The sequence below is a fragment of the Allobosea robiniae genome, assembly GCF_900102525.1.
GTDB classification, from domain to species: domain Bacteria; phylum Pseudomonadota; class Alphaproteobacteria; order Rhizobiales; family Beijerinckiaceae; genus Allobosea; species Allobosea robiniae.
Window position 1 is genome coordinate 55,437 of sequence record NZ_FNBZ01000005.1, and the last position, 57,671, is coordinate 113,107.

Annotated in this window: 47 protein-coding genes (2 of these 47 cut by a window edge); 33 read left to right on the top strand and 14 right to left on the bottom strand. The window is 65.8% G+C overall.

Translation table 11 applies throughout. From position 1 onward, the window contains the following. Both BLQ70_RS14855 and BLQ70_RS14860 read left to right on the top strand, forming a co-directional pair. Nucleotides 1-404, top strand: partial view of an NAD(P)/FAD-dependent oxidoreductase gene (locus BLQ70_RS14855; RefSeq protein ID WP_091857932.1) — the final stretch only. 922 nt of this gene lie to the left of the window's left edge; the window shows 404 of its 1,326 coding nt (coding positions 923-1,326); its start codon lies beyond the left edge, outside the window; it ends in the stop codon at nt 402-404. A 149-nt stretch (nt 405-553) separates the two neighbouring features. Continuing rightward, nucleotides 554-3,115 carry a bifunctional acetate--CoA ligase family protein/GNAT family N-acetyltransferase gene (locus BLQ70_RS14860; protein ID WP_091857935.1) on the top strand — a complete coding sequence of 854 codons (2,562 nt, stop codon included), beginning with the start codon at nt 554-556 and terminating at the stop codon, nt 3,113-3,115. 33 nt (nt 3,116-3,148) lie between these two features. Here BLQ70_RS14860 and BLQ70_RS14865 read toward each other — a convergent pair whose 3' ends face one another. After that, complete coding sequence (locus tag BLQ70_RS14865) at nt 3,149-3,901, bottom strand: IclR family transcriptional regulator (protein ID WP_061968452.1); 753 nt, start codon at nt 3,899-3,901, stop codon at nt 3,149-3,151. Nucleotides 3,902-4,093: 192 nt separating this feature from the next. Between BLQ70_RS14865 and BLQ70_RS14870 the strand changes: the two genes are divergently transcribed. The 7 genes from BLQ70_RS14870 to BLQ70_RS14900 are packed head-to-tail and all read left to right on the top strand — an operon-like array spanning nt 4,094 to nt 13,406. Next, nucleotides 4,094-5,035: an ABC transporter permease gene (locus BLQ70_RS14870; RefSeq protein WP_061968454.1), complete on the top strand. Its 942-nt coding sequence runs from the start codon at nt 4,094-4,096 to the stop codon at nt 5,033-5,035. After that, nucleotides 5,032-5,913 (top strand): ABC transporter permease, encoded by an 882-nt coding sequence (locus BLQ70_RS14875; protein WP_091857938.1) that lies wholly within the window; start codon nt 5,032-5,034, stop codon nt 5,911-5,913. The genes BLQ70_RS14870 and BLQ70_RS14875 overlap by 4 nt, the downstream gene beginning before the upstream one ends. Then, nucleotides 5,913-7,700 (top strand): ABC transporter ATP-binding protein, encoded by a 1,788-nt coding sequence (locus BLQ70_RS14880; RefSeq protein ID WP_091857940.1) that lies wholly within the window; start codon nt 5,913-5,915, stop codon nt 7,698-7,700. Before BLQ70_RS14875 ends, BLQ70_RS14880 begins: the two co-directional genes overlap by 1 nt. A 25-nt stretch (nt 7,701-7,725) precedes the next feature. Continuing rightward, complete coding sequence (locus BLQ70_RS14885) at nt 7,726-9,078, top strand: MmgE/PrpD family protein (RefSeq protein ID WP_091857942.1); 1,353 nt, start codon at nt 7,726-7,728, stop codon at nt 9,076-9,078. A 2-nt stretch (nt 9,079-9,080) separates the two neighbouring features. After that, nucleotides 9,081-10,646 carry an ABC transporter substrate-binding protein gene (locus tag BLQ70_RS14890; protein WP_091857945.1) on the top strand — a complete coding sequence of 522 codons (1,566 nt, stop codon included), beginning with the start codon at nt 9,081-9,083 and terminating at the stop codon, nt 10,644-10,646. Nucleotides 10,647-10,698: 52 nt separating this feature from the next. Next, entirely contained in the window at nt 10,699-11,994 is a 1,296-nt protein-coding gene (locus BLQ70_RS14895; RefSeq protein WP_091857948.1) for an NAD(P)/FAD-dependent oxidoreductase, read from the top strand. Nucleotides 11,995-12,020: 26 nt separating this feature from the next. Next, entirely contained in the window at nt 12,021-13,406 is a 1,386-nt protein-coding gene (locus BLQ70_RS14900; RefSeq protein ID WP_091857951.1) for an RNB domain-containing ribonuclease, read from the top strand. Nucleotides 13,407-13,428: 22 nt separating this feature from the next. On the opposite strand, the gene BLQ70_RS14905 is transcribed toward BLQ70_RS14900, so the two are convergent. Next, nucleotides 13,429-14,052 (bottom strand): alpha/beta hydrolase family protein, encoded by a 624-nt coding sequence (locus BLQ70_RS14905; protein ID WP_091857955.1) that lies wholly within the window; start codon nt 14,050-14,052, stop codon nt 13,429-13,431. Between the two features lie 201 nt (nt 14,053-14,253). On the opposite strand from BLQ70_RS14905, the gene BLQ70_RS14910 reads away from it, so the two are divergent. The 4 genes from BLQ70_RS14910 (at nt 14,254) to BLQ70_RS14925 (ending at nt 17,869) form a co-directional block, all read left to right on the top strand. Continuing rightward, nucleotides 14,254-14,724: a MarR family winged helix-turn-helix transcriptional regulator gene (locus tag BLQ70_RS14910; RefSeq protein WP_091858783.1), complete on the top strand. Its 471-nt coding sequence runs from the start codon at nt 14,254-14,256 to the stop codon at nt 14,722-14,724. Continuing rightward, the gene (locus BLQ70_RS14915; RefSeq protein ID WP_091857957.1) at nt 14,717-15,958 is read left to right on the top strand and encodes an HlyD family secretion protein; all 1,242 of its coding nucleotides are present in this window, start codon (nt 14,717-14,719) and stop codon (nt 15,956-15,958) included. The genes BLQ70_RS14910 and BLQ70_RS14915 overlap by 8 nt, the downstream gene beginning before the upstream one ends. 15 nt (nt 15,959-15,973) lie before the next feature. Then, nucleotides 15,974-17,524, top strand: coding sequence for a DHA2 family efflux MFS transporter permease subunit (locus tag BLQ70_RS14920; RefSeq protein WP_091857960.1), 1,551 nt, complete (start codon nt 15,974-15,976; stop codon nt 17,522-17,524). Nucleotides 17,525-17,674: 150 nt separating this feature from the next. Next, nucleotides 17,675-17,869 carry a hypothetical protein gene (locus BLQ70_RS14925; protein ID WP_091857962.1) on the top strand — a complete coding sequence of 65 codons (195 nt, stop codon included), beginning with the start codon at nt 17,675-17,677 and terminating at the stop codon, nt 17,867-17,869. Here BLQ70_RS14925 and BLQ70_RS14930 read toward each other — a convergent pair. Continuing rightward, entirely contained in the window at nt 17,839-19,575 is a 1,737-nt protein-coding gene (locus BLQ70_RS14930) for a glucan biosynthesis protein G (protein ID WP_210184302.1), read from the bottom strand. The two genes, BLQ70_RS14925 and BLQ70_RS14930, sit on opposite strands and share 31 nt — an antisense overlap. Nucleotides 19,576-19,774: 199 nt before the next feature. Here BLQ70_RS14930 and bglX point away from each other — a divergent pair, with 199 nt between their 5' ends. Both bglX and BLQ70_RS14940 read left to right on the top strand, forming a co-directional pair. Continuing rightward, nucleotides 19,775-22,174 carry a beta-glucosidase BglX gene (gene bglX / locus BLQ70_RS14935; RefSeq protein WP_210184303.1) on the top strand — a complete coding sequence of 800 codons (2,400 nt, stop codon included), beginning with the start codon at nt 19,775-19,777 and terminating at the stop codon, nt 22,172-22,174. Nucleotides 22,175-22,388: 214 nt separating this feature from the next. Then, on the top strand, nt 22,389-23,801 hold the full coding sequence (locus BLQ70_RS14940; protein ID WP_091857970.1) for a mannose-1-phosphate guanylyltransferase/mannose-6-phosphate isomerase: 1,413 nt from the start codon (nt 22,389-22,391) through the stop codon (nt 23,799-23,801). 52 nt (nt 23,802-23,853) lie between these two features. Here BLQ70_RS14940 and BLQ70_RS14945 read toward each other — a convergent pair whose 3' ends face one another. Further along, nucleotides 23,854-24,300: a VOC family protein gene (locus tag BLQ70_RS14945; RefSeq protein ID WP_091857972.1), complete on the bottom strand. Its 447-nt coding sequence runs from the start codon at nt 24,298-24,300 to the stop codon at nt 23,854-23,856. Nucleotides 24,301-24,582: 282 nt separating this feature from the next. Between BLQ70_RS14945 and BLQ70_RS14950 the strand changes: the two genes are divergently transcribed. From BLQ70_RS14950 to BLQ70_RS14985, 8 genes are all read left to right on the top strand, one after another. Beyond that, entirely contained in the window at nt 24,583-26,178 is a 1,596-nt protein-coding gene (locus BLQ70_RS14950) for an acyl-CoA carboxylase subunit beta (RefSeq protein ID WP_091857975.1), read from the top strand. A 5-nt stretch (nt 26,179-26,183) separates the two neighbouring features. Beyond that, nucleotides 26,184-28,178, top strand: a complete 1,995-nt coding sequence (locus BLQ70_RS14955) for an ATP-binding protein (protein ID WP_091857977.1) — start codon at nt 26,184-26,186, stop codon at nt 28,176-28,178. 94 nt (nt 28,179-28,272) lie between these two features. Next, nucleotides 28,273-29,193: a GntR family transcriptional regulator gene (locus tag BLQ70_RS14960; protein ID WP_091857980.1), complete on the top strand. Its 921-nt coding sequence runs from the start codon at nt 28,273-28,275 to the stop codon at nt 29,191-29,193. 104 nt (nt 29,194-29,297) lie between these two features. Next, nucleotides 29,298-30,623, top strand: coding sequence for an aspartate aminotransferase family protein (gene aptA, locus BLQ70_RS14965; protein WP_483062321.1), 1,326 nt, complete (start codon nt 29,298-29,300; stop codon nt 30,621-30,623). Nucleotides 30,624-30,664: 41 nt separating this feature from the next. Beyond that, a complete protein-coding gene (locus BLQ70_RS14970) occupies nt 30,665-31,504 on the top strand; it encodes a hydrolase (RefSeq protein WP_091857983.1) in 840 nt (279 codons plus the stop codon). Between the two features lie 70 nt (nt 31,505-31,574). Then, nucleotides 31,575-33,128, top strand: a complete 1,554-nt coding sequence (locus BLQ70_RS14975; protein WP_091857985.1) for an ABC transporter substrate-binding protein — start codon at nt 31,575-31,577, stop codon at nt 33,126-33,128. A gap of 176 nt (nt 33,129-33,304) precedes the next feature. Next, complete coding sequence (locus tag BLQ70_RS14980) at nt 33,305-34,516, top strand: MFS transporter (RefSeq protein WP_170843421.1); 1,212 nt, start codon at nt 33,305-33,307, stop codon at nt 34,514-34,516. Between the two features lie 146 nt (nt 34,517-34,662). Then, entirely contained in the window at nt 34,663-35,610 is a 948-nt protein-coding gene (locus BLQ70_RS14985) for an N-carbamoyl-D-amino-acid hydrolase (protein ID WP_091857991.1), read from the top strand. 18 nt (nt 35,611-35,628) lie between these two features. On the opposite strand, the gene hydA is transcribed toward BLQ70_RS14985, so the two are convergent. After that, nucleotides 35,629-37,071, bottom strand: coding sequence for a dihydropyrimidinase (gene hydA, locus BLQ70_RS14990; protein WP_091857994.1), 1,443 nt, complete (start codon nt 37,069-37,071; stop codon nt 35,629-35,631). Between the two features lie 71 nt (nt 37,072-37,142). Here hydA and BLQ70_RS14995 point away from each other — a divergent pair, with 71 nt between their 5' ends. Beyond that, entirely contained in the window at nt 37,143-37,994 is an 852-nt protein-coding gene (locus BLQ70_RS14995) for an NHL repeat-containing protein (protein WP_091857997.1), read from the top strand. A gap of 20 nt (nt 37,995-38,014) precedes the next feature. On the opposite strand, the gene BLQ70_RS15000 is transcribed toward BLQ70_RS14995, so the two are convergent. The 5 genes from BLQ70_RS15000 to BLQ70_RS15020 all read right to left on the bottom strand — a co-directional run bounded on the left by BLQ70_RS15000 (nt 38,015) and on the right by BLQ70_RS15020 (nt 42,080). Next, nucleotides 38,015-38,689, bottom strand: a complete 675-nt coding sequence (locus BLQ70_RS15000; protein WP_091858000.1) for an amino acid ABC transporter permease — start codon at nt 38,687-38,689, stop codon at nt 38,015-38,017. Then, nucleotides 38,689-39,363 carry an amino acid ABC transporter permease gene (locus tag BLQ70_RS15005; protein ID WP_061968490.1) on the bottom strand — a complete coding sequence of 225 codons (675 nt, stop codon included), beginning with the start codon at nt 39,361-39,363 and terminating at the stop codon, nt 38,689-38,691. Before BLQ70_RS15005 ends, BLQ70_RS15000 begins: the two co-directional genes overlap by 1 nt. Nucleotides 39,364-39,369: 6 nt before the next feature. Continuing rightward, nucleotides 39,370-40,119 (bottom strand): amino acid ABC transporter ATP-binding protein, encoded by a 750-nt coding sequence (locus BLQ70_RS15010; RefSeq protein ID WP_091858003.1) that lies wholly within the window; start codon nt 40,117-40,119, stop codon nt 39,370-39,372. A 14-nt stretch (nt 40,120-40,133) separates the two neighbouring features. Next, nucleotides 40,134-41,009 (bottom strand): substrate-binding periplasmic protein, encoded by an 876-nt coding sequence (locus tag BLQ70_RS15015; RefSeq protein WP_244492871.1) that lies wholly within the window; start codon nt 41,007-41,009, stop codon nt 40,134-40,136. A gap of 144 nt (nt 41,010-41,153) precedes the next feature. Further along, nucleotides 41,154-42,080 (bottom strand): LysR family transcriptional regulator, encoded by a 927-nt coding sequence (locus BLQ70_RS15020; protein WP_091858007.1) that lies wholly within the window; start codon nt 42,078-42,080, stop codon nt 41,154-41,156. A 175-nt stretch (nt 42,081-42,255) separates the two neighbouring features. On the opposite strand from BLQ70_RS15020, the gene BLQ70_RS15025 reads away from it, so the two are divergent. From BLQ70_RS15025 to BLQ70_RS15060, 8 genes are all read left to right on the top strand, one after another. Next, nucleotides 42,256-43,353 carry a DUF917 domain-containing protein gene (locus BLQ70_RS15025; RefSeq protein WP_091858010.1) on the top strand — a complete coding sequence of 366 codons (1,098 nt, stop codon included), beginning with the start codon at nt 42,256-42,258 and terminating at the stop codon, nt 43,351-43,353. Nucleotides 43,354-43,401: 48 nt separating this feature from the next. Then, entirely contained in the window at nt 43,402-44,751 is a 1,350-nt protein-coding gene (locus tag BLQ70_RS15030; protein ID WP_091858013.1) for a dihydroorotase, read from the top strand. Nucleotides 44,752-44,756: 5 nt separating this feature from the next. After that, on the top strand, nt 44,757-46,001 hold the full coding sequence (locus BLQ70_RS15035; protein ID WP_091858015.1) for a Zn-dependent hydrolase: 1,245 nt from the start codon (nt 44,757-44,759) through the stop codon (nt 45,999-46,001). Between the two features lie 4 nt (nt 46,002-46,005). Continuing rightward, nucleotides 46,006-46,668 carry a flavin reductase family protein gene (locus tag BLQ70_RS15040; protein WP_091858018.1) on the top strand — a complete coding sequence of 221 codons (663 nt, stop codon included), beginning with the start codon at nt 46,006-46,008 and terminating at the stop codon, nt 46,666-46,668. Next, nucleotides 46,665-47,348 carry an aspartate/glutamate racemase family protein gene (locus BLQ70_RS15045; protein WP_091858021.1) on the top strand — a complete coding sequence of 228 codons (684 nt, stop codon included), beginning with the start codon at nt 46,665-46,667 and terminating at the stop codon, nt 47,346-47,348. Before BLQ70_RS15040 ends, BLQ70_RS15045 begins: the two co-directional genes overlap by 4 nt. 228 nt (nt 47,349-47,576) lie before the next feature. Continuing rightward, on the top strand, nt 47,577-48,506 hold the full coding sequence (locus BLQ70_RS15050; protein WP_091858023.1) for a dihydrodipicolinate synthase family protein: 930 nt from the start codon (nt 47,577-47,579) through the stop codon (nt 48,504-48,506). Next, nucleotides 48,506-49,291 (top strand): SDR family oxidoreductase, encoded by a 786-nt coding sequence (locus BLQ70_RS15055; protein ID WP_091858026.1) that lies wholly within the window; start codon nt 48,506-48,508, stop codon nt 49,289-49,291. The genes BLQ70_RS15050 and BLQ70_RS15055 overlap by 1 nt, the downstream gene beginning before the upstream one ends. Before the next feature lie 339 nt (nt 49,292-49,630). Next, on the top strand, nt 49,631-50,650 hold the full coding sequence (locus BLQ70_RS15060) for a hypothetical protein (RefSeq protein ID WP_091858029.1): 1,020 nt from the start codon (nt 49,631-49,633) through the stop codon (nt 50,648-50,650). A 161-nt stretch (nt 50,651-50,811) separates the two neighbouring features. Here the strand turns inward: BLQ70_RS15060 and BLQ70_RS15065 are convergent, their stop codons facing one another. The 3 genes from BLQ70_RS15065 to BLQ70_RS15075 are packed head-to-tail and all read right to left on the bottom strand — an operon-like array spanning nt 50,812 to nt 54,126. Further along, nucleotides 50,812-52,014 (bottom strand): KpsE/RkpR family capsule polysaccharide export protein, encoded by a 1,203-nt coding sequence (locus BLQ70_RS15065; RefSeq protein ID WP_170843422.1) that lies wholly within the window; start codon nt 52,012-52,014, stop codon nt 50,812-50,814. Nucleotides 52,015-52,042: 28 nt separating this feature from the next. Continuing rightward, entirely contained in the window at nt 52,043-52,822 is a 780-nt protein-coding gene (locus BLQ70_RS15070) for an ABC transporter ATP-binding protein (RefSeq protein ID WP_244512031.1), read from the bottom strand. Next, complete coding sequence (locus BLQ70_RS15075; RefSeq protein ID WP_091858034.1) at nt 52,819-54,126, bottom strand: KpsE/RkpR family capsule polysaccharide export protein; 1,308 nt, start codon at nt 54,124-54,126, stop codon at nt 52,819-52,821. Before BLQ70_RS15075 ends, BLQ70_RS15070 begins: the two co-directional genes overlap by 4 nt. Nucleotides 54,127-54,528: 402 nt before the next feature. Here BLQ70_RS15075 and BLQ70_RS15080 point away from each other — a divergent pair, with 402 nt between their 5' ends. After that, nucleotides 54,529-55,362 (top strand): ABC transporter permease, encoded by an 834-nt coding sequence (locus BLQ70_RS15080; RefSeq protein ID WP_091858038.1) that lies wholly within the window; start codon nt 54,529-54,531, stop codon nt 55,360-55,362. A 201-nt stretch (nt 55,363-55,563) separates the two neighbouring features. Here BLQ70_RS15080 and BLQ70_RS15085 read toward each other — a convergent pair whose 3' ends face one another. Beyond that, a protein-coding gene (locus tag BLQ70_RS15085) for a glycosyltransferase family 4 protein (RefSeq protein ID WP_170843423.1) crosses the window boundary here: on the bottom strand, nt 55,564-57,671 show its 3' portion. 394 nt of this gene lie beyond the right edge of the window; 2,108 of the gene's 2,502 nt are visible here — the last part of the coding sequence; its start codon lies off the right edge, out of view; it ends in the stop codon at nt 55,564-55,566.

Here is a 57,671-nt window from a genome sequence, read left to right on the forward strand (position 1 = left end):
TCGGCAGCCGGCCGGGCCTGTTCACTCTGCCGGAACGCGAGGCCGCGCCGCGCCTCCACGCCATGATGCTGAAGGTCTGGCCGCAACTTGCGGGCTACAAGGTCACCCATTGCTGGAGCGGCAAGGTCGGCATGAGCGCCGACAAGATCGCGCATATGGGCAAGCTCGGAGGCATCGATTTCGCCGTCGGCTGCAATGGCAACGGTGTCGCGCTGATGACCTATCTCGGCCACCAGTCAGCCCTCAAGCTGCTCGGGAAGCAGAACCGCAAGAGCGCCTTCGACGATCCTGCCTTCCCGGAGATTCCGGTGCCGCTCTATGATGGCCGCCCATGGTTCCTGCCGATCGTCAGCGGGTGGTATCATCTCCAGGATGCGATCGATCGCCGTCTGGCACGGCTCTGAGGGGGTGATGGCGAACAAGGATGGCGGCCCCGGCGGCAGGCCGTTCGCCATCGCCTGAAAGGCTCGTGGAACGCGTTCGCAGAAGACGTCTGGCTTGACGGCCGGGAATCGCGTCTGCTGGTCTTCCCGAGAACGGAAACCGCCGACCGATGACGCTCGCCCTGCTCAGACGCGCGCTTGAACCCCGGACGGTCACAGCGATCGCCGGCTCTCCCGAAACGGATGTGCTGGTAGCGCAGATTCGCGCGGAGCCCTATTGCGGCTCGCTCACGGTGCTTCCCGGTCCAAGTGCTCTGCCGGGGCTGCCACCCTGCGATCTCCTCATCGCCCCTGTCGCGATTGCGGAGCAGGTGCTGGCTGCCGCAGCGGGGCGCGGTTGTGCCGGGCTTCTCGTGCCCGATGGCGCAGCCGCCGATTGCGATCGCCTCCGAAGCGCGGCACAGGCCGCGGGCTTGCGCCTGCTCGGGCCGTCGTCGCTCGGTCTCGCCGCGCCGCGTCTCGGCTTCAACGCGACCGCTGTCCCGGTGCATCTGGCTGCGGGTTCGCTTGCCCTCGTCGCGCAGTCCAATTCCGTGGCGGCCGGCATCATGGCCTGGGCTGCCAGGCGCGGTGTCGGGCTTTCCGGTGCCGTCGTCCTGGGCGAAGGCGCCGATGTCGATATCGCCGATTGCCTCGATCACTTCGGCGCCGACCCGTCGACGCGCACCATCCTGCTGGCGATCGACGACGTCACCGACGCCGCGCGCTTTCTATCGTCCGCCCGCGCTGCGGCGCGGCTCAAGCCGGTGCTGGTGCTGAAGCCGCCGCGCCGGGAGCCGGCATGGCCGGCCCTGACGCATTCGGCCCTGATCGTGACCAGCGACGCCGCGCATGAGGCCGCCTTCCACCGGGCCGGCCTGCTGCGGGTCAGCGATCTCGATGAGCTCTTCGCGGCGGCCGAGACGCTGGGACGCGCCCGCGCCGCCGATGCTGGCCGACTGGCCATCGTCAGCAATGGCGACGGGCTGGCGGCGCTCGCCGCAGCGCGATTGCGGCAGGCCGGCGGCGTCGATCACCTGGACCGGGAACCGGAGATCGTCCGGACGGCACAGGATTACCGTGAAGCGGTGACACGCCTGCTGGCCGAGAGCGATATCGACGCCGTGCTGGCACTCAACGCCCCGCTCGCACCGGACGAACCAGCCGATTGCGCCCGCGCCGTGGCCGAGGCCCGCTCGACGTCGCCGGTGCAGAAACCGGTTCTCGCCGTATGGGTCGGGGGCGGCGAGGAGATGGCGGGGATATTCGCAGCCGCCGGCATTCCCTCCTTCGCGACGGAGCAGGACGCGATCCTCGGTTTCCAGCATCTGACCCGCCATGCCCGCCTGCTCAAGGAACTGATGGCGACCCCGCTCGCGCTCGATGAAGGCGATCAGCCGGACATTGCCGCTGCCGCCGCGCTCGTCGATCAGGCGATCCGGCAAGGCCGCAGCTGGCTCGAGCCGGATGAGGTCGCGCAGTTGCTTGCCCTGTTCCGGATTCCCATGCTCGGTCTCGTCATCGCGGCGGATGCCGCAGGAGCCGCCGAGGCTGCCAAGGTGCAGTTCGCAGCCGGACGCACGGTCGCCCTCAAGATCGTCTCGCCGGATATCGCGCATAAATCGGATGTCGGCGGTGTCGAGCTCGACCTTGCCAATGAACAGGCTGTGCGGGAGGCCGCCAACCGAATGGCCGGGCGATTGCGGCAGCAGCGCCCCGAGGCTCGATTGACGGGTTTCATGGTGCAGCCGATGGCCCATCGCGCCAAGGCACGCGAGTTGATCGCCGGCTTTGCCGTCGACCCCTGCTTCGGCCCGGTCATCGTCTTCGGGCGCGGCGGCACGGCAGCCGAACTCATCGCCGATACGCATGTCGCATTGCCGCCGCTGGATCTCGCCTCCGCCGAGAACCTGATCGCCCGGACGCGGGTTTCCCGCATCCTGGCCGCCTATCGCGATGTTCCCGCCGCCGACCGGCGCGCCATCGCGGCTGTCCTGATGGCGCTCGGAAACATCGCCTCCACCCTTCCGCAAATCCGCGCGATGGACCTCAACCCGATCCTCGCCGATGCCAAAGGCGTCATCACGGTCGACGCGCGCGTCGTGCTGGAGCCGGACCCGGCGCGCCGCCGCCACCCGGCGATCCGGCCCTATCCGGCAAGCTGGACCTTGCAGCTTGCGCTCGGCGAGCGGCGCTTCTTCATCCGCCCGATGAAGCCGGAGGACGAGCTTCCAATCGGCGCGATGCTGGCCCGGGTCACGCCGGAGGACCTGCGATTGCGCTTCTTCGCGCCGCTGAAATCATTCAGCCACGCCTTCCTCGCCCGCCTGACCCAGCTCGACTATGCGCGCGAGATGGCCTTCATCGCCATCGAGGAAGGCAGCGGGGACGCCGCCGGCGCCGTTCGCCTTCACGCCGATCCCGGCCATGTCGAGGCCGAATATGCGATCCTGCTGCGCTCCGACCTGAAGGGGATCGGGCTCGGCCGCGCGTTGATGGAGCTGATCATCGACTGGGCCAGGGCCGAGCAGCTGGAGCGCGTCCATAGCCAGGTGCTGGCCGAGAACGGACCGATGCTGGCGCTCTGCCGCGATCTGGGTTTCGAGGTCAGGCTCGATCCCGAGGATATTTCGATCAGGCGCGTGACGCTCGACCTCGGCAGCATCGACGGCGAGGCACGGGCCAAACGCTGATCTGCCACCTGTTCCGGCGGCCAACACCACCACTCAAGGCAGGCATTCGCTGAGCGCGCCGATCTGGCTCTCGACCCAGTCGTCCGTCATCATTTCGAGCGGCGCGTTGAAGGAGACGGCCATGTTGACGTCATGGGGGGCCTGGCTGGCCCGCGGCAAGCCGATGCCGCCCTGCCCCGGAAAATAGTAGCCCATGTTGAGCGCGTAGCCGCGGCGCTGCGCATCGGCGACCTGCCCCAGGATGACATCGCCATCGACATGGCGCCCCGATGGGTGCTTGAGGTAGCGCTCGGCATTCGCCTCGATGATCTGCTGGATCGCGGCGTCCGGCAGCAGCGACATCAGGGCGAGGCTGCCTGCGCCGACGCCCATCGGCACACGGTAGCCCACACCCATCGAGAACTGGCGCCGCGTCGAGCGGCTGATCATCTCGGCGCAGACCGCATCGACCCCGGACTGCACGATCAAGTAGACGGTGAAGCCCGTCCGGCGCGCGAATTCGGTCATGCCGGGACGGATCTTCTGCACCTGCGGCTCGAGCCGCTCCTGTCGCCGCGCCAGCATCGGCACGGCCGAGCCGAGGCGGTAATGGCCGTATCGGCCCGTCGGCTCGGCGAAGCCCTTCTGCAAGAGGGCGACGAGGCTGCGATGCGCCGCCGACTTGGCGCAGCCCATGCGCTCGGCGATCTCCGCCAGGCTCAGACCTTCAGGCCCGACCTCGCCGAGCGCCAGGACGATGTCCAGCGCCCGCTCGGCATTCGACGAGGAACTCAGAGGCTTCGTCACGGCAACAATTCCGATTATCAGAACAAATATAGCCTTATTATACCGAATACAGGAATTTGTTGACAAGGGCCGGTTTGTCCGTTCCGCTAGGGACGCTGCCGGAGCGTCGAGACGTCTAGGAGCGCTCGCGAACCGGCCGCCAAAGGCAGCCGCCAGCTCCATCGCTGGTCGGACAATGCGGGGGCGAACCGGATGGTGTCATTCCTGGCGAGGCGTCTGGGCTTCGCCGTCGTCACGTTGTTCAGCGTCCTGACGCTGGTCTTCCTGATCGTGCGGATCCTGCCGGGTGATCCCGTCCTGGTGATCCTCGGCGACCAGGCGAGCCCCGCCAGCGTCATCGCGCTGCGCCAGCGGCTCGGCCTCGACCAGCCGCTCCTCGTCCAGTACGGGCGCTTCCTCCTGCAGGCGATCCAGGGCGACCTCGGCACCTCGATGATCTCCGGCCGGCCGGTGACGGAGGAGATTCTCGCCGTCCTGCCCTATACGCTGGAATTGACCATCGCGGCCCTGATCCTGGGCGCCGCGCTCGGCATCCCTGCCGGCGTCTGGGCCGCGGTTCGGCGCAACCGGCTTCCCGACTATGTGCTGCGCCTGCTCTCGTTGCTGGGTCTCTCCCTGCCGGCCTTCGTCGCGGCGATCATCCTGCTGATGGTCTTCGCCATCCAGTTCCGCTGGTTCCCGGTGATCAGCGCCGGCGGCGCCGACACGCTGACCGAGCGGCTGCGGCAGATGGCGCTGCCGACACTGGCGCTCGCGCTGATCATGATGGCCTACATCACCCGCGTGACGCGCTCCGCGATGCTGGAGGTGCTCAGCCAGGATTTCGTCCGCACGGCGCGGGCCAAGGGCGCCTCCGCCTCGGCAGTGATCTGGTCGCACGCGCTCGGCAACTGCCTGATCCCGATCACCACCGTCATCGGCCTCTATCTCGGCATCCTGATCGGCAATTCGGTGCTGACCGAGATCGTGTTCTCGCGCCCCGGTCTCGGCAAGCTAATCCTGACCGCGCTCAGCCAGCGCGACTACACGCTGCTGCAGGGGATGATCGTCGTCTACACGCTGATGGTCGTCGTCGTGAACCTGCTGACCGATCTGACCTACGGCTTTCTCGATCCGAGGGTGCAGTACAAATGAGCGAGACCGCAGCGGAAGCCGCTCGCCCCACCACCCCCCAGAACGCCTTCCGCGGCGTGCTGGGCCGGCTCAACCTCTCGACCTGGGCCGGCATCGCCATCGTCGTCCTGCTGGTGCTCGCCGCGATCTTCGCGCCCTATCTCGCGACGCATCCGCCGGCCAAGCAGAGCATCATGGACCAGCTCGCACCGCCCGGCGGCGGCTACCTGCTCGGTGCCGACCAGTTCGGCCGCGACATCTGGTCGAGGCTGCTCTTCGGCGCGCGCTATTCCCTCGCCATCGGGCTCTTCGCGATCCTGACCGCCCTGGTGATCGGATCGCTGATCGGGATGACCGCGGGCTATCGCGGCGGGCGCACCGACATCCTGCTCATGCAGGTGATGGACGTCATCCTCGCCTTCCCCTCGCTGATCCTGGGCCTGGCGCTCGTCGCCCTGATGGGCGCGACCATGACGAACATCGTCATCGCCATCGCCTTCACCGCGACGCCCGCCTTCGCCCGGATCGCGCGCGCCGCCGTGATCGCCCAGCGTGACCGCGAATATGTCCAGGCCTGCCGCGCCATGGGCTTCTCGGGCGGGCGCATCCTGTTCCGCCATATCCTGCCGGCGATCCTGCCGGAGGTGATGGTGATGACCTCGCTCTGGATGGCAACGGCGGTGCGCACCGAAGCCTCGCTCGCCTTCATCGGGCTTGGTCTCGCGCCGCCGACGCCGACCTGGGGCGGCATGGTGCGCGAGGGCTTCGAAAACATCCTGAGCTCGTTCCATCTCGCGCTCTTCCCGAGCCTCGCGATCCTGATCCTGGTGCTCGCCTTCAACCTGATCGGCGACGGCCTGCGCGACGCGATCGATCCCCGTCTGAAGGACGCCTCGTGATGGTCGGCAAGAATACGAGCGACAAGCCGGTCCTGTCGGTCAGCGGCCTGACCATCGCCTTCGGCTCCACCACCGTCGTGCATGATCTCAGCTTCGGGATCGCCGCCGGCGAGACGCTCGCCGTGGTCGGCGAATCCGGCTCGGGCAAGAGCGTGACTTCGCTCGCGATCATGGGCCTGCTGCCCGAGCGGATCGGGCGGGCGAGCGGCTCGGTCAAGCTCGGCGACCGCGATTTGCTGACGCTCGACGAATCCGAGATGCGTAGCGTCCGCGGCGGCCAGATCAGCATGATCTTTCAGGAGCCGATGACCTCGCTGAACCCGGTCCAGCGCATCGGCGACCAGATCGGAGAGGCCATCCGCATCCATCGCGGCCTCAAGGGCGCGGAACTGCGCGAGGCCGTGCTGGAGATGCTGCGCAAGGTGCGCATCCCCGACCCCGAGGAGCGCATCGACAACTACCCGCACACCTTCTCCGGCGGCATGCGTCAGCGGGTGATGATCGCGATGGCGCTCGCCTGCAATCCCGCGCTGATCATCGCCGACGAGCCGACCACCGCGCTCGACGTCACCGTGCAGGCGCAGACGCTGGCGCTGCTCAAGGAACTGCAGCGCGAGACCGGCACGGCGATCCTGTTCATCACCCATGACATGGGCGTGGTCGCGGAAATCGCCGACCATGTCCTCGTCATGCGCCGCGGCCGCGCGATCGAGCAGGGCACGGTCCACGAGGTCTTCTCCAACCCGCGCGACGCCTATACCCGCAGCCTGATCGCGGCGGCACCGAGCCTCGTCGGCAAGCTCGCGGACGGCACCATTCCCGCGCGCGGCGTCGAGGGTGTGCCGCTTTCCTTCCGCGGCGATGCGCCGGTGCTGGAGGTGCGCGACCTCTCGGTCCGCTTCCCCTCGCGCGGCGGCCTGTTCGGCCGGCTCAAGGGCGAGGTCCATGCGGTCGAGCAGGTCTCCTTCGCCATCGGCAAGGGGGAGACGCTCGGCCTCGTCGGCGAATCCGGCTCCGGCAAATCGACCATCGGCAAGGCGATCATCGATCTGGCCCCGCGCCATTCCGGCGAGATCACCGTCGCCGGCCGCCGCATCGACTATGCCGACCCACGCAGCCTCGCGAGCTTGCGCCGCGATGTGCAGATGATCTTCCAGGACCCGTTCGGCTCGCTCGACACCCGCCAGAGCATCGGCTCGGCGATCATCGAGCCCATGCAGGTCCACGGCATCGCCTCCGGCAAGGAGGCGCGCGCCAAGATGGAATGGCTATTGGAGCGCGTCGGGCTCGATCCGGCCCGCGCCACGAGCCTGCCGCACGAATTCTCGGGCGGGCAGCGCCAGCGCATCTGCATCGCCCGGGCGCTCGCGATGTCGCCGAAGCTGATCATCGCCGACGAGGCCGTCTCGGCGCTCGACGTCGCGATCAAGGCGCAGATCATCGACCTGATGATCGACCTGCAGAAGGAATTCGAGGTCTCCTATCTCTTCATCAGCCACGACATGGCGGCGGTCGAGCGCATCTGCGACCGCGTCGCAGTGATGTATTTCGGCGAGATCGTCGAGATCGGCGCGCGCGACGACGTGATCGGCCGGCCCGGCCACGGCTATACGCAGCGGCTCCTCTCGGCGATCCCGATCACCCATCCCGACCAGCGCAGCGCCCGGCCGCCCCAGCGCGTCGACGCCACGCCGCCGCGCAGCCCGATGAAGCCCGTCGGCTACCGCCCGCCACCGCAGAGCTGGGAGATGATGGCTGAGGGCCATTTCATCCGCCGGGCGAGCTAGTCATCCAGGAGCCGGAACGCGAACCATGCACGCCATCGAGGAACTCGCCGCCTTCGTCGCCGACCACCCTGAGGGCGCCCTGCCGGAGGCGGCACAGGAAAGCGCCTCGCTCCTGGTCGCGGATCTGATCGGGGCCACCGCCGCAGGGCTCGATTCACGGCTCGCCATCGCCGCCCGAGCCGCCGCCGAACAGCTCTACGGCTCCGGCCCGGCCGGCATCTGGCTGACCGGCAGCAAGCTCAGTGTCGCTGGCGCCGCCATGGCCAATGCGGCAGCGGCGAGCGCACTCGATATCGACGACGGCCATCGCGGCGCCGCCGGCCATGCCGGGGCCGGCGTCATCCCGGCCGCCTTCGCCGTCGGCCAGGCGCTCGACGCCTCCGACGCGCGCATCTTCGACGCGATCGCGCTCGGCTACGACGTCGCGCTCCGGGTCGCGACATCGCGGCCGACGCCGACGATCGAGACCTATAGCAGCGGCCGCTGGGTGAATTACGGCGTTGCCGCCGCGGCCGGGCGCCTGCTCGGGCTCGACGCCGCGGCGCTCGCCCATGCCATGGCGATCGCCGGGGCCGAAGGTCCGATCAGCTATCCGATGGGCACCTCGAAATACCAGGGCAGCACGGTGAAGGAGGTCATCCCGCCGGCCGTCGTCGCCGGGCTGACCGGCGCCTACCGGGCGCGCGCCGGCGCGACCGGTCCGCGCGACCTGCTCGACCGCGACGACCGTTTTACCCGCAGCGTGCTGACGGGCGGGCTCGGCGAACGCTGGTGGCTGCAGGATTGCTACCTCAAGCCCTATGCCTGCTGCCGCTACATGCATGCCGCCGTCGATGCCATCCTCGCCTTGCGCGAGCCGGGCAAACCGATCCTGTCGCTGCGGATCGAGACTTTTCCGCGCGGGCTTGGCCTCGCCAACGAGCGGGCACCGCAGACGCTCGAAGGGGGACAGTACAGCTATTATTTCAGCTGCGCTCTGGCAGCGATCCATGGCGCCGCCGCCTTGCAGCCGGTCGATCCCGCGCATCTGCGCGATCCGCAGGTGCTCGAACTCGCCGCCCGGATCGAGCTTTCGGCGCATGATGATTTCGCCGCCGCGTTCCCCAAGAGCACGCCCTGCCGCGTGATCATCGACCAGGGCGAGGGTCCGCGCAGCCTGAGCGTGCCCTACCCGCTCGGCGACGTCGCCAATCCGATGAACCGCGCGCAGGTCACCGAGAAATTCCGGCGCATCGGCGCGGCGAGCGTCGCGCCCGACTGGCAGGACGCGATCCTGACCGCGCTCGACGGTCTCACGCATGCCGGCTTCCGGCCACTTTTCGCCGCGCTTGGCACGCAGCCGGCGCGGCTGCGACTGGTTTCAACAGGGGAAGGCTAACAATGAAAAACACCACATTCACAAAAGCTGGACTTCTCGCCGGCGTCCTCGGCTTCGGCCTGCTGGCATCGATGCCAGCCTTCGCCGCGAAGACCGAGCTCACTCTGGGTGCTGCCGCCGTCGATGTCGGCACGCTCGATCCGCATTACGCCAGCAGCACCTCGGACCGCATCCTCTCGGCCTGGATCTTCGGCGGGCTTGTCCGCTTCGCCCCGGGCTCGACCGACCCGGCCACGATCGAGGCCGATCTCGCCGAGAGCTGGCAGGCGAGCGACGACCGCCTCGTCTGGACCTTCAAATTGCGCCCCGGCGTGAAATGGCAGCATGGCTATGGCGATGTCACCGCCGACGACGTCGTGTTCAGCCTCGACAAGGCACGCGATCCCAAGCGCTCGGCCTTCGCCAGCGACTATGCCGCCTTCCAGAAGGTCGAGGCGGTCGATCCGCAGACGGTCCGCATCACGCTGTCGAACCGCGTGCCGAGCCTGCTCGGCCTGCTCACCAACTATGCCGGCGGCTTCATCATCTCGAAGAAGGCCTTCGAGGAGCGCGGCGAGAACTTCCGGCGCAATCCCGTCGGCTTCGGGCCGTTCGCGCTCGAAGCGATCACCCCCGGCCAGGCCGTGACCTTCAAGGCGAACGACGCCTATTTCCGCGACAAGCCCAAGCTCAGCAAGATCACCTACCGCTTCCTCAACAACAACGCCGCGCGCGACCTCGCCTTCGTCGCGGGCGAGGTCGATGCGGCGACCGGCCTCGCCGACCAGCGCTGGCTGCAGCGCACGCTCGCCAATCCCGGCGTGGTCGTCGACAGCTTCGACCCGGCCGAGCTGACGACGCTCAGCGTCAACGTGACGAAGCCGCCCTTCGACAACATCAAGGTTCGCCAGGCTCTCGCCCATGCGATCGATGCGCCCAAGATCGCCCAGTATCGCGGCCCCCGCTTCACCCGCGCCGGCAAATCCGCGATCCCCTCGAACAATCTCGGCTTCACCGAGGATGCCGGCGTCCTGCCGCATGATCCGGCCAAGGCCAAGGCGCTGCTGAAAGAGGCCGGATTCCCCAACGGCCTGACCGTGACCATGCTCGCCAGCCAGTTACCGAGCCTGGAATCGACGGCGCAGATCATTCAGGGGCAGGTTGCCGAAGCTGGCATTACGCTCAATCTTCAGCCGGTCGAGCACGCCACCTGGCACCAGATGATCCGCAAGGACCTGAGCCCGCTCGTCATGTACGGCGCCGCGCGCTTCCCGATCGCGGACAACTACCTGACGCAGTTCTACCATTCGAAGAGCGCCATCGGCCAACCCGGGCAGGTCGTGAACTTCAGCCACTGCGACGTCGCCGACAAGCAGATCGAGGCGGCGCGCGGCGAGACCGATCCCAAGAAGCAGATCGCGCTCTGGCAGGAGGCGCAGAAGCTGATCATCGGCAATGTCTGCGTCATCCCGATCACCGAGACCGGGCAGGTCTGGGCTCGCCGGGACAAGCTCAACTGGGGCTTCGACCTCAAGGGCTCGATGTCGCTCGGCCCGCTCGTGACCGAACAGACCCATTTCGTCGACTGAACCGATCGGCCGCGCCCATTCGGGCGTGGCCCCCTCCATCTGCGGCCGAGCCATGTCCAAGCTGACCTATCCGAACTACACCAACCATTGCGGCTGGAACGCGATGCTTCCCGCGCGTACGCCGCAGGCCCCGCTGAGCGGGGACATCACCGTCGATTATGCCGTCGTCGGCGCCGGCTATACCGGAGTCGCGGCGGCCCGGCGCCTGCATGAGCTCGACCCGCAGGCCCAGATCGTCCTGCTGGAGGCGACGACGGTCGGCGAAGGATCCTCGGCCCGCAATTCAGGCTTCACCGCCCCCGATGTCCTGCCTCGCACGGCATCGATGGAGATGGCCGAGAAGGCCCGCAACCAGACCCGCCTCTTCACCGAAGCCTTCGACTGGCTGACCGGCATTCTCCGCGACAACGACATCTCCTGCGACATGCAAAAGGTCGGTTCGATCCGCACCGCCGCGACGGAGGCGGGCGAGGCTTCGCTGCGCAAGGTCGCGGACGTCGCCCGGGCCAACGACCTGCCGCACACGATCCTGAACCGGGCTGATATCCGCGAGCGGATCGGCGCCGATTACTATCGCTACGGCATCTACCTGCACGACACCTGGCTGCTGCAGCCGGCGGCGCTGATCCGCGGCCTCGCCGATGCGCTGCCGGGGGATGTCACGCTCCATGAAAACAGCCCGGTTCGCGAGATGCGCCGAGAAGGCTCCGATTGGCGCCTCGTCACCGAAGGCGGCTCCGTCCGCTGCCGGACGGTGGTCCTGGCCAATAACGGCTTCATCCCGAGGCTCGGCTTCCTGAAGTCAAGGATGGCGACGATCTTCACCTATGCCGCCGTCACCGAAGCGGTGAAAGAGAGCGATATCGGGTATCTCGGCCAGTCCCCGGCCTGGGGCGTGCTGCCCTCGCACCGGCTCGGCACCACCTTGCGTCGCATCGGCCGCGACCGGCTCATGGTTCGCTCGCTCTATGCCCATGATCAGGAAATCGCACAGGCCACGGCGGTGCGGGAACTGCGCGATCGCTTCCACCGCCGCTGGCCCGGGCTGCGGCATGTCGATTTCGAGTTCGTCTGGGGCGGGACGACGGCCTTCACCATGAACGGCGCGCCCTGGTGGGGGAAGATCGAGGACGGGCTCTATGCCTCGGGCGGCTGCAATGGCAGCGGCATCGCCAAGGGCACGATGCTCGGCCGCAAGCTCGCCGATCTGATCCGTGGCGTCGGTACGCCCGGCGAGGTCGAGGCGGTCATGGGCGCGGCAAGCTGGATCGCGCCCGAGCCGTTCCGGTCGATCGGCTTCCAGATCATCTCGGCGCTGGAAAGCCGCAAGGCGGGGCTGGAGGCCTGACGATTGTTCCGGTAACCCGGTAGACGATGAAGACCCTGATCGACTCCACCCATGCGCTGATCGGCGGGCTGGCCGCGATCCGCCGGCAATTCAACGTTCCCGAGCAGTTTCCGCCCGCGGTCCTCGCGGCAGCCGACAGCGCGGCCCGGCGCCAGCCAACCGCGCATGCCGATCGCACGGACCGGCCGTTCGTCACGCTCGACCCGGCGACCTCGACGGATCTCGACCAGGCCTTCATGATCGAGCGCAGCGGCAACGACCTGCTGCTGCATTACGCCATCGCCGATGTCGCCTGGTTCGTCGGGGATGGCGATGCGATCGACCGGGAAGCCTGGCAGCGCGGCACCACGATCTACCTGCCGGACGGCCGGGCCGGACTGTACCCGCCTGTTCTCGCCGAAGGAGCCGCGAGCCTGCTGCCCGCTGTCGCCCGGCCGGCCGTGATCTTCACGACCCGGATCGACGGGGATGGCAATGCCCGCCTGGACGGTGCCGAGCGCGCCATCATCCGCAGCAGCGCCAAGCTCGCCTATGATACGGTCAAGGCTTCGGACCTGCCTGCCGATTTCGATGAGCTGGCCCGCCGCATCGAGGCTGCCGAGAGCCGGCGCGGCGCAGCGCGCGTGGACCCGCCCGAGCAGGAGGTCGATGCTCTCGGAGACGGCCGCTACCAATTGCTCTTTCGCCCGCGCCTGCGCTCCGAGGAGCAGAACGCGACCCTGTCGCTGGCCAGCAACATCGCCATCGCAGACGCGCTCCTGGCAGCCCGGACCGGCCTGTTCCGGGTCATGCCCGAGCCGGACGAGCAGGCCGTGCAGCGCCTGCGCCAGAGCGCGCGGGCACTGGGGCTGTCCTGGCCTGAGATGGAAACGCTCGTCCAGTTCGAGAAGAAGCTCGATCCCGCCGACAGCAGGCACGCGGCCTTCATGCTGGCGGTGCGCAGGGCCAGCGGCGGGGCGAGCTATGTGCCCTATCGCGACGGCATCGTGCCCTGGCATGCCCCGATGGCGGCGACCTATGCGCATGCGACGGCGCCGCTGCGACGCCTCGCGGACCGCTATGTCGTGCGTGCCGCGCTCGCGGTCGCCAACGGCCAGCCGGTGCCGCCGGAGGTATCGGCCGCGTTCGAGGAGCTGCCGGCGGTGATGGCGCGGGCCGATGCGCGCGACGGCCAGATCGACCGGAACGTGATCGATCTGGCCGAGGCCCTGATGCTTCAAGGCAGCGAGGGCACCACCTTCGATGCGGTGGTGACCGACGCGGACGAGCACGGCCTGCGCATCCAGCTCTGCGAGTTGCCCATCGTCGCACGGGTTCGCGGGCCGGGCGAGAAGCCGGGCGACAGGATAAGGATCAAGCTGACATCAGCCGATCCGCTGCAGCGCAGGATCATCTTCGAACGCGCGGGCTGACCCGGCATCATCGCGCGATGTTCTAACGCTTGGCCCAGGTAGAAACCGCCCCGGCCATGGTCGCGAGATGATCGGCGGCTGAAAAGCCGGACACCCGCTTGCGGGGCTTCAGATCATGGTCGCCATCCTCCAGCCACAGGATGTCGATCTCAGGCGAAAGCCCGTAGGTCGGGACCTCCTCGCGGGTGCCGAACTCGTCCCGCGTTCCCTGCACGATCAGCGTCGGGGTCTTTAGCTCGGCGAGGTGCGCGGTTCGCAATTGCCCGGGCTTGCCGGGCGGATGGAAGGGATAGCCGAGGCACAGAAGGCCACGGATCCGGCCCTGCGCGAACAGCTCGTCGGCCACCATGCTCGCGACGCGGCCTCCCATCGACTTGCCGCCGATGATCAGCGGCCCCGTCGCGCCGAGCGCATCGACGGCGGCGATGTATTGGGGATTGAGCTTTTCGGCGCGCGGCGGCGGGGTCCGTGCCGTACCGGCCCGCCGCGCCGCCATGTAGTCGAACTCGAAGCGGGCCACGCGAAAACCGGCCCCGGCCAGCGCTTCTGCAGCCGCCGTCATCGAGGCCGAGTCCATCGGCGCCCCCGCTCCATGCGCCAGCAGGAGGGTGACATCAGCCTTCTCGGGACCGTCGAAAAGAAACATGGCGCTGTCCTGCTTCGGCGAGCCTTAGGGCCGGGCTGCCGCACGCCAACCTAGTCCAACAGCCCTGCCGCGTCGAAAGCTTCCTGGCAACCGGCGGCAGGTTTGCCGGCGCCTCGTCAAGGCGTCGGGTGCGCATCGGACCTGCCAAAGCTCGCGTTGACCCCTCGTCAGCCGAATTTTATATAGATGCTTATGATCAGCATGCCTAAGACCCCGCCGCCGACCGTGGGCTTCCTGCTCCACGACGTCGCGCGCCTCCTGCGCAAGCGCTTCGAGCAGCATGCGCGCGATTCCGGGCTGACCCGTTCCCAGTGGCAGGTGCTGGCCTATCTCGACCAGAATGCCGGCATCCAGCAGGGCGCCCTGGCCGAGCTGATGGATGTCGAGCCGATCACCGTCGGGCGCATCCTCGACAAGCTCGAAAGCTGCGGCCTGGCGGAACGCCGCCCGCACGCCACCGATCGCCGCATCTGGCAGCTCTACCTCACCGAGAAGGCCAGGCCGAAGCTGACGGAACTCCGCGCGCTCGGCGACGTCACACGGTCCGAGGCCTTCGGCGCGATTTCAGCCGTCGATCGCGAGCAGCTTCTCGCGACGCTGGGGCAGATGAAAGCGAATCTCACGGCCGCCTGCCAGATGCCGGTGGCCGAAAGGCAGGCCCACCATGGATGACGCAGCCAGAAACACCGAAGCGGCCGCCCGCGAGGAGGCCGAGCAAGGCTCCTCAGGCGGCGGGGCGGAAATCCGGCAATTCGAGCCGAAGACCTCGCCCCGCGCCGAAACGGTTGCGAAGGACGTGCCGGAGACGAAGCCGGAGATTCCTGCACAGGTCGCGCCCGGCCCGACGCCGCGGCACCGACGCAACCGCACGCGCCGGCTGCTCTTCGTGCTGCTGCCGATCGCATTCGTCGTCGGAGGCTATTACTACGTCACCGGCGGGCAGGTGATGTCGACCGACAACGCCTATGTGCAGGCGGATATCCTGGGCATCTCGACCGATGTCGCGGGCATCGTCGGCGAGATCGACGTGCGCGACAACCAGCCGGTGAAGGCCGGCGACGTGCTGTTCCGCCTCGACGACAGGCAGTTCCGCTTCGCGCTGGAGCGGGCCGACGCCCAGATCGGCGTGGTCGGCAACGACCTCGCGGCGCTGAAGGCCAGCTACAAGGGCATGCAGAGCCAGATCGAGCAGGCCCATAGCGACATCGCCTTCTACGAAACCGCGTTCAAGCGCCAGCAGGACCTCGCCACCAAGTCGGTCGCCTCGCAGGCGACCTTCGACCAGGCCAGGCATGACCTCGACAGCGCCCGGCTGAAGCTGGCGCAGCTCGAAAGCCAGCTCGCCGGCATCGCCGCCAATCTCAACGGCAAGCCCGATGCACCGGCCGAGGATCACCCGCGCTACAAGGATGCCGTCGCGGCCCGCGCCGAGGCCCAGCGCCAGCTCGACCACACGACGGTGCGCGCGCCGATGGACGGCATCGTCACCAATGTGCCCTCCCTGCAGAAGGGCCAGTATCTGGAGGCGGCGACCAACGCTTTCAGCCTGGTCTCGACCGACCATGTCTGGGTCCAGGCCAATCCGAAGGAGACCGAGCTCACCTGGGTGAAGCCCGGCCAGGAGGCGGAGGTCTATGTCGACACCTATCCGGGCGCCGTCTGGAAGGGCACGGTGGACAGCATCAGCCCGGCCTCGGCCGCGAGCTTCTCGCTGCTGCCGGCGCAGAACACCAGCGGCAACTGGGTGAAGGTCGTGCAGCGCATCGCCATGCGCGTGAAGATCGAGACGCCGCCCGACCAGCCCCGGCTTCGTGCCGGCATGAGCGTGACGCTCGACATCGACACCGGCCATGCCCGCGGCCTGCCAGGCTTCGTCGGCGAGGCCGTCGGCAAGGTCAGCCAGTAGAAGAGGCCGCCTGCCATGGCCAGTGCCGCCACTCCGGCCGGAGCACCCGTCGCCAATCGTGGCGCCATCACCGCCTGCGTGATCCTCGCGGTCATCATGCAGGCGCTCGACACCACTATCGCCAATGTCGCGCTGCCCTATATCCAGGGCAGCGTCTCGGCGAGCGCGGACCAGATCAACTGGGTCCTGACCTCCTACATCGTCGCCGCGGCGATCATGACGCCGCCCTCCGGCTTCCTCGCTGCCCGCTTCGGCCGCAAGCGGGTGCTGTCCGTCGCGATCATCGGCTTCGTCGTGGCCTCGATCCTGTGCGGGGCAGCGCAATCGCTGACGCAGATCGTCGGCTTCCGGCTGATGCAGGGGTTTTTCGGAGCGTCGCTCGTGCCGCTTTCGCAGAGCATCCTGCTCGACATCTACACGCCGGAAGAGCGCGGCTCCGCCATGGCGCTGTTCGGCATCTCGGTCATGGTCGGGCCGGTGCTCGGGCCCGTGCTCGGCGGCTGGCTGACCGAGAACATCTCCTGGCGCTGGGTGTTCTACATCAACCTGCCGCTCGGCATCCTGGCGCTGGCCGGGGTCTCCGCCTTCGTCACGGAGACCAGGTCGAGCGCGCTGGCCAAGCTCGACTGGACCGGGTTCGGGGCGCTCAGCATCGCGATCGGCGCACTCCAGCTCTTCCTCGACCGCGGCGCCCAGCTCGACTGGTTCGACTCGCCGGAGATCATCGTCGAGGCGGCGATCTGCGTCGGGGCGCTCTACATCCTCGTCGTGCACACCTTCACGGCGGAGAATTCCTTCATCAAGCCGCGGCTCTTCCTCGACCGGAACTTCAATGTCGGCCTGATCTTCATCTTCATCGTCGGCATCTGCTACCTGGCCTCGCTCGCGCTGCTCACACCCTTCCTGCAGACGCTGCTGGGCTATCCCGTGGTGACCGCCGGCATCGTCATGGGCCCACGTGGCCTGGGCACGATGGCCTGCATGTTCCTGGTCGGCCGGCTGATCGGCAAGGTCGACACGCGCATCCTGCTCGGCGCCGGTTTCCTGGTCAGCGCCTGGGCGATGTACGACATGGCCGGCTGGACACCGGATGTCTCGCAGCAACGGATCATGTTCACCGGCTTCGTCCAGGGCGGCGGCCTCGGCCTGCTCTTCGTGCCGCTGACGACGATCACCTTCGCGACGCTGCCGGCGGAATATCGCGGCGACGGCACCGGCCTCTACAACCTCTCGCGCAATATCGGCTCCAGCGTCGGCATCTCGCTGGTCAGCTATCTCCTGACCCGCAACGTGCAGGTCAACCATGCCGAGATCGCCAATTACGTGACGCCCTATAACCGCCTCTTCGAAATCCCCGCGATCAAGCATGCCTGGGATCCGGCGACGCTCGCCGGACGCGCCGCGCTGGACGAGGTCATCACCCGCCAGGCGACGATCATCGCCTATATCGACGATTTCAAGCTCCTGATGATCCTCTGCCTCGCGGCCCTGCCCTTCCTCGTTTTGCTGCGCACGCCGCGCCAGGAGGCTGCGCCAGCCGACGATCACGCCATGGTCATGGAATAGCGGAGAGCCGTGGCGGCACGCGCGGAACAAGGCAGGCATGGCCAAGGGCGCCGTCAAAAATAGTCAGTCCAACGAGCCTGCACATGGTTGCCGTGGCTCATCGAGCGGCGACGGGCGCGGGCCTTGCGGCGCGGCCTCTCAACTTCAGCGATGTATCGCATCCTGCCCCTGACCGGACAAAGCGGCGGCCTCGCCACCATGCTGCTCTGCATCGGTCTGACCCTGGCGCTGTCCTGGCTCGTCTATCGCCTGGTCGAACGCCCGATGATCCGGTTCGGGCGCTCGCTATCGTCGATAGGCGATGCTCCCGCCGGCTATTCCATCGCCTTGAAGCGGTTCAGATAGGTTTCCTTGTTCGTCGCGGCCTGCGACGGCGGCAGCCTGAACTTCCAGGTCTCGGTCAGCGTGCGGTCGCCCAGCTTCAGGACCGCATCGAGATCGGACGAAGCGGCCGGGTTCTTCAGCTTGACCCGATAGGTGAGACGCCAGCCCTGGGTCGCCGGGTTGGGCTGCAATTCGGTGCCGACGATCTCGACATTGTCGCTGGCGTTGACCGCAGCGGTCGGCCGAACGCCTTTCGGCAGCTTGCGCAGCGACGGCCCCTGGAAATCGATCAGGAAGGCGAGCGTGCCGTCGCCGGCACGGATCAGGTTGGATTGATAGACCTCGCCGGTCGCGCGCATCGTCTGCGCGACATGGGAGACGTCGCCCTTCATCAGCGCCGGCTCGTCCATCGTCCAGTGCATGCGATAATCGAAGCGCATCGGCTCGCCGAACGGGGGCCTGTTCTCGGGCACCCAGAGCGTGACGATATTGTCGTTGGTCTCGTCGGCGGTGGGGATCTCGACGAGGCGGACATTGCCCTTGCCCCAGTCGTTGGTCGGCTCGATCCAGGCGCTGGGGCGCAGATCGTAGCGATCCTTCAGGTCCTCATAGCGCGAGAATTCGCGCCCGCGCTGGAGCAGGCCGAAGCCCTTCGGATTCTCGGCCGCGATGTCGCTGATCGCCACCATCGACGGGTTGACCAGCGGGCGCCAGATCCACTCGCCATTGCCGCCGCGGACGGCCAGCCCGTTGGAATCATGGATCGCAGGGCGGAAATTCGGGGTCTGCGACGGCTGCTGCGGACCGTAGAGGAACATGCTGGTCAAAGGCGCGATGCCGAGCGTCGTGGGCGACGCGCCCTGCCGCAGGAAAATGCGCGCCTTGACGCTGAGCACGGCGTCCGAGCCCGGCACCAGCGTGAACTCATAGGCGCCGGAAGCCCGCACCGAATCCATCAGGGCGTAGAAGGTCAGGTGCCGGTCCTTCGGCTTCGGGCGACGCAGCCAGAATTCGCGGAAGGCGGGGAACTCCTCGGCGATCGGCAAGCCGGTATCGATCGCAAGGCCACGCCCCGACAGGCCGTAGATCTGCTTCTTGCCGATGACGCGGAAATAGCTGGCGCCGAGCACGCTCATGATCTCGTCGAGCTTGCCGGGCTGGTTGATCGGGTAGACCACACGGAAACCCGCCCAGCCGAGCTTGCTCGTCGCCTCACGGTCGAAATGCAGATCGGCAAAATCGAAGCGCCCGGCATCGTAGGGAATTTCATGCGCAGCGCCGTCGACGATCTCGCTGATCTTCACCGGCGTGTTGAACTGCATGCCCTGATGGTAGAATGCCAGCTTGAAGGGCGTCTTGTATTCCATCCAGGCGAAGCGCTCGGGCTTGGGCTGCATCTTCTGGTAATCGGCGAACTGCATCTTGCTGAAGACGTCGGGCAGGTTGCTGACCGGCGCGACATAAGGCGCATCCGCCAGCGCCTTGGCCTTGGCGACCACGTCGTCCAGCCCGAATTTCGGGCGCTGCTGCGCGAAAGCCGCCGACCCGGCGAAGGCCGCCACGGCCAGCCAGCCGAGCACCATGCCAAGTCGCGCCGTGCCAAGCCGCGCGACGCCGGGCCTGCCCCGGCCTGTTCCACACCAAGCCAGTACCGGCATCAGCAGGCTTCGAGCCGAGGACGAAAGCCGGGCCGCGATGCGGGCCCCGCCAGCGGAACGGGTCGACAAGTTCAAGCTAGCTCCTTAAAGGTGACATCGACGGGACGGAGCGCGCCCGCCCTATCTTGGCAGTGGCGCACCCGAGCACAAATGCCCATCATCGCCACAAGGGTCAAGGAATGAGCGCCGTTCTCCCCGAACCGCTCCCGCGCTATTCTTCGCCGCCCTCCATCCAGCCGCCCTCTCTTCTCAAGTGAACGAACTCAGCATGGATCATTCGAACGGTGCGCCGGCTTCCCGCGAGCTGGAGACGGTGTCCTGCCAGGACGAGACAGGGAACGGCCTGTCCCGCCGACAGGCGCTCGGCGCCATGGCGACGGCCGCCTTTGCGGCCGGAATGGCCGTGTTTCCCGCCGCTGCAAGGCCCAAAATGGCCCGCACCGCCGATCCGGCCGCCACGAAGAAGGCCTTCGTCGACAAGCTGATCGCCCGGATGACGGTCGACGAGAAGGTCGGCCAATTGCGGCTGATCAGTATCGGCCCGGAAATGCCCCATGCCAAGCTGATGGACGAGGTCGCGGCCGGGCGGATCGCCGGTTCGTTCAACACCGTGGTCCGGCGCGACAATCGGCCGCTCCAGGAGGCCGCCGTCAACCGCAGCCGCCTGAAGATCCCGCTCTTCTTTGCCTATGACGTGGTGCATGGCCATCGCACCACCTTCCCGATCCCGCTCGGCCTCGCGGCAAGCTTCGACATGGCCGTGATCGAGCGCATGGCCCGCGTCTCGGCGGTCGAGGCCTGCAATGACGGCGTCGACATGACCTTCGCGCCGATGGTCGACATCAGCCGCGATCCGCGCTGGGGCCGCACCTCGGAGGGCTTCGGCGAGGATCCCTATCTCGTCAGCGAATGCGCCCGGGCCAGCGTGCGCGGTTTCCAGGGCACCTCGCCCGACCAGCCGGACACGATCATGGCCGCGGTGAAGCATTTCGCGCTCTACGGCGCGGTCGAGGGCGGGCGCGACTACAACACGGTCGACATGAGCCCGCTGCGCATGCACCAGGTTTATCTGCCGCCCTACAAGGCGGCGATCGACGCGGGTTCCGGTGGCGTCATGGTCGCGCTCAACTCGGTCAACGGCGTGCCGGCCACCTCCAATACCTGGCTGATGCAGGATCTGCTGCGCAAGCAATGGGGCTTCAAGGGCGTCACCGTCAGCGACCATGGCGCGATCACGGAGCTGACGCGCCATGGCGTCGCCCGCGACAACCGCGAGGCCGCCAAGCTCGCGATCAAGGCCGGCATCGACCTCAGCATGGCTGATCAGGTCTATCTCGCCGAGGTTCCCGGCCTGATCGCCTCGGGCGAGATCAAGATGGCCGAGCTCGACGCCTGCGTGCGCGAGGTGCTCGGCGCCAAATACGACATGGGCCTGTTCGCCAACCCGTTCCTGCGCATGGGCAAGGCGGAGGACGATCCCGTCGATGTGCGCTCGAACGACCGCCTGCATCGCGAGCCGGCCCGCGAAATCGCCCGCGAGACCATCGTGCTGCTGGAGAACCGCAACCAGACCCTGCCGCTGAAGAAGCAGGGCACGATCGCGCTCGTCGGGCCGCTGGCCGATTCCGGACTCGACATCCTCGGCAGCTGGTCGGCGCAGGGCGTCGCCGAGCAGGCCGTCACGGTCAAAGCCGGCATCGAGAAGGCGATCGAGGGCAAGGCCAAGCTCCTGACCGCGCGCGGCGCTAACGTGCTCGACGACCCGAAGATCGTCGAATACCTGAACTTCCTGAACTGGGACAAACCCGAGGTCATCCAGGACCCGCGCCCGATCGACGTGATGATCGAGGAGGCCGTCACTGTGGCCAACCAGGCCGATGTGGTGATCGCGGTCGTCGGCGAGGTCCGCGGCATGTCGCATGAATCATCGAGCCGCGTCACGATCGAGATGCCGGGCTCGCAGCGCAAGCTGCTCCAGGCGCTGAAGGCGACCGGCAAGCCGCTCGTCGTCCTGCTGATGAACGGCCGCCCGCTCGCGATCGGCTGGGAAAAGGACAATGCCGACGCGCTGCTGGAGACCTGGTACACCGGCACCGAGGGCGGCAACGCCATCGCCGACATCCTGTTCGGCGACCACAACCCCTCGGCCAAGCTGCCGATCAGCTTCCCGCGCTCGGCCGGGCAGATCCCGACCTATTACAACGCGCTGCGGATCGGGCGCCCCTATACGGAGGGCAAGCCCGGCAACTACACCTCGCAGTATTTCGAGGAGGAGCAGGGCGCGCTCTATCCGTTCGGCTTCGGACTGAGCTTCAGCACGTTCACCCTGACCGACCTCAAGCTCTCGGCCAGCCGCATCAAGCGCGGCGAGAAACTGACCGCCGAGGCGACGCTGACCAATGCCGGCAGCTTCGAAGGCGCCAATGTCGTCCAGCTCTATATCGCCGATCCCTATGCCTCGATCGCCCGGCCGGTGAAGGAGCTGAAGGGCTTCCAGAAGGTCTCGCTCAAGCCCGGCGAAGCCAGAGTCGTGCGTTTCGAGATCGGCCCCGACCAGCTCAAATTCGTCAACGGCGACCTGAAGGAGGTCGTCGAGAACGGGCAGTTCAACGTCCAGCTCGGCCTCGATTCCCGCAATGTGCTGGAGCAGTCGTTCCTGCTGGGGTGAGCGGGCCAGGCAGGCGCTCAGGTCGCGATCGCAGCATGGGCACCATGCCGCGATCGGAGCGCTGCATGAGGGCGCTCCGTGTCGCGTAACGTCGTGGAAAGGCTACCTGCGGTATTGTGAGGCCACACTCCAAGAGTTCTCCTGACTCATGGAGTGATCGCTCGATATGCTCGATCGAACGCCCGCAATAGAGAGTCGTGCAGGTCTATCGCCCATGTCTTCGAAGATTATACCTGTCGTGATGTGTGGCGGCTCCGGGACCCGGCTGTGGCCGGTTTCGCGCGACACGATGCCGAAGCAGTTCATTTCGCTTTTCGGCCAGGATTCCACCTTCCAGCGGGTCATGAGGCTGGTTTCGAACGACAAGGTCTTCGCGCCTGCGATCGTCATCACCAATGTCGCGTATCGCTTCACGGTTCAGGAGCAGATTCAGGCCTGCGGGGCGACGGGGCAGATCGTGCTCGAACCGATGCGGCGTGATTCCGCGGCAGCCGTCGCAGCGGCGACCGAGCTTGCGCTTGCCCGCGACCCCGACGCCATCGTCGGCGTTTTCGCGGCCGACCATGTCGTCCAGGATGGCGATCTTTTCGTCGAAACCTGCCGCATCGCGGGGCTCGTCGCCGCACAGGGGCAGATCGTCACGATCGGCATCCCTCCGACCTCTCCAGCCACCGGCTACGGCTATATCCAGCCCGGGGACGAGCTCCAGGACGGAGCCCGCCGCATCGCCGCCTTCGTCGAGAAGCCCGATGCCAGGCGCGCAGCACAATACCTGCTGGACGGATATCTCTGGAACTCCGGCAATTTCATTTTCGACGCGGCCACCATGCGGGCTGAACTCGAGACGTTCGAGCCGGATGTCATGGCCCCGGTTTCCGAGGCCATTGCCCGGGCCGAGCCCGATCTCGATTTCCTGCTGCTGGATTCCACAGCCTTCGGCCAGGCCAAGACCATCTCGATCGACTATGCGGTGATGGAACGCACCCGGAAAGCGGCCGTCGTCGCCGGCAATTTCGGCTGGTCGGATGTCGGCGGCTGGTCGGCGGTCTGGGAGCTTTCCGAAAAGGACCCGGACGGTAACGTCATCGACGGGCGCGGCTATGTGCTGAACGGCGCGAACAACCTCATCCGGTCCGAAGATGCGGTGGTGGCGGTGATTGGCCTCGACGACATCGCGGTCATTTCGACACGCGACGCCGTTCTCGTCGCGCCCAAGGCGAAGGCCGACCAGGTCAAGGAGATGGTGGCGCTGATCACCGCCCATGGCGAGTCGGAAGCCGGTGCCCATCGCGAAATCCAGCGCCCCTGGGGGAAATATCTCTCGGTCGACACGGGCGCGCGCTATCAGGTGAAACGCATCACCGTGAAGCCGGGCGGCGTTCTTTCACTGCAGAAGCACTATCACCGCGCCGAGCATTGGGTGGTGGTGCGCGGCACCGCCGAAGTGACGCGCAACGACGAGACCATCATCGTGCATGAGACGGAATCGATCTATCTGCCGATCGGCTGCCTGCATCGCATGGCCAATCCCGGCAAGATACCGCTCGAGCTGATCGAGGTTCAGGTCGGCTCCTATCTCGGCGAAGACGACATCGTTCGTATCGAGGACATCTACAGGCGCGTCTGAGAGGCGCTGCGAAGCACCTCTCAGGATCGCGTCGGATTTCTGAAGCTGCGGCTCAGCCCTGCGCCGGCTTCCAGTCGGCAGCGGGGATGGTGTTGATCATCCAGGGGATGCCGAATTTATCGACGAGCGAGCCGAAGCCCGGCGACCAGAAGGTTTCGCTGAACGGCATGACGGCCCGCCCGCCCGCGCCGAGCTGGTCGAACCAGCGCTGCCCCTCTGCCTTGTCGCCGGTATGCAGGGTGACGTCGAAGCCGTTCTTGGGCTTGTCGACATTGGGGGCCCAGGCGGTATCCATATCGGCGCCCATCAGGGCCTGGTCACCGACCTCCAGCCAGCAATGCATCAGCCAGGTCTTGTACTTCTCGTCGGTGATCGGCATCCCCGGCGGCGCGTCGCCATAGGGTATGGCGGCGGTGATCTTTCCGCCGAGGACCTGGGCGTAGAAATCGAATGCCGCCCGGCACTCTCCTCGGAAGCTCAAGCTGGTCACGATCTTCATGGTCGTCTCCCTTCTGTTGGGGCCTCGGCGCTCCTCCGGCGGAGCCGAGGAGCGCGACAGCTCCCCGATTGGATTGATATCAAGATATTCACCCCAAGCATGTCAGCATACGAATTCCGGCCACGACCGAACGTTCCCTGAAAGCCGGAAGCGCACATCCCATCACCCACCGGGATGGCAGCACCATCGTTTCCTCTTGCTCAACTGCCTACCGGCAGGTAGGTAATGAATGCACCCTGCTGGCGAGCTGGCCGACAGGAGCGTCCGCGGAGGCTCAGACACATGCCGGTCATCGAAACCAGGGTCGGCACGGGAGCCGGGCAGCAGGAGAAGCGAGCAGCCTACGGAGCGCTGATCCAGACCTTGCGCGAACGCCACGCGCGTGTCCTCGGGGGTGGTGGCGAGAAGCTGCAGGCGCGCCATCGCGAGCGCGGCAAGATCCCGGTGCGCGAACGCATCGACCTGCTCGTCGACCCGCTCTCGCCCTTCCTCGAACTCTCCCCGCTCGCCGCCTGGGAACTCTATGGCAACGAAGTACCTGCCGCCGGCATCGTCACCGGCATCGGCGTGGTCGCCGGCACGCCCTGCATGATCATCGCCAATGATGCGACGGTGAAGGGCGGCTCCTTCTTCCATGAGACGGTCAAGAAGCACCTGCGGGCACAGGAGATCGCCTTCGAGAACCGCTTGCCCTGCCTCTATCTCGTCGATTGCGGCGGCGCCTTCCTGCCGGAGCAGGACCGCGTCTTCCCCGATCGCGACCATTTCGGCGGCGCCTTCCTGCAGCAATGCCGGATGTCGGCGGCCGGGCTGCCGCAGATCTCGGCGGTGTTCGGCGGCTGCACGGCGGGCGGCGCCTATATCCCGGCGCTGTCCGACGAGGTCGTGATGGTGCGCGGCACCGGCCGCATCCATCTCGGCGGCCCGCCGATCGTGAAGGCCGCAATCAACGAGATCGTCGATGGCGAGACCTTGGGCGGCGCCGAGATGCATACGCAGGTCTCGGGCGTCAGCGACTATCTCGCCGAGGACGAGTTCGAGGCGATCGCCAAGCTCCGCGACATCGTCGGTGCGCTCAACTGGCCCGCGCCGCGCACGCTCGCGCGCCCTGTCACGGCGCCGCTCTACGACCCCGCCGAGATCGAGGCCATCGTCGGCACCGACCTGAAGCAGCCCTGCGACGTGCGCGAAATTATCGCCCGCATGGTCGACGGCAGCGTCTTCGACGCCTTCAAGCCGGACTATGGCGCGACGCTGGTCACCGGTTTCGCCCATATCCACGGCCAGCCTGTCGGCATCGTCGCCAATAACGGCGTGCTGTTCTCCGACAGTGCGCTCAAGGGCGCCCATTTCATCGAACTCTGCGACCAGCGCCGCATCCCGCTGCTGTTCCTGCAGAACATCACCGGCTTCATGGTCGGCACGGATGCCGAGCGCGGCGGCATCGCCAAGCATTCTGCCAAGCTGGTCTATGCCGTCTCGAATGCGCGGGTGCCGCGCTACACCGTGATCATCGGCGGCTCCTATGGCGCCGGCAATTACGGCATGTGCGGCCGGGGCTTCCAGCCGCGCTTCCTCTTCGCCTGGCCGAATGCGCGGATCGCGACGATGTCGCCGGATGTCGCCGCGACAGTGGTGACCGAGCTCCGGCGCTCCAGCCTGACGCGCGGCAATGCCGATGAAGCCGAGATCGAGAAACTCGACCGCGAGACGCGCCGCCAGTTCGAGGAGCAGAGCACGCCCTATTACGCAACGGCTCGGCTCTGGGATGACGGCATCATCGAGCCGGCCCAGACCCGCGACGTGATCGGATTGTGCCTCTCGCTCGCGGCGCGCGAGATCGACCTGCCCGGGCATCGCCCCGTCTACCGGATGTAATCCCGATGATCGGTTCCCTCCTCATCGCCAATCGCGGCGAAATCGCCGTGCGGATCATGCGGACCTGCCGGCGCATGGGCATCCGCACCGTCGCGGTCTTCTCCGATGCCGATCGCGATGCGCAGCATGTCGCTTATGCTGATGAAGCCGTGCGCATCGGCCCCGCCGCCGCGCGCGACAGCTATCTGCGGGCGGAAGCGATCATGGAGGCGGCCGCGCGCAGCGGCACTGATGCGATCCATCCCGGCTACGGCTTCCTCTCCGAGAAACCGGACCTGCCGCTGCTCTGTCGACAGGCGGGACGCATCTTCGTCGGCCCCTCGGCCGAATGCATCACTGCGATGGGGCCGAAGATCGGCTCGAAGCTGATCGCCGAGAAGGCCGGCGTGCCGAGCGTGCCCGGCTATGCTGGCGAGGACCAGTCGAATGCGGCGCTGGCGGAGGCTGCGGCGCGGATCGGCTATCCCGTGATGATCAAGGCCTCGGCCGGCGGCGGCGGCAAGGGCATGCGCCGCGTGTTCGAGGCGCAGGAACTGCTGCCGGCGCTCGACATGGCACGCGCCGAGGCGCAGGCCGCCTTCGGCGATCCGGCGCTCTTGATCGAGAAGCTGGTGATGCGCCCGCGCCATCTCGAAGTGCAGGTGGCCGGCGACAAGCACGGCAATGTCGTGCATCTCTTCGAGCGCGACTGCTCGGTCCAGCGCAACAACCAGAAGGTGCTGGAAGAAGCGCCCGCCCCCCATCTCGCCCCGGCGATCCGAAGCAAGCTGCTGGAGCGCGGCGTCGCCCTGGCAAAGGCCATCGGCTACGACAATCTCGGCACCGTCGAGTTCATCCTGGAGGACGGTCTCGACGAGCCCTGGTTCCTGGAGATGAACACGCGGCTTCAGGTCGAGCACCCTGTGACCGAGGCGATCACCGGCTACGACCTCGTCGAATGGCAGATCCGGATCGCCGCCGGCGAGAGGCTGCCGGCCTTGCAGCCCGACATCCGCGAGAGCGGCCACGCGATCGAGGCCCGCATCACCGCCGAGCGCGCCGACCAGGGTTTTCGGCCCGATACCGGGCGGATCGAGGGCTATGCCGAACCGGCCTCGATCCGCATCGACAGTGGTGTGAAGGCAGGTTCCGAGGTGACGCTGTTCTACGATTCGCTTCTGGCCAAGGCGATCGCGGCCGGCCCTGACCGCGCTACGGCCTGCGCAAGGCTGGCAGCTGGCTTGCGCGATTTCGCCATTCTCGGCCCGGCGACCACCCTGCCCTTCCTGATCGACGCGGTCGAGCATCCGATCTTCGCCGACGGCAAGGCCACGACGCGCTTCATCGAGGAGGCTTTTCCCGATGGCTGGACGGCGAAGCGACCGCGTCAACGGCTGGCACGAGCCGTCGCGGCCCTGCTCTGGCTGGAGAAACAGAAGGCAGCGCTTCCAAACGTCGATGCCTGGAATAGCCTCCCGGGCTTCCGCCTGCTGGCGCCGGCCGGCGGCGTGGCGACGAGCCGCCTGATCGCCGAGGAGGAAGACGAAGCGACGAAGCTGGAGGTCCGGTTGCTGCCGGATGGCCGGCGCCGCGTCGGCGACGCCAACGGCGAGATCGAGCTGGCCTTGCGCACAGATCCCGAAAGCTTCGAACTCGCCTTCGAGGGTCGCATCCTGCGCGGCAGCCATGCGACGGCCGGCGGGCGCATCCGGTTGACGCTCGACGGCGAGACCTTCGATATCCGGATCGGCAGCGAGGCGCGGCCCGCAGCAGCGGCTGGCGGCGGCGGAGCCGGCTCCGGAGCGGTGCTCGCCCCGATGCCGGGCGTGGTAGCTGAGATCCGCGTCGCGCCGGGCGACAAGGTCGAGGCCGGGCAGATCGTCGCCGTGCTCGAATCGATGAAGCTCTTCACCTCGCTCTCGGCCGGCGTCGACGGCGTGGTCGCCGATATCGCCTGCCAGCCGGGGGACACGGTCCAGGCCGGCAAGAGGCTCGTGCTGATCGAGCCGCCTTCCGCTTGAAGCACCAGCGCAATTGTTCTCTCCTTGCGAGATGGTCAGAAAGGTGTCTTTTTTCGGCGATTAGAACCAGCACAGTAAAGAAGCGATGGCTGACATGAGCGACGCGCCCCGCCCCGGAAAGGCTGCGGCCAAGCCGAGCGGGCTGCATCTCTCGCTGGCAAGGCGCATTGCGGCGCTGGCCGCCGAGCGGCGCTGGCCCGCCGGCTTCCATCTGCGCGAGATGGAGATCGCCCGCACCTTCGAGGTGTCGCGAACGCCGGTCCGGGCAGCGCTTGGCGTGCTGGCCGCCCAGGGCCTGGTCGAGAACCGCACCAATCTAGGCTTTTTCCTGTCGCGCGAGGGCGCCGAGCTCGAAACAGCGGAACGATCGCTGCCTGCGGCGCAGGAAGACGATGTGCTCCGCGCCATCCTGCGCGACCGCGAGGCCGGGCGGCTCCCGGAGCAATTGATCGAGACCGATCTGCAGGAGAGCTACGGCATCGGCCGCAGCGGTTTGCGCAAGGTCCTGCTGCAACTCGCCGAAGACGGGCTGATCAAGCGGCGCAGGGGCCATGGCTGGAGTTTCGTGCCGTCGCTCGCTTCGACCGAGGCCCGCGAGGAGAGTTATCGCTTCCGCCTGATCATCGAATGCATGGGGCTTCAGGAGCCCGGCTTCCGTGTCGACAGGCACCAGTTCGCACGCAGCCGGGCGGCGCATGAAGCCTTCATCGCCGACCTGCATCGCTCGCCCTCCGTCGAGCGCTTCTTCGAGATCAATGCCGGCTTCCACGCCATGCTCGCGGCCTGCTCCGGCAACCGCTTCCTGCTGCAGGCCATGGAGGCGCAGAACGCGCTGCGGCGGCTGACCGAATATGCCGATTACGGCGAGCTCGACGCCGCGGCACTGCTCAAGTCCTGCCGCGAGCATCTCGCCATCCTCGACGCGCTCGAGCAGGGCGACCTCAACTGGGCGGTGATCCTGATGCGCCAGCACCTGACCCGACCGGTAAACGGCGCGCCGCCGCCCGCAGGCTGATCACAGCAGCGACAGCACTTTTCTGATCGACTCGCACGCTCGCTTGACATTGTATTTTTTCTGCAAATAATTCATTTCATCATCATCCAGCAGCGAGACCGAACGTGCCCGCCACCGCCGCCCGCCCCAATGATCTCGATGCGCATTGGATGCCCTTCACCGCGAACCGCCGCTTCAAGAGTGCGCCGCGGCTCTTCGTCGGGGCGGAGGGCAACTATTATCTCTCGTCAGACGGGCGCCGGATCCTCGACGGCATGGCCGGGCTGTGGTGCGTCAATGCCGGCCACGGCCATCCCCGCATCCGCGAGGCGATCAAGGCCCAGGCCGACGGGCTCGACTACGTTTCCTGCTTCCAGATGGGACATCCGGACGCCTTCACGCTGGCAAACCGCATGGTCGGCATGCTGCCTGACGGGCTCGACCATGTCCTGTTCTCCAATTCGGGCTCGGAAGCCGTCGATACTGCCCTGAAGGTCGCGCTGGCCTATCACCGCCAGCGCGGCGAAGGCGGCCGCTATCGCCTGATCGGACGGGCGCGCGGCTATCACGGCATGGGCTTCGGCGGGTTGTCCGTCGCCGGCATCAGCCGCCACCGCCGCGATTTCGGGCCGCTGCTGCCCGGCGCCGCGCATCTGCCGCATACGCTCGACCTCGCACGCAACGCGTTCTCGCGCGGCGAGCCGGAGCATGGCGTCGAGCTTGCCGACGATCTCGAGCGGCTCGTCCAGATCCATGACGCCTCGACCATCGCCGCCGTGATTGTCGAGCCCGTCGCCGGATCGACCGGCGTGCTGCCGCCGCCCAAGGGCTATCTCAAGCGCCTGCGCGAAATCTGCGACAAACACGGCATCCTGCTGATCTTCGACGAGGTGATTTCGGGCTTCGGGCGGCTCGGCGCCTCCTGCGCGGCGGAGGCCTTCGGCGTCACGCCCGACATGATCACCTGTGCCAAGGGCCTCACTAACGGTGCCGTGCCGATGGGCGCGACCGTCGTCGGCAAGCATGTCTACGACGCCTTCATGACCGGGCCGGAATCCGCGATCGAGCTGTTCCATGGCTTCACCTATTCGGGCCATCCGCTGGCCTGCGCCGCCGGGCTCGCAACCTTGCAGGTCTACGAGGAGGAAGGGCTCTTCGAGCGCACCCGCAAGATCGCCGATCATTGGGAGCAGGCGGCGCATGCGCTGAAGGGCGCGCCGCATGTCATCGACATCCGCAATATCGGCCTCGTCGCCGCGATCGAATTCGCCCCGCGGCCCGGCGGCCCCGGCCAGCGCAGCGCCGAATGCGCCGAGACCTGCTACCAGGACGGCGTGCTCGTGCGGGCCGGAGCCGATCTCATCGTGCTGTCGCCGCCGCTTACCATCGAGCCCGACGAGATCGACCGGATCTTCGCCAGCATCCGCAAGGCGCTCGACACGATCGCCTGAGCCATCAGACCAGCCAAGGGGCTCATTGAAGAGAGGGCGGAATGCGCAAGGGACACGGCCAGACCATCTCCTACTACCTGATGGGCCGCACAGCGCTCTCCGCCTGCCAGGCCGACCAGCGCTTCTCCTATTGCTGCTACCTGCCCGAAAGCTATGAGGAGACCGGCACGCAGCGCTATCCGCTCGCCGTTCTCGTCCATGGCAGCCTGCGCGATGCGACGAACCTGCGCGACCAGTTCATCGATTTCGCCGAGGCCAATCAGTGCGTGCTGCTGGCGCCGCTCTTCCCCTGCGGGATCGAGGAACCCGGGGATACCCATAACTACAAGCGCATCCTCTATCGCGGCATCCGCTACGATGAGATCCTGCTCTCGATGATCGACGAGATCGCTGGTCTCTACCGACTGGAGACCGACAAGCTGCTGATGCACGGCTTCTCGGGCGGCGGCCAGTTCGTGCACCGCTTCTTCTATCTCTATCCCGAGCGGCTTGCCGCCGTGTCGATCGGCGCGCCGGGCGTGGTGACATTGCCGGATCCGGACAAGCCGTGGTGGCGCGGCACCGGCGACATGAAAGCGATCTTCGGCCGCGAACCCGACCTTGCGGCAATGCGCGAGGTCGCCGTGCAGATGGTCGTCGGCGGCGACGATATCGAGACCTGGGACGTGACGGTTTCCCCGAAATCCTCGAACTGGATGGAGGGGATCAACGAGACCGGGGCGACGCGCGTCGAGCGCCTGCGCTCGCTCGAAGCCGCCTTCCTGACGCGCGGCATTGCCGTGCGCTTCGATGTCGTGCCCGGCGTCGAGCATATCGGCTACCTCGTTCACCCGCCGGTGAAGGATTTCTTCGCCGACATGCTGCGCCGCCGGCGGGACTAGCGGCGGCGCGGATTAACGATTTCTGCGGTGACACCGGAAAGCCGGGCCCGCCTCTTGGGAGAAGCAGACCATGAAGCTTGGATGGCTCGCGGCCGTCGCCGCATTCGCTTGCCTCACGCCCGCCGCCGCGCAGGAACCGAAATCCGGTGGCGAATTGCGGATCGCGATCTCCGGCGACATCACCAGCAGCGAGCCGGGCGTGCGCCGCAGCGGCGATGCCGACACGGTCCTGCACCATGTCGTCGAGGCGCTGGTCGCCTATCGCGAGGATCTCAGCATCGCGCCGATGCTGGCGGAGAGCTACGCGATGTCGCCGGACGGGCGCAGCTACACCTTCAAGCTGCGCGACGGCATCACCTTCCATAATGGCGCGCCGATGACCTCCGCCGACGTCAAGTGGAGCTGGGATCGGATGCTCGACCCGGCGACGCGCTGGCAATGCCGCGGCTGGTATGACGGCACGCAGGACATGAAGATCGAAGCGATCGAGACACCCGATCCGAAGACCGTAGTGTTCCGGCTGGCGGCCCCCTCGGCGCTGTTCCTGCACTATGTCGCCAATATCCAGTGCATGACCGGCATCCTGCATCGCGATTCCGTCAATGCCGCCGGCGAATGGGTGAAGCCGATCGGCACCGGCCCCTTCGCCTTCACGGAATGGCGCAAGAACAGCTTCATCCTGCTCAAGAAATTTGCCGACTACAAATCCCGCAGCGAGCCGACGAGCGGCTATGCCGGGGCGCGCAAGGCCTATGTCGACCAGGTGCGCTGGATGGTGGTGCCCGACGATGCGACGCGGCGCGCCGGTTTGCAGGCCGGGCAGATCGACTGGATCATCACCGATGTCGCCGATATCGTCGAATTGCGTGCAGCCAAGGGCGTCAAGGTCGCGACGGCGCAGGGGCTGAGCTGGAACGTCCTGCTGATCCAGACCCGCGACCCGCTCCTCGCCGATCCCCGTATCCGCAAGGCGCTGGCCCATGCGATCGACCTGAAGACGCTGGTCGAGAACCGCACGGACGGGCTCGGCAAGCCCAATCCCTCGGCCATCCCGACGACCAGCGGGAGCCATACGGCCGTGCATGACCAGGGCTACACATACGACCCCGACCTCGCCCGCAAGCTGCTGAAGGAGGCCGGTTATGACGGGCGTCCGATCAAGCTGCAGACCTCGCAGAAGCTGGTCCATCTCTACGACACCGCCATCATCCTGCAGGCAATGCTCAAGCAGGCCGGCTTCAACGTCGAGCTCGACATGCTGGAATGGGCGACGCAGCTCGACCGCTACAGCAAGGGCAATTTCCAGCTTCAGTCCTTCCGTTTCACCGCGCGCTTCGACCCGTCGTTCAACTACAAGACCTTCGTCGGCTCGAAGGACGAGGATGCCGACGTGCAATGGGAGGACAAGCGTGCGGTCGAACTGCTGCTGGCCTCGGCGACCGAGCTCGACCCGGCCAAACGACAGGCCATGTTCGACGAGATGCACCAGCGCATGATCGAGCAGGTGCCGATCATCAGCCTCTACAACACCCCGCTCGTCGAGGCCTCGACCGACCGCATCGCCGGCGTCGAACTCACCAGTTCCGGCAAGACGCGGGCCTGGGGCGTCTGGGTCACGAAGTAAGGACGGCAAGAAGGGCTGCGCGGGAGCGTGCATGCTCCTGGCGCAGCCCCGTCAGCCCATCAATCCATCTCGACCGCTCGCGGCCCTTGCCGGAAGAACGATCCGACGCCGCCGTTTTCACCCGCTCGCATCCTGAAGCGGGACGAGCGCGCGGCGACGGGATCGGGGGAACCGTCTTGAAGCTGCCTTTGTGGGGAAGCGCGCTCAGCGCCACTCTGCTCGTCCAGGTCGTGAGTTCGTTCGCCGGGGCCGCCATCCCGCTTCTCGGCCCGCTCCTGACCCTGCGCTGGGGCCTTGCGCCCGAAAGCATCGGCTATGTTTCGGCCGTGGTCTCGACGGGCATCTGCTGGTTCCTCGCCTGCGGCAATCCGATGCTCGACCATCACGGCCCGGTTCGGGCGCTGCAGATCGGCCTGGCCTTCGTCGCCGCCGGCCTTCTGCTGCTGTCGCAGCCCTTCGGGCTGATCGGCCTTGCCGGCGCGCTGCTGGTCGGGCTCGGCCTCGCGCCCAACACTCCGGCCGGAAGCCAGATCCTGATGCGCACGGCGCCAGTCGACCACCGGACCCTCGTCTTCTCGATCAAGCAAGCCGGCGTCCCCCTCGGCGGCGCCATCGCGGGCTTCGCCGTCGCGCCCATGGTCCTGGGTTTCGGCTTCACCGGGGCGATCTGGGCCGTGGTCGCCATCGTCCTGGTCAGCGCGCTGGCGGTCCAGCCCTTCCGCGGGAGTCTCGACGCGGAGAAAGGCACGCAGAACCGCGCCTGGGCCCGGATGTTCCTGTCGCCGTCGTCGCTGGCGCGATCGGCGCGGGTGCTGAGCTCCCACTCCTCGCTGCCGATGCTCACCGCGCTCGGTGTCTCCTTCTCGATCACGCAGGCCTGCATCACCGCCTTCACCGCGACCTATATGGTGACCCAGCACGGCAAGACGCTGGCTGAGGCCGGGCACCTCGTCGCGGCCCTGCTGGTGGCGAGCACGATCGCGCGCATCTTCTTCGGCTGGCTGGCGGACCGGATGGGCGGCGGCCTGCGACTGCTCTGCCTGCTGGCGCTCGCCGCCGGCTCGACCATCGCCCTGCTGATCGGCACGGCAAGCACGAGCCCCTGGCTGATCTATCCCTGCATGGCCCTGGTCGGTGCGACCTCGATGGGCTGGAACGGCGTCCACATGGCCGAGCTGGCGCGCGTCTCGCCGCCCGCGCTGATCGGCGACGTCACCTCCGGGGCGAGCCTGTTCGGCTTCGTCGGCTCGATCTGCGGGCCGCTGGTCTTTGCCGTGATCGCAAACCGGACCGGCAGCTTCAACTGGCCCTTCCTGCTGGTCGCCGGCCAGCTTGCCGTGTTCGGGGCCTTCGCTCTCTGGTATCTGCGCCGTTCGGCGCAGGTCTGATCGCTCCGCAAATCCGGATAACATCAGGTTATACCTGATCCCGAATAAAGCATGAGAACAATGGAGGCGGGGCCTCTAGACCTTATCCTGGGGTTCGGCCCGTCGCGTCCGGTCCCGAGGTCATACGCCAATCCAGGAATCCGTCGATGTCCCGCCTCATCACCGTTGCCGCCGCACAGTTGGGTCCGATCCAGCGAGCCGACAGCCGCAAGCAGGTCATCGACCGGATGATCGCGCTGCTGGAGAAGGCCAAGGCGCAAGGCGCGACCTTCGTCGTGTTTCCCGAGCTCGCGCTGACCACCTTCTTCCCGCGCTGGTACCATGAGGATCGCGCCGAGGCGGATCAATGGTTCGAGCGCAGCATGCCCGGCCCGGATACGCAGGCACTGTTCGACAAGGCGAAGGAGCTCGGCCTCGCCATGAGCTTCGGCTATGCCGAGCTGACGCCCGAAGGCCGGCATTTCAACAGCTCGATCCTGGTCGACCGCGGCGGCCGTATCGTCGCCAAATACCGCAAGATCCACCTGCCTGGCCATGTCGAGTTCGACGCCGAGCGGACGCATCAGCATCTCGAGAAGCGCTATTTCGAGCCGGGCGATCTCGGCTTCCCGGTCTGGGAATTCGAAGGCGGGCTGTTCGGTATGGCGATCTGCAACGACCGGCGCTGGCCCGAGACCTATCGCGTCATGGGGCTGCAGGGCGTCGAGATGGTCGTGCTCGGCTACAACACCCCGTCCGCCAATTCGCAATCGCCCAACGAGACGGCAGCCGACCGGCTGTTCCACCACCGCCTGTCGGTGCAGGCCGGCGCCTACCAGAACTCGACCTGGGTCGTGGCCGTCGGCAAGGCCGGAACCGAAGACGGGCACCATCTTTTCGGGGGAACGCTGATCGCGGCGCCGGACGGCAAGATCGTCGGGGAGATCGACCATGAGGAGGACGGCGTGCTCGTCCATCCCTGCGATCTCGACGATACCCGCTTCGGCAAGGCGACGATCTTTGATTTCATCCGCCATCGCCGTGTCGAGCATTACGGCCTGATCACCGAACGCACCGGCGTCGGCGCGCCGCTCGGAAAGCCCGAGGGCGCCTGAGCGCCCTCGTTGCCGGCTTTACCGGAACGGGTCGAACGGGGTCGGGAAGCGACCGGTCGGCGTGATCTCGGCGTAAGGCGCGCGCGCCAGCAACTGCCCTTGCCCCGGCTGCGCCAACACCCGCTCGCCATCGAAGACGAGGCAGCCGCGCTGATAGGTCGCCGCCGGATAGCCCTGCACCGCCATGCCCTCATAAGGCGTGTAGTCGCTGCCATGATGCTGCATGGCATTGGTCAGCGTGACGCGCCGGTTGGGATCGAACAGCACGATATCGGCATCGGCCCCGACCGCGAGCGCGCCCTTGCGTGGCGCCAACCCGAAACGCCGCGCCGGATTGGTCGCGACGAGATCGACGAAGCGGCGCAGGTCGATGCGCCCCTTGGCGACACCCTCCGAGTAGAGAATGGGCAGGCGTGCGGCGAGACCGGGCACGCCGTTCGGGATCTTGTTGAAAGGTGCGCCCTCGCCGTGCTGCTTCTTGCCGCGCGGGTCGTCGTAGCGCAGCGGCGAATGGTCGGACGAGACGATGTCGATGACGCCGTCGCGCAGGAACTGCCAGAGCGCCTCCTGGTCGGCGGTCGAGCGCAGCGCCGGCGAGATCATGAACTTGGCGCCCTCGAAGCCCGGGCGATCCATGTCGGCCTCGTCGAGCACGAGATATTGCGTGCAGGTCTCGGCCCAGGCCTTCTGCCCGCGCTTCTGCGCCCGCTCGACCTCTTCGCCGGACTGCCGGCCCGAGACGTGGAAGACCTGGATCGGCGTATCCAGCGCCTCGGCCAGGGCGAGAATGCGATGCGTCGCCTCGCGTTCGACCACCATGGGCTTCGCCCAGGCGAGATGGCGCGGCGCCGTCTGGCCCGCCGCCAGCAGCGCCTGCGTCAGCCAAGTGATCAGTTCGTGATGCTCGGCATGGACGCAGACGAGCGCGCCGGCGCGCCGCGCCGCGGCCAGCGTCTGCAGGATCTGCGCATCGCCGAGACGGTTGCTGTCATAGGTCATGAAGATCTTGACCGAGCGATGCCCGGCCTCGACCAGCGCCGGCAATTCGGTGTCCAGCACCTCCGGAGTGGGATCGTTGACCAGAAGATGGAAGGCATGGTCGATCCGGGCCTGCTTCGCCTTCTCGGCATAGGCGGCAACCGCGCCGGCGAGCGAGCCGCCGCGAACCTGAGGTGCATGGCAGACGACCGTGGTCGTGCCGCCCGCCGCGGCAGAGGCCGTGCCGCTATCGAAGCCGTCGGCGATGTCGGCGCCCGAGGAGAAGGGCTGGTTGAGATGGACATGACTGTCGACCCCGCCGGGCAGGACGAGCAGGCCCTTTGCATCGACCTCCTCCTTGCCACGCGGCAGCCCCGCGCCGATCGCGGCGATGACACCGCCGGCAATACCGATATCGAAAGCTCCGATGGAGGAGGCGGTGACGGCCGTGCCGCCGCGGATGACGAGATCGAAATCGCTCATGGTCTTTCTCTCCATGCGACGGGGGCCGTGAAACGGCAGCCCGCAGCGCGCGAAACAGCGACGAGGTCAGGATGAAAACGGAACTGCGCGTCGCGCTCGGCGACAGGCTCTATGGCATCGAGCGTCCCTGGGGCGCCCTGCCGGCGACGCCGGGGCGGATCACCGATCTCACAGTCGGCAAGGACGGGCTGGTGCATGTCCTGCTGCGCCGCGACAGCGCCGTCGATCCCGAGGGGCCCTGCGTGATCACGCTCGCGAGCGATGGCAGCTTCGTCAGGAGCTGGGGCGAAAAGCTCTGCGTCGATGCTCACAAGATCGCGGCGATGCCCAATGGCGGCCTTGCCATCGTCGACCGCGACGCCCACCGCATCTTCTTCTGCGATGATGAGGGACGCATACGGCAGCAGATCGGCGAGAGCCATCGGCCCGGCCAGCCCTTCAACCATCCGAGCGATATCGCCTTTGCGCCCGATGGCGGCTTCTATGTCACCGATGGCTATGGCAATGGCCGCATCCGTCGCTACGACTCCGGCGGCAGCCTGATCGCGAGCTGGGGCTCGGTCGGGACGGCGCCGGGCGCGTTCCTGACGCCGCACGGCATCTGCGTGCTCGGCGACGGTCGCGTCATCGTCGCCGATCGCGAGAACAGCCGCGTGCAGAGCTTCACGGCCGGGGGCGAACTTCTCGCGGTCTGGGATGCGTTCCTGCGCCCGCAGGATGTCGTCGCCGATGCGGATGATCGAATCTATGTCTGCGACTCGATCCCGACGCTGAGCCTGCTCTCGGCGGATGGCGCCCTGCTCGGCCGCTGCCGGCCGGTGCTCAACGGCGCCCATGGCCTGTGGCTTGGAACGGCCGGCGATATCTTCCTCGCGGAGACCAACCCCAACCGCATCACGCGGCTTTTCCCCGTCGCGAGCTGACGCGACGGGCCACCGCGCCCTCATGCGGCGGAGACGGCCGTGCGGTTCTGCAGGCGCGAGACCAGCCGCACGAAGGGCCAGAACATCAGGAAGTAGACGATCGCCACTGCGATCAATGGCGTTGGGTTGTAGAGCAGGCCCTGGGCAAGCTGGGCCGAACGCAGCAGTTCCTGAAGTGCGACGGCGGATGCGATCGAGGTCTGCTTCACCAGCTCGACCGTGTTGCTGATCAGGTCCGGCAGCACGTTGCGCGTGCCCTGCGGCACCACGACATGGATCATGCTCTTGTACCAGCTCAAGCCCGTGGAGCGGGCCGCTTCGCGCTGGCCCTTCGGCACGGATTCGATGCCGGCGCGGAAGATCTCGGCGAAATAGCTCGAGCCGTTCAGCGTCAGCGCCAGCACGGCGGCCGTGAACTCGTTGAGCTTCAGGCCGAGGAAGGGCAGGCCGAAGAAGATGAAGATCAGCAGCACCAGCGGCGGGATGGCGCGCATCACGTCGACATAGGCGATCAGCAGGAAGCGCAGCAGCCGGTTCGGCACGTCCTGCGCCATGGCGATGGCGATACCACTGACGACCGAAAGCGGCACGGCGACGGCGGCCAATGCCAGCGTCATCCAGAAGCCCTGCAGCAGCAGCGGCCAGACCTGCTTGAGAACGTCGATATTGAGGAACGTCGTGACGAGATCGTCCATCATGACCTCGGATGCGCATAGGCGCGTTCGAGCCAGCGCGTGAAGCGCACGAAGGGCAGGAACAGCACGAGGAAGAGCAAGGCGCCGACGGTCAGCGCGGTCGGGTTGGCGACGTTGGACTGGATGCTGGAGGTCACGTTGAGCAGTTCCGGCACGGCCACGACCGAGCCCAGCGTGGTGCCCTTGCTGATGCCGATGGCGCGGTTGGTCAGAGGCGGGATCGAGATGCGCACCACCTGTGGCAGGATGATGTAGGCAAGCGTCTTGCTGAAGCTGAGGCCGGTCGAGCGCCCAGCTTCCCATTGTCCCTTGTGCACGGCGTTGATGCCGGCCCAGAAGATCTCCTCGGCGAAGGCCGAGAGCACGATCGCCAGCGCCAGCACCGTCGCGGTGATGGGCTCCAGCACCAGCCCGAAATAGGGCAGCGCGAAATAGGCCAGCACGATCAGGACGAGCTGCGGGATCGAGCGGAAGAAATCGATGTAGAAGATGATCAGCCAGTTCAGCGGCCGGATGCCGTAGAGCCTGAGGATCGCCAATGCGAGGCCGAGCGGGATGCCGATCAGAACCGTCAGGATCGACATCTGGACGGTGATCAGGAAGCCGCGCAGGATGTCCGGCCAATAGGCCGACATCAGCGAAAAATCGAAGAAATAACGGACGATCTGGTCCATGCGCCGTCAGCCGTGCGAGCGCATCACGAAGTCGCGGATGCGCTGGTGCTGCGGATTGATCAGGATCTCCTGCGGCGTGCCCTCGGCCAGAATCGCGCCATGATCCATGAAGACGACGCGGTCGGCGACATCGCGCGCGAACTTCATCTCATGGGTCACGACGATCATGGTCATGCCCATTTCCTTGGTCCGGACCATGACGTTGAGGACTTCGCCGACGAGCTCGGGGTCGAGCGCCGAGGTCGGCTCGTCGAAGAGCATGACCTGCGGCTCCAATGCCATGGCGCGAGCGATGCCGACGCGCTGCTGCTGGCCGCCGGACAGCTCGGCCGGATAGGCGTCGGCCTTGTGGGCAAGGCCGACGACTTCGAGATGGTGGCGGGCCTTCGCCTCGGCCTCCTGCTTGCTCAAGCCGACGACCTTGCGCAGCGCGAGCGAGACGTTCCCCAGCGCCGTCTTGTGCGGGTAGAGATGGATACCCTGGAAGACCATGCCGATGCCGCGGCGCAGGCGGTCGAGATCGACCTTGGGGCCGGTGACCTCCTGCCCGCCGAGGCGGATCGTGCCCGCCGTCGGCTCCTCAAGCCGGTTGATGCAGCGCAGGCAGGTGCTCTTGCCCGAACCGGAGGAGCCGACGATCACGACGGCCTCGCCCTTGCCGACCTTGAGGTCGACACCGCGCAGAACCTCGACATTGCCGAAGCTCTTGCGCAAGCCCTCGATCGAAACGATCGTTTCGGAAGGCGTGGCCGTCATGGCGGGCGCTGAGGTCACTTGCAGGCGGCCTTGTGCGGGGTCGCGTCGTAACCCTCGAAATCCGGCGCGCCGATGCCCGGATAAACCTTGGCGCTGGAGGAATCGGCCGCCGGCTTCACGCCGAACCACTTCTCATGGATCGCGGCCAGCGTGCCGTCGCTCTTGATGCATTCCAGCGCGGCCTCGACCTTGGCGCGGAACGCCGCATCCTCCTTGCGGAAAGCGATGCCGAAATTGTTGCCGCTGTTGAGCACGAATGCGACCTCGGCCATCGGCGTCTGCGTCGAGACATAGCGCGAGACCGGGACGTCGGCGACATTGGCGAAGGCGCGCCCGATCATCACGGCCTGCACGGCGTCGGCGTTCTTGTTGTAGCGCTGGATGGTGTAGCCGTATTTGGCTTCGTTGTCGGTCAGCCACTTGTCGGAGATCGAGCCGTTATTGACGGTCAGCGCCTTGCCCTTCAGCTCCTCCAGATTGGCGATCTTGGCGCCCTTCTTGACGAGGAAGCCGAGACCCGTCGGCATATAGGGCTCGCTGAACAGCATCTGCGCGGCGCGGTCTTTCGTGATGTTGGTCGGCGCCGGGATCATCTCGTAGCGCTTGGAGAACAGGCCCGCGAAAATCGCCGAGAAATTGGAATCCGTGACCTCGACGCCGGGGCGCCCGAGCTGCTTCGCCAGTGCAGCCGACATGTCGTAGGTGAAGCCCGTCGCCTCGCCGGCCGGCGTCTTGAAGCAGAACGGCGCGAAGCCGAGATCGCAGGCCACCTTCAGCTTCTCGCCCTGCGGATGGTCGGCATCCTGCGCCAGGGCCGGCATGGCGAGCATGGCGCCGAGCACGGCGCCCGCTGCAAAGGCACGCGTCAGCTTGATCGAATTCAGCTTCATCTTTCCCGCTCCCGTTATGCGTTGTGGCTACGCCGCGATTGCTGCCCCCTGTCCCTGCAACAATCCGGCCATGTCCAAGGGGAGCCTAACAGGGCGAAATCATGCCCAGCCAATCATTTATTGTCGGGTGGCCATAACCTGATGTTAAGTTCCAACCTCGCCGTCCTCGCCGGAGGCAGCGGGAGGCGACGGTACCAGGCCGCGCAGAATATCGACGAAAGCACTCGCCGTGCGTGACAGCGGCTCGAAGCGCGGCGTCAGCAGATGGGCGCGGACGCGCGTCTTGGGTGCGAGCGGGCGCGATACCAGTTCCGGCCAGGTCCGCCCACGCAGCACGAACTCGTCGACGACCCCGACGCCCGCCCCCGCACGCACCATCGCGCAGGCAACCGGCGTGAAACGGACGACGGTGCTGATCCTGAGCGGCGCGGATTTCAATGTGAGGGCACGCCCGACGACATCGCCATAGGGCGTCTGCGGCCCGAACCCGATCAGCGGATAAGGCGCGAGATCGGCCGGGCGGACCACGCGCAATCGCGCCAGCGCATGGTCGCGCGGCATGATCACCATCAGCCGCCCTTCCGTCAGGATCTCCGTATTGAGCGTCGGCTCGTCGACCGGGATGATCGAGACGCCGAGATCGGCACGGCCGGCCACGACCTTGGCGACGACCTCCAGCAGGGTCAGCACCTCGAACTCGACGCGCAGGTCCGGGAAGCGCTCGCGCAGCCGCGCGATGGCATCCGGCACCAGCGCCTGGCCGACGCTCGGGCTCGCGACGATCCGCACCGACCCGGTACCGCGCTCGCGCAATTCATCGGCGAGCTCGTTGACCCTGACCACGCCCTGATGGACCTGATCGACCTCCTGGAACAGGCGGCGCGCCTCGGGCGTCGGCTGGACACGGCCGCGCACGCGCTCGAACAGGCGCAGCGCCAATCGGTCCTCGGTATAGGCCAGCAGGCGGCTGATCGCCGGCTGCGAGACCGAGAGCAGGCGGGCCGCGCCGCTGATCGATCCGGTGATCATGATGGCCCGGAAGACTTCGATCTGCCGAAGATTGAGGCGCATGGCAATAACATCCGTTTATGGTCGGCCGCATAATAAGCATGATTCATTTCGCGCCTAGCGTTCTAAGCTCGACCTCGTGCCGGCAACGACCGGCTCGCCGAGCATGGCGCGAAAAAGTGGGAACCGGTTTTTCGCTTCAGCAATGCTCCCAACCAAAGCAGGGTGAGGCCGGCCGATGAGACGCTTTCTGACGAGCAGGGATGTCGAGGCCGCCGTGGCCGGCGGCTCCGTCTTCGCAGCGGGCGGCGGCGGCTGGGCCGATCACGGACGCATGCTCGGCACCGCCGCGGTCAACACCGGCAGGCCCGAGCTCGTCACGATGGACGAGATTCCCGACGACGCGATCATCGCCACCGCCGCCGCCATCGGCGCGCCCGGCGGCACGACCGAGTGGGAGATGTGGGGCATCGACTACGTCAAGGCCGTGCAATTGCTGCAGGAGGCGCTGGGCAAGCCGATCTACGGCCTGATCATCGGCCAGAACGGCATGTCGAGCACGCTGAACGCCTGGCTCCCGAGCGCGATCCTCGGCATCAAGGTGGTCGATGCCGTCGGCGATATCCGCGCCCATCCCACCGGCGACATGGGCTCGATCGGTCTTGCCAACAGCCCGGAAGCGACGATCCAGGTCGCGGTCGGCGGCAATCGTTCGAAGAACCAGTATATCGAGCTGGTGACGCGCGGCGCCACCGCCAAGGTCTCGCCGATCCTGCGCACGGCCTCGGACATGTCGGGCGGCTTCATCGCCTCCTGCCGCAATCCCGTTTCGGCGGCCTATGTCCGGAAGAACGCGGCGCTCGGCGGCATCTCGATGGCGCTGGCCTTGGGCGAGCGCATTCTCGCCGCCAAGCCGAAGGGCGGCAGCGCGGTCATCGACGCGATCTGCGACGAGACCGGCGGCTCGATCATCGCGCGCGGGACCGTGGCGAAGAAGGATGTGCGCTACACCAACGAGGCCTTCGACATCGGCACGATCCAGGTCGGGACCGGCGCCGCCGCCCGCGTCATCCATGTCATGAACGAATACATGGCCGTGACCGATCCCGACGGCGCCCGGCATGCCTGCTTCCCGGACGTGATCACCACGCTCGACGCCGACGGCCAACCGGTCAGCTCCGGCCATGTCCGCGAGGGCATGGAACTCTCGGTGCTGCGCGTGCCCAAGGACAAGATCCCGCTGAGCTCCAGCGTGACCGACCCCAGCGTCTATCCGATCGTCGAGAAGGCGCTCGGCATGAATTTCACCGACTACGCGCTCGGCCGCGCGGACTAGTCCGCACGGCTCTCCGTCCACCCCTCAGGATCAACCGGATACCCGACCATGAGCGATTTCGATCTCGTCCTCCGCGGCAATATCGTGCTGTCCGACCGGATCATCGAGGACGGCTATGTCGCCGTCAGCGGCGGCAAGATCGGCAAGGTCGGCTCGGGCACGCCGCCCTCGGCCCGCGAGACCCAGGATTTCCGCGGCCAGTGGATCATTCCCGGCGTCATCGATGGACAGGTCCATTCCGGCAGCCAGGCTAATCACGAGGGCATCGGCATGTGCTCGCGGGCGGCGGCGGCCGGCGGCGTCACCGTGATGGTCGACATGCCCTATGACGAGCCGGAGCCCGTCACCAGCGCAAAACTCTTCAACGAGAAGGTCGCGGTGGTCGAGCGCGACGCCCATGTCGATGTCGCCCTCTACGCCACGATCACCATCGAGAACGGGCTCCATGCCATTCCCGGGCTGGTCGAGGCCGGCGCCTGCGCCTTCAAGTTCTCGACCTTCGAGGCCAATCCGACGCGCTTTCCCCGCATCGGCGACGACACGCTCTACGAGGCCTTCAAGCTGATCGAGCCGACCGGGCTGCTCTGCGGCGTCCATAACCAGGACCAGGAGATGACAAGGCGCAATATCGCCCGGCTGATCGAGGCTGGCGATACCGGCCCGGACGCCTTCCTGCGCGCCCATCCCCCGCTCGTCGAGAACCTCGCCACCGCCCGGATCTACGAGATCGGCGCCGAGACCGGGGCGCGTGCGCACGCCGTCCACGTCTCGACCTCGCGCGGCTTCGAGATCTGCAACATGTACAAGCAGGCCGGGTACAAGGCGACGGTCGAGAGCTGCGTGCAGTATTTCATGCTCAATGCCGAGGAGCACGGCCCGCGCTTCGGTGCCAAGATCAAACATTACCCGCCGATCCGCCCGAAGGCCGAGAGCGACCTGCTCTGGAGCCATCTCGCCGCCGGCCATTGCGACTTCATCTCGTCGGATCACGTCTCCTGGGGGCTGGAGAAGAAGGGCGACCCGATGATCTTCAAGAACACCTCGGGCGGGCCCGGCATCGAAACCCTGCTGCCGGCGCTCTGGACCGGCTGCGAGGAGCACGGCCTGTCGCCGACCATCGTGGTGAAGCAGCTCTGCGAGGGGCCGGCCAAGGCCTTCCTGCTCGCCGACAAGGGCCGGCTCGAAGCCGGCGCCGATGCCGATATCACCGTGCTGGAGCCCGGCCGCTTCATCCACGACCCCAGCAAGAGCCTCGCGGCGGTGAAGTGGAGCTCGATGGAGGGTCGCGAATTCCGCGTCCGCGTCGCTGCGACCTATGTCCGCGGCCAGCTCGCCTGGGACGGCAAGGAGATCCGCAACAAGGCCGGCGACGGCCGCTTCCTGCGCCCGGCGGCGTGATCACCATGTCGATCGATCAGGACCGGCTCTGGCGCCGTATCGAGGCGCTCTCGGGGATCACCGACCCGGAGCGCCCGTGGACGCGCCGCTCCTTCACCCCGCGCTTCCTCGAAGGGCGGGAATGGTTGACGGCAGCATTCCGCGAAGCCGGGCTGGAGACGGAACTCGATGCCGCCGGCAATCTGATCGGCCGGCTCGCGGGCGCCGATCCGAGCCTGAAGCCGATCCTGATCGGCTCGCATTCCGACACGGTGCCCTCGGGCGGGCGCTATGACGGTATTCTGGGCGTGCTCGCCGCGCTTGAGGTCGCGCAGAGCTTCAGCGAGCGCGGCGACCGCCTGCGCCATACGCTGGAGGTCGTCGACTTCCTCGCCGAGGAGCCGAGCGAGTTCGGCCTCTCCTGCATCGGCAGCCGCGCGCTCGCCGGAACGCTGAGCGAAGAGCATCTGGCAATGACCCGCCCCGACGGCATGACGCTGCGCGAGGGCATCGCTTTCGTCGGCGGGCGGCCGGCGGAGCTGGCCTCGGTCAGGCGGCCGGCAGACGGCATCGCGGCCTATGTCGAGGTCCATATCGAGCAGGGCCGCGTGCTGGAGAACGAGCGCATCCCGATCGGCATCGTCACCGATATCGTCGGGATCCGCCGCGAGCGCATCATCGTCACCGGCCGGGCCGACCATGCCGGCGCGACGCCGATGCCGCTGCGGGCCGATGCATTGGTCGGCGCCGCCAAGCTGATCGAGGCCGCCTACAAGCGCGCGCTTTCGACTGCGCGCGACAACCAGCCGCTCGTTGCCACCTTCGGGCGCATCGAGGTCAGCCCCAACGCGTCGAACGCCGTGCCGGGCGAGGCCATGATGACGCTCGAAGTCCGCTCCGGCAACGAAGCCGCGGTCAAGGCCTTCGGCGAGGCGCTGGTACGCGATCTGCGCCCTGCCTTGGAGGAACTGCGCCTCACCATCGCCGTCGAGCCGATCAGCCATGTCGCGCCGACGGCCTGTGCTCGGCAAGTCCGCTCCGCCATCGCCAATGCCTCGGCTTCGCTCGGGCTCGCCACGCGCGACCTGCCGAGCGGCGCCGGCCATGACGGCGTCCATATCGCCCATATCGGCCCGGTCGGGATGATCTTCGTGCCCTGTCTCGAGGGGCGCAGCCATGCGCCGGAGGAATCCATCACGCCGGACCAGGCCGGCGACGGCGCCCGCGTGCTCGCCGAAACGGTGCGCCTGCTCGATGCGCAGCTAGGCTGAGGCGATGGATTGGGCCGCGAGCGACCTCAAGGAACGCGATCTCTACAAGCTCCTCGTCAACACGGTGCTGCCGCGCCCGATCGCACTCGTCACCACGGTCGACGCGGAGGGACGCGCCAATTCCGCGCCCTTCAGCTTCTTCAACGTCTTCAGCCATGCCCCGCCGCTGGTGGTGCTCGGCATCGAGGGCCGCAGCGGCACCGAGCCGCTGAAGGACACGATGCGCAATATCCGCGAGACCGGCAGCTTCGTCGTCAATCTCGTCGACCGGGCGATGGTTGCAGCCATGCAGGTCTGCGCCATCGACTTCCCCTCCGAGATCGACGAGATCGCAGCGGCCGGGCTCGACACTGTGGCGAGCGCCAAGGTCGCGGCGCCGCGGCTTGCCGCCTCGCCTGTCCAGCTCGAATGCCGCGAGACGGTCTCGCTCTCGTTCGGCGCCAAGCATCGTAATCTCGTCGTCGGCGAGATCGTCCATCTTCATATCCGCGACGGCATCGTCGACGAGCGGCTGCATATCGATATCGACAAGCTCGATCTCGTTGGTCGGCTGCATGGCGCCGACTGGTATCTTGGCCTGGGCGATCGTTTCCAAGAACCGCGCCAGACGCTGGACGGCTGGCGCGAGCGGGGCCGACCCACCATTCCCGAAGGAGAGACCTCGTGAGCGGCACGATCTACGTCATCAACCCGAACTCGACCGAGCGGGTGACACGGGGCATCGATGAGGCCGTCGCGCCGCTGCGCATGGCCGGCGGGCCGGCGATCGAATGCCTGACGCTGGCCGACGGCCCGCCCGGCATCCAGTCGCAGCGCGATGTCGACGGGCTGATCCCGGCCTTGCTGAAACGCGCCGCCGCGCTGGAGACCGAAGCCGCCGCCTTCGTCGTCGCCTGCTTCTCCGATCCCGGCATGCACTCGCTGCGCGAGCAGAGCACGAAGCCGGTGCTCGGCATCGCCGAATGCGGCGTGCTGACGGCGCTTACTCTCGGCCAGCGCTTCGGCATCATCGCGATGCTGGAGAATTCGATCCCGCGTCATCTGCGCTATCTTGGCGCCATGGGCATGATGGACCGTTTCGCCGGCGACCTGCCTGTGAACCTCACCATCCAGGAAATGGCCGACGAGCGGATCACGCTGGAACGCATGATCGGCGTCGGCCGGGCCTTGCGCGATACGCACCATGCCGATGTGCTGGTGATGGGCTGCGCCGGCATGGCGCGCTTCCGCGAGCCGCTCGAGCGCGAGCTCGGCGTGCCGGTCGTCGAGCCGACGCAGGCCGCGGTGACGATGGCGGTCGGGCGCGTCCGGCTAGGCTGGGGCGGGCGCCCCCTCACCCGAGGCTGAAGCATGGACAGCTTTCCCGACCGGCATCCCGGCAAGATCGCGTGCATCATCCCGCTGCCAGCTTATCGCTTATAGGACTGAAGAGCATTTGCAATAAGAGCCTCCCGCGAACGCCGTGAGGCATGAGATCGCGCGAACAGGCACGGACGCACCCGCTCCGGCCAGGCTCGCGGGGCGTTTCAATCCAGGCAGGCTCCTGCCTCTTTCCACCAGCAACTGAGGACCATCATGGCACTGCTCGATGAAACCGCAGATGGCGTCTACGTCATCGCGGTGACCCCGTTCACCGAAACCGGCGCACTCGATCTCGACAGCACCGACCGCATGGTCGATTTCTACCTGGAGAAGGGCGCGACCGGGCTCACCGTGCTGGGCATGATGGGCGAAGCGCCGAAGCTGACGGCGGAAGAATCCCGCATCTTCGTGCGTCGCGTGCTGAAGCGAGTCGACGGCCGCGTGCCGGTCGTCGCCGGCGTCTCCGCTTCCGGCTTCGCCGCGATGGCCGAGCTCAGCGAGAGCGTGATGGGCGACGGCGCTGCGGGCGTCATGGTCGCGCCGCCGTCCAATCTGCGCACCGACGACCAGATCGTCTCCTACTATGCCATGGTCGCGGAGACGCTGGGGCCGAAGATGCCTTTCGTGCTGCAGGATTTCCCGCTGGTGACGCAGGTGCAGATCACGCCGGCTGTCATCCTGAAGATCGTCGCCGCCCACCCGTCCTGCGTCATGCTCAAGCATGAGGATTGGCCGGGCCTCGCCAAGATCTCGGCCCTGCGCGCGGCCAGTGACAAGGGCGGCAGGCGCATCTCGATCCTCGTCGGCAATGGCGGCATGTTCCTGCCGGAGGAACTGTCGCGCGGTGCCGACGGCGCCATGACCGGCTTCGCCTATCCCGAGATGATGGTCGATGTCTGGAAGGCGCATGCCGCCGGCCAGGTCGAGCGGGCACATGACCTGTTCGACGCCTATCTGCCGCTGGCGCGCTACGAGCAGCAGCCCGGCCTCGGCCTCGCCATCCGCAAATATACACTGGCGAAGCGCGGCGCGATCGCCGCGGCCACACTGCGCAAGCCAGGCGGGGCATTGTCGAAGGTGGATATCGCCGATATCGAACGGCTCGTCGCGCGGCAGGAGCGCCGCCTCAAGGAGATCGGCTGATGGATCTGGGACTTCTCGGAAAGCGCGCCCTGGTATTGGGCGCCAGCCGCGGGCTCGGCGCGGTGATCGCGCAGACGCTCGCCGCTGAAGGCGCGACGGTGATCGCCGCGGCGCGCAGCAGCGATGCGACGGAGAGCTGGATCGCCGGCCTGCCGGCCGATCAGCGCGGCCGCGCCAGCGCCGCGAAGCTCGACCTCACCGATCTCTTTTCGGTCGACGCCCTCGCTGAAAAACTGATCGCTGAAGGCGGCGTCGATATCCTGATCGGCAATTCCGGCGGCCCGCCGCCCGGCGAGGCGCGAGACGCCAAGCGCGAGGACTGGCTGAAGCATTTCGAGGGCATGGCGGCCAACCTGTTCCATCTGGTGCAGCGCCTCCTGCCCGGCATGACGGAGCGCGGCTTCGGCCGCATCGTCACGATCGCTTCCTCCGGCGTCGAGCAGCCGATTCCGCGGCTTGCTCTCTCCAACGGCATCCGCGCCGCCGTGATCGGCTGGTCGAAGACGTTGGCCTCGGAGGTCGCGGGCAGCGGGGTCACGGTCAATGTCGTGCTTCCCGGCCGCATCCATACCGAGCGCGTCGACCAGCTCGACGATGCTGCCGCAGCCCGCAGCGGCGGCACCCGCGATGCGATCGCCAAAGCATCGATCGCGACGATTCCCGCCGGGCGCTACGGCAAGCCGCAGGAATTCGCCGATGTCGTCACCTTCCTCGCCAGCGAACGCGCGAGCTATGTGACGGGCGCGAAAATCCGCATCGACGGCGGTTTGATCAGAAGTGTCTGAGGCCAGCTTGATAGAAGCGCACCTCATGCAACAGTGTCAGCATGCCGACCCCGCGCGCGCTCCGAATCTCGCTCCTGCTCACTCGTCTCGCCACGCGCCGAACGCGCCAAAACAGAAGCCGTGATTGAATGCTGCCCGCGAAGCCAGGTGCAATCTCGTCAAACTACAAACGCCTGACAGTATCTTGCATGCACATGTACGGGGCGCCGGGCCTCGCGATCGTAACGCGTAAAGGGTGAACCTTATCCGGACCGTCTCGGCGACCACTCAAGCCTCGCTCCACCTCGACCGAGCGTCGTGGAGTTGCCCGGCCTCGGCGATCCGAATAGGAAAAGCAGTATGGATATTGTCGCTGTCGGCTACCCCAGCCCCTTGACCAAATGGGCATTTCTTTTCCTTGAGAAGGCACTCCGTCAGATCGTGCCAGATTTATCGGTCCTCCGGTTCGATCGCTTCGACACCCTCGCCGATAAACCATCCAGTACGGAGAACCGACTTATCCTCTCGATGTTTCCCAACCCCGCATTCGCTGAAGATTATCTCAAAACCGGTCAGCGGTGTCTGGTTTTTGCCGACGACTTGATAGAGGCGGTGCGACACACCCAAGCCACGCATCGCATTTCGCCCTATGAGGCGCTTCGTCCGATCTCAGCGGGATTGGTTCTGGCCCGCCCCTTCGCCCAATCCCCGCTCTGCAAGATTGTAGGAAGAGACGTCCGCGGTACGCCGGTCGATATCCTCAATATGTTCCTTGAGCACTTTGGCCTCGAAATCTCCAATGACATCGTCCAGGGCATCTCCCGAGGAATTGGCTTTGAAGACGTCAGTTTGTCCGCCAAACTCCGTGAAGATACGCGCGACCTCGCCGAAACAAGCGATGAGGATCGTGATGTGATCGCCCAGGTGCTCGGCGGGTTGTATAGAAGCCTGGGACACTCTACCCCCGGAGAAATCACTTGGCCACGGCAGTGCTTCCTGTTGGGAGACCGACCGAATTCGGTAACTCCCGTCGCAATCGACTTGACCGGGCGCGCCCGCATCATGTTCTACGGACCGTATTTCCACCTTCCACGCGGCCGATGGAAGGTGCGCGTTTTGGTCGGCTTCTCGCAGAATATTCAGGGCATGCCCTTCTCAATTGATGTCCACAGCAGGGAGTCGCTTGGCAAAGCGCGGATATTTGCGAAGCATGGTGGCATCTTCGACTTCGAATTCGAGGCTAAAGTGACGACCCCTCATGAGCCGATCGAGGTTAGAATTATGAGCGAACAGGGAGCTATCGAGGGGCACATGGGACTAGTTGGCATCGATTTCAAAGAATGGAGCCTTCTTCCCAAAGATATGGCATCGGCCACATAGGCCGTGTCACCATCGCGGTTGACCTCTACTCGCTATTCGCCCTGCCTTGACGCGCCCGAAGGGAGGTAGGCCTCTTTGCATGCCAGCGGGGGCCGCACCGAGGAACCTTCTAACTCCAGCTTCGATCCTGCACTCGTGCGGACCAAACCGAAACCGACCGGCTATGCTGAATGCGATGCGGAATGTTCCCGAATGCCGCTGCTAACCGTCCAAAATACGAGATAAAATAGCAGTGACCAGCCGAACACGGTCAGGGAATTTCCCAATCGCCTTGGCTCCGTCGATTTGTCTGGCAGATTGGGCTCTACGATGCGTTGCAAAAAGACTTGCTGACGCCGTGCTTCCGTCTGGGCCACAGTCAACGAAGCGACCGCCGAGGCAAGTCGTCGCGCGGCGAACTGCTGCTGCAGAACCAAGCGCTCATATTGCGCAACTTTGTCGGCTAGTCCCGTGCCACTGGCCGCGATCAGCTCGCTTTGAGATGCGATCTGCTGCCGAAGAGAAGATATTCGCGCTATCAATGGCGCCAACTGCGGGCTGTTGGAGGCTCCCTGCCGCAGCTGCTCGGCCTGTGCCATCGTCGTCGCCAGTTCCGTATTCAGTTTGCCGATAAGCTCCGTCAGCAACGCTGCATTCTGCTGCGGGTCGAGTAGGAGTTCGCGGTTGCGGAACTGAGTCAAGGCAACCTGACTCGCGACCAAAGCCTCCTCGCCACGTGTCATTTCTTCATCGGCAGTCTTGATTGCATCGGCCCGAACACGCTGGTTGAGGCGATTAACCATCTCCTCAGCCAAATCGAGCAGTGTCACCGCCATCCGCTTTGCAGCAGCAGGATCGAACGCTTCGACCGTCACGGTCAGGACGCCGGTCTCCTGACTGGGTATCGCGCTTATCATCCTCTTGTAATAGCGGTAGAACTCCTCGTCCGAATCGCCGTAGATCCAGGATGGCCATCGTGCCAAGAAATCTGCTTGGGGTACGTCAAAGTAGCTTTTGACCGGCAATCTGACGCTAAGTGAGCTCAAAGCATCGCGAGAGACAAGGTAGGCCTGCACCGAACTTGTTTCATCAGCCCCGCCGGAGAGGCCCGTCGTCTTCAAAAATGAAGCGAGTCCTCCCATTGGGGCTGACTCGGAGGCCCTGCGAACAACGATTTGAGCTTCGGAAACATAGCGATCGGCAGCGACCAAGCCATAATAAAGGCTGGTCAAAACGGTCGGCAAGATGACTAGAAGCGCAAACCATTTGTAGGGCAGCAGTTTCGCGAGCCGAAAAGGCCTCCGCACTGGACGAGCCACAGCAGTTTCGGCGGGCGGCGAGGCATCCCGGAACGGGACAATACGTGACGAATGATCTTGGCTCATTTTGGTCTGCATCCTGCGGCACGCGCCGTCAGAGCGAAGCGTAAATCTCGGTTGCGAGGTCAACGTCGTGGAACACCCGCCCCCGGCCGCCCTTCAGAACCAGAGCCGCCGTGCAATGTTCACGGACGAAGCCAGCGTCGTGAATTGCCACGATCATCGCACAATGCTTTCGACGCACGAAAAGCTCATCATAACATCTCTGGTGGAAGCGCTGGTCTCCGACCGCGAGAACCTCGTCGATCAGAATGCAGTCAAAATCGATGGCGAAGGATAGCGCGAAGGCCAGCCGCGCGCGCATGCCCGTAGAGTAAAATCGCATCGGCAGATGAAGCTGCCGGCCCAACTCCGCGAATGCCTGAATGTAATCCAGCTTCTCTTCGAAGGGGACACCATATATTCGCAGGATGAACCGCACATAATCATAGCCGGTCATCTCGCCTTGAACCACGCCGTCAATCGCGATGGGCCACGACATTGACAGGCCACGGTGAATGATCCCGCTGCTCGGAAACTGCAATCCGCACAAAAGGCTGATCAAGGTCGATTTGCCGGCGCCGTTGCGGCCGAGGATGGCCAACCGCTCGCCCATGCTAACTTCGAAGGAGATACCATCGAGGACCCGGCGTCGACCGATTTCCGTATTGAATTCCATGACGATGTCGTCAGCAACGATTGCCGCCTGAGGACGGGCTTCTGCTTCTTCCCCCCCTCGCGCACCGCCTCGAGGGCGGCCATGCCACAGCACCAGACGGCGCCTGACGCCTGCCTGGAGATCCTGCAGCCACCCCGATTGATGCGCCATGTTCATCGACCGTGATGAGCCCGCGAATCCCGGGCAACCCATCTCACGATCCCGAACAGAGATAAAGCGATTATGACAACCAGCGCGATCAGCAGCAGGCGCCGCGGCTCGATCGCGTAATCGGGCAACGTCGGCCCAGAAATCCGTTCGATGAACACGTGCTGGCGTGACGCCTGCAACCTTGCCGTTTCCGCTTGCTCCAATGCAGCGGTATAGATCCGGTCAGCGAATTCGCGTTGAAGGCTCAATTGCTGATATTCTGCAAGAGCGGGCGTCATCGATCCGTCCGGCCCCGCTAGCTTGCGCTGTTGTACAGCGACTTGCTCATCGATTGCAGCGATCTGGCTACGCAACACTGCCCCCTGATTGCTTGCGGGAGCCGTCTTGGTGAGGTCTGACAATTGCGCTTTGAGCGCCACGCTTTGCGTCGCGAGTTCGGTTATCGTCTTGATGACAACGCCTGACATCGCGACAGGGTCCATCATCTTCTCGCGCAGGCGAAATGCGGTCAGATTAGCCTGAGCCTCGACGATCTCCTTATGGGCCGCGGCGACCTGATCCGAGGCCGCCCGTATCGCATCCTGCCGGGTGCGAGTATCCATCCGGTTGACCAGCGCTTCCGCTCTCGACAGCAAGTGCTCGCTGATCGCCCTTGCGTCCTCGGGACGGAAAGCCTCGGTCGTCAGCTTCACCACACCAGTCATCGGATCATAGTCGACATTGACCATGCGCGAGAAATACTGCTTAAGGCGATACTCGCTGTCGCCGCGGAAAGGCCCAGGGTAGACCGCCCAGAAGTCGGCTTCGCCCCGGGAGAATACCTTGCGGAGATTGAGAGATTCATCGATCGCGCTCATGCCGTCCTGCGACTTCATAAAGGTCACGACAACCTGCGAATCGCTATCGCCTGCACCGCCACTAGTCGACGACGCGGCACCAGCTTGGGCCGAGATCATCGAAGCCAGCCGGCCGCCCCCCGGGCTTTCGGTGTTGCGGACTATGAATTCACTCTGAGAGACATAGCGATCGGCCGCTATCAGGCCGAAGTAAAACACTCCACAGAGGATCGGCAGCACAACCAGCAAGACCCAGCCGAGAATGCCGTCAATATCGGTCCAACGCCGCCTTCGCAGCATGCCGCCATACAAATCGTAACCACCCTGGACAGCAGCCGAGCGCAACGGCCGCAGCACTACGTATTCGGGTGGCGGCGCCTGAACCGACCGATGAGCTGCGACCTGCTTGCGCGCAGAGCTCACGCGCGTCGCGATAAGCTCCTGAATCTGCGGTAGTTTGAAGCGCTTCAGCATACGTCGGTTATCGCCCGCTGATGAAAAGAGTGCGAATAGTGCGAACTACGCATATCAGATTTCCAGGCAACTCGTCATGACCAAGATAGTCGCGTATCGATCGGCACCCACTTGAGAAGCCGCGCCAGCAACGGAATGCTCAACGTCACGCCGCAACGGGAAGATGGATGCCGGCGCAGCCGACCGCACACCACCGTTTGCGACCACGGCATGAATTGATCTTTACGGCTATCCCGCGGGGAACCAGCGGACCGATACAGAACGCCATCAGTTGGCGAAGGGCGCAACCACTCACTCGACATCCGTGCCGCCCGACCTTAAGTTTCCGCTCTCGCAGCGCTTCGACAGCTTTCGTGGAATACTCCTGACGGGGTCGGACGAAACCCCATTCAACGAGGAACAATGCAGCCGCCCCCCCCCGAAACCTCCGGCCGCTCGTCGAGATCTCCGGTATCGGTCGAGCCCCGACTCGTCACTAGGCTGTCGATCCAGTTTCAAGTTATCGCCGCATTGATCGTCCGCAATGTGATGGCCAGATACGGCCGCGGCAATCTGGGCTTCTTGTGGTTGGTCGTGGAACCGATTTTCCTTGTCAGCGGCGTGATGGCTGTCTGGACACTTCTTCATCGGTCCGGGCACGGCGTTCCGATAGCTGCGTTCGTTTTTAGTAGCTACATTCCGTTGACATTATGGCGCCATCTTTCGACAGCCCCCCGTGTTCTCTCCGGGAATTTTGGCCTTCTCTACCACCGTCGGATCACCGTGTTCGATATCATGGTCGCGCGCGCGCTAACAGATATCGCCGGCGTCAGCTCAGCGGGTCTCGTCGTTTACTTCCTTTTGCTTTCCGTCGGAGCACTCGATTGGATAGCCGACCCATCACTTGTGCTAACCGGCTGGCTGCTAATGTGCCTATTCGGCTTTGGAGTCGGATGCGTTACCGCTAGCTTGTCCGAGAAGTCCGAAGTAATTGAGAATCTCATACAGCCGATTCAATATTTACTTTTGCCTATCTCTGGAATATTCTTTATGGTTTCTTGGATTCCCAAAAAATATCAAGAATACCTTCTGTGGGTTCCAATGATTCATATTTATGAGATCATCAGAGCGGGCATCTTTGGAAAAAAAATCTCTACACATTATGATATAAATTACATTTTATTGTGGTCTGTATTTGTGATATTTATTGGCATTATGGGCATCAATTCGTCGCGAAAAAAGCTGAAAACCAGATAAGGATTAGCGGCGATCAAAATACCCTTGTCTTACACCGCTATCCAATGGCAGAACTAATAGGTCGACACGCCTTATCAGCACCCTGGTAAACTAACCTTCCAGAAAGTGGTAATTCGCCAAAGTACTGCAAGCGGTGAAATGCCCTTCCTCAAGCGCAGAGAACTGCCGCAATCGAAGCCGGTAGACGTTACACGGCCGCGCTTATTCCCATGTTTTCTTCCTGGCGCGCAGATCGCGCCAGCCTTCGGCGATGCGGGCCGCGATGATCTTCCAGTCGTGTTCGGCCTCGACGAATGCTCGCCCAGCTGCCCCCACGACCGCAAGGCCGCCGCGATTCGCCGCTGCCTTGCGCAACGCCGCCTTCAGAGCCTCAAGGTTACCCTTCTCGAACAACCAGCCCGTCCGCCCCTCCTGGATGATTTCGGCGATGGCCGCGACGTCCGAGCCGATCACGGGCTTGCCCATCGCCATCGCCTCGAACGGCTTCAGCGGCGAGACCATCTCGGTGATCCGAGTCGGTGTGCGCGGGAAAACCGCAACGTCGATTAGGGAATAATAACGCGGCGCCTCAGCGAAGGGCACGCGCCCCGTCAATACGATCGACCCAGTCCGATCATTCGCGGCGACGAAGGCCCGCGCCTCCTCGTAGACCGGCCCGTCGCCGACCAGCAGCAGGCGGAAATCGAGGCCCTCCCCCGCAAGATCCACCGCCGCACGGCAGAGGTCCATGAGCCCTTCGTACTTGGCGAAGGTGCCGATATAGCCGAAGACGAGCCGTCCACCGATGCCGAGCTCGTCAGCCAGCGCCATGTCCCGCGATAGATCGTGGAAACGGGCCGTCTCGACGCCGTTCGGGGCGATCCGCATCCGCGAAACGTCAACCCCGCGCGATGCCATCTCCTCCCGAACCTGATGCGTGATCGTGAAGACCAGATCCGCGTGGCGCGCAACATGCGCCTCCATCGCTGAAAAGAGATCGAATTGATCGCTCTTCTCATAGGCGGGCTCGTACGAGGCGTGCGTCACTTCCCACAGGCCGCGTATTTCATAGCAGAACGGCAGACCGGTGAGCCGTGCAGCACGCAAGGCCGGCAAGGCCGCCAGCCAGTTCGAGGCCGAGTGAATGATGTCGGCGCCACTCGCAGCGGCAAGATGCGCAATCCGTTCCGCACACTCCTCGACATAACTCGTCAGCGGCATCGTGCCACGATTGGCGAGCGGCCCTCCGAGCCGGGCATAGGTGACACCATCGCATTCCTCGACCGCGGCCTCGGCGGGCCGCTTGCCTTCCGCATCCCAGGGATAGCCGAAGCGAGTAACCGCCAGCACGTCCTCGCCGGCCGCCTGCAATCCCCGCAGCAGGTAATGCGAGCGCATCGCGTAACCGTTACTGTCATAAGGCGGGCTGCGCCAGAGAACATAAAGCCCACGACGCTTAAGGCCAGAAAGCCGGACAGCCGGCGCTGCCGGCAGCTCCGTCAGCAAATCTCGTCGCGCCCAGGACGCGATGACGTCAAAATGGCGCGCCTCCTCGAGCGTTTCAGGGCTCTTCAAGCAAAGCTTACGACGGCACGCTTCGATCGGAAGGTCGATAAGATGGTTGCGCCGCCCCGCCGTCATCAACGCGCTGAGCATTTTTTGATCGACCTCATCGTCGATGAGCCGCGCTATAGCGCCACGCTCTTCGGGATGATCAAGATAAAGCGGCAGAAATTGCTCTATGATCTCTGCAATCAGCGCGTCATGCCCGATCGCAGCTGCTCTCGCCGCGATCGCCTTATAAACCTTTGTCAGTTGAGTATCCTGCGAGGAAGCCGCCACTTCGCTGAGCACCGATGCTTTCGCGGGCGCCACCTGCTGCCAATCGCGCTGGGCCTTCAGAGCGCGAAGACGCATCTGGAGGGCGGTCAGTCGATCGAGCGTCTCCTGAAGGAACTCGGGGCCAAAAAGCACAGGCATTCCGCCTTTCGGCGAGAGATGGCCTAATGCAGCCCGCTCCAATCCCTGGATCAGCGCGTGGCTTGCCGCGCGAGCATCGGCGTAATGAGGCCCCAGCCGACGCCCGCTGCTGCTTGGCAGCCTGCCTCCGCCCACCTGCGCCATCCTCGTCAGGTCATGCAGATTGTGGTCAGGCAGCCAAGGGTCGAACAGATTCTGGTTTTCCAGGGCAGCTACGCTTTCTGGCAGGGCAAGCGTCGTATCGGTCCCGTGGATGCGAAAGACGAGATCGTTGAGTCTCGCGCTAGGTCCCAGGAACGCAGCGAGTGGGATATCAAATCCACAAACTGCGGCATTATCCGGCCGAGATT

What these genes read in the sequence shown, in the direction of transcription:
- BLQ70_RS14860 (WP_091857935.1), top strand. Translation starts at nt 554, where the DNA reads ATGACGCTCGCCCTGCTCAGACGCGCGCTTGAACCCCGGACGGTCACA.
- BLQ70_RS14870 (WP_061968454.1), top strand. Translation starts at nt 4,094, where the DNA reads ATGGTGTCATTCCTGGCGAGGCGTCTGGGCTTCGCCGTCGTCACGTTG.
- BLQ70_RS14875 (WP_091857938.1), top strand. Translation starts at nt 5,032, where the DNA reads ATGAGCGAGACCGCAGCGGAAGCCGCTCGCCCCACCACCCCCCAGAAC.
- BLQ70_RS14880 (WP_091857940.1), top strand. Translation starts at nt 5,913, where the DNA reads ATGGTCGGCAAGAATACGAGCGACAAGCCGGTCCTGTCGGTCAGCGGC.
- BLQ70_RS14885 (WP_091857942.1), top strand. Translation starts at nt 7,726, where the DNA reads ATGCACGCCATCGAGGAACTCGCCGCCTTCGTCGCCGACCACCCTGAG.
- BLQ70_RS14890 (WP_091857945.1), top strand. Translation starts at nt 9,081, where the DNA reads ATGAAAAACACCACATTCACAAAAGCTGGACTTCTCGCCGGCGTCCTC.
- BLQ70_RS14895 (WP_091857948.1), top strand. Translation starts at nt 10,699, where the DNA reads ATGTCCAAGCTGACCTATCCGAACTACACCAACCATTGCGGCTGGAAC.
- BLQ70_RS14900 (WP_091857951.1), top strand. Translation starts at nt 12,021, where the DNA reads ATGAAGACCCTGATCGACTCCACCCATGCGCTGATCGGCGGGCTGGCC.
- BLQ70_RS14905 (WP_091857955.1), bottom strand. Translation starts at nt 14,052, where the DNA reads ATGTTTCTTTTCGACGGTCCCGAGAAGGCTGATGTCACCCTCCTGCTG.
- BLQ70_RS14910 (WP_091858783.1), top strand. Translation starts at nt 14,254, where the DNA reads ATGCCTAAGACCCCGCCGCCGACCGTGGGCTTCCTGCTCCACGACGTC.
- BLQ70_RS14915 (WP_091857957.1), top strand. Translation starts at nt 14,717, where the DNA reads ATGGATGACGCAGCCAGAAACACCGAAGCGGCCGCCCGCGAGGAGGCC.
- BLQ70_RS14920 (WP_091857960.1), top strand. Translation starts at nt 15,974, where the DNA reads ATGGCCAGTGCCGCCACTCCGGCCGGAGCACCCGTCGCCAATCGTGGC.
- BLQ70_RS14925 (WP_091857962.1), top strand. Translation starts at nt 17,675, where the DNA reads ATGTATCGCATCCTGCCCCTGACCGGACAAAGCGGCGGCCTCGCCACC.
- bglX (WP_210184303.1), top strand. Translation starts at nt 19,775, where the DNA reads ATGGATCATTCGAACGGTGCGCCGGCTTCCCGCGAGCTGGAGACGGTG.
- BLQ70_RS14940 (WP_091857970.1), top strand. Translation starts at nt 22,389, where the DNA reads ATGTCTTCGAAGATTATACCTGTCGTGATGTGTGGCGGCTCCGGGACC.
- BLQ70_RS14945 (WP_091857972.1), bottom strand. Translation starts at nt 24,300, where the DNA reads ATGAAGATCGTGACCAGCTTGAGCTTCCGAGGAGAGTGCCGGGCGGCA.
- BLQ70_RS14950 (WP_091857975.1), top strand. Translation starts at nt 24,583, where the DNA reads ATGCCGGTCATCGAAACCAGGGTCGGCACGGGAGCCGGGCAGCAGGAG.
- BLQ70_RS14955 (WP_091857977.1), top strand. Translation starts at nt 26,184, where the DNA reads ATGATCGGTTCCCTCCTCATCGCCAATCGCGGCGAAATCGCCGTGCGG.
- BLQ70_RS14960 (WP_091857980.1), top strand. Translation starts at nt 28,273, where the DNA reads ATGAGCGACGCGCCCCGCCCCGGAAAGGCTGCGGCCAAGCCGAGCGGG.
- BLQ70_RS14970 (WP_091857983.1), top strand. Translation starts at nt 30,665, where the DNA reads ATGCGCAAGGGACACGGCCAGACCATCTCCTACTACCTGATGGGCCGC.
- BLQ70_RS14975 (WP_091857985.1), top strand. Translation starts at nt 31,575, where the DNA reads ATGAAGCTTGGATGGCTCGCGGCCGTCGCCGCATTCGCTTGCCTCACG.
- BLQ70_RS14985 (WP_091857991.1), top strand. Translation starts at nt 34,663, where the DNA reads ATGTCCCGCCTCATCACCGTTGCCGCCGCACAGTTGGGTCCGATCCAG.
- hydA (WP_091857994.1), bottom strand. Translation starts at nt 37,071, where the DNA reads ATGAGCGATTTCGATCTCGTCATCCGCGGCGGCACGGCCGTCACCGCC.
- BLQ70_RS14995 (WP_091857997.1), top strand. Translation starts at nt 37,143, where the DNA reads ATGAAAACGGAACTGCGCGTCGCGCTCGGCGACAGGCTCTATGGCATC.
- BLQ70_RS15000 (WP_091858000.1), bottom strand. Translation starts at nt 38,689, where the DNA reads ATGGACGATCTCGTCACGACGTTCCTCAATATCGACGTTCTCAAGCAG.
- BLQ70_RS15005 (WP_061968490.1), bottom strand. Translation starts at nt 39,363, where the DNA reads ATGGACCAGATCGTCCGTTATTTCTTCGATTTTTCGCTGATGTCGGCC.
- BLQ70_RS15010 (WP_091858003.1), bottom strand. Translation starts at nt 40,119, where the DNA reads ATGACGGCCACGCCTTCCGAAACGATCGTTTCGATCGAGGGCTTGCGC.
- BLQ70_RS15015 (WP_244492871.1), bottom strand. Translation starts at nt 41,009, where the DNA reads ATGAAGCTGAATTCGATCAAGCTGACGCGTGCCTTTGCAGCGGGCGCC.
- BLQ70_RS15020 (WP_091858007.1), bottom strand. Translation starts at nt 42,080, where the DNA reads ATGCGCCTCAATCTTCGGCAGATCGAAGTCTTCCGGGCCATCATGATC.
- BLQ70_RS15025 (WP_091858010.1), top strand. Translation starts at nt 42,256, where the DNA reads ATGAGACGCTTTCTGACGAGCAGGGATGTCGAGGCCGCCGTGGCCGGC.
- BLQ70_RS15030 (WP_091858013.1), top strand. Translation starts at nt 43,402, where the DNA reads ATGAGCGATTTCGATCTCGTCCTCCGCGGCAATATCGTGCTGTCCGAC.
- BLQ70_RS15035 (WP_091858015.1), top strand. Translation starts at nt 44,757, where the DNA reads ATGTCGATCGATCAGGACCGGCTCTGGCGCCGTATCGAGGCGCTCTCG.
- BLQ70_RS15040 (WP_091858018.1), top strand. Translation starts at nt 46,006, where the DNA reads ATGGATTGGGCCGCGAGCGACCTCAAGGAACGCGATCTCTACAAGCTC.
- BLQ70_RS15050 (WP_091858023.1), top strand. Translation starts at nt 47,577, where the DNA reads ATGGCACTGCTCGATGAAACCGCAGATGGCGTCTACGTCATCGCGGTG.
- BLQ70_RS15055 (WP_091858026.1), top strand. Translation starts at nt 48,506, where the DNA reads ATGGATCTGGGACTTCTCGGAAAGCGCGCCCTGGTATTGGGCGCCAGC.
- BLQ70_RS15060 (WP_091858029.1), top strand. Translation starts at nt 49,631, where the DNA reads ATGGATATTGTCGCTGTCGGCTACCCCAGCCCCTTGACCAAATGGGCA.
- BLQ70_RS15065 (WP_170843422.1), bottom strand. Translation starts at nt 52,014, where the DNA reads ATGAGCCAAGATCATTCGTCACGTATTGTCCCGTTCCGGGATGCCTCG.
- BLQ70_RS15070 (WP_244512031.1), bottom strand. Translation starts at nt 52,822, where the DNA reads ATGAACATGGCGCATCAATCGGGGTGGCTGCAGGATCTCCAGGCAGGC.
- BLQ70_RS15075 (WP_091858034.1), bottom strand. Translation starts at nt 54,126, where the DNA reads ATGCTGAAGCGCTTCAAACTACCGCAGATTCAGGAGCTTATCGCGACG.
- BLQ70_RS15080 (WP_091858038.1), top strand. Translation starts at nt 54,529, where the DNA reads ATGCAGCCGCCCCCCCCCGAAACCTCCGGCCGCTCGTCGAGATCTCCG.